Below are 57,671 nucleotides of genomic sequence, written 5' to 3'. Positions count from 1 at the left end.
CAGCGCCAGCTCCTGCGCCGCGAACAGGCCGATCTCTCCGCACCACAGGAAACCGCAGCCCGCCAGTCCCGGTTGAAAGCTGCCGAAGCCGCGCTGGTCGCCGCCAAGCGGCACCGAGAGCAATGCGAACAGGCTCGCCGCGCGCTTGATCTGGCGCTGTCGCGCCGCGACGGGCAGGCGGCGCGGATCGAAACCCAGACGGCGCGCCTCGCGGATCATGCCCGCGCCAGCAAGGCGCTTGCGCAGGCAACGGAGCGGCGGGAGGACTCCGCCCGCACCGCCGAACAGGCCGCCGCACAGTTGAAATCCGCCGAACTCGCCGCCGCCAAGGCGCGCGATGCCGTTGCCGCGATCCGCAAATCCATCGCCGCCGCCCTGCGCGCCGAGGCTGCGCAGCAGGCTCAATTGCGCCGTGCCGAGCTGACCGAGCGTCTGTCCCAGTTCGATGCGCTAGAGGCAGATCTGGTGGGCGATCGCCAGCTGGCCAAGGAGGCTGTCACAGCCGCCGCGATGGCCCGGCTGGAAGATCTGGCACAGTCGGTTGCTCTGGCCCGCCACGCCCGCGCCGCCTCCGCTGCCGCACTCAGCGTTGCCTATCTGCCCGGCGCCGAGGCGCGGCTGAGCCTTGACGGTGAACCGCTGCACGAGGGGGCAGAGGTGGCCCTGCCCGATGGCGGCAGGCTGGAGATACCGGGCCTTGCCACCGTGACCCTGCATCCCGCGCGCGGCAGCGATAGCGGCGCATTGTCCGAGGCCGAAACCGCCCTGGCGCGGGCTCTGGCCGACCAGGGTTTCGAAACGCTGGAACAGGCCCGCAGGGCGCATCATGCCCGCAGTGCCGCAACGGCCCGCCTGAAAGAGGGCGAGGCCACCCAGCGGGCGCTCGCGCCGGAGGGGCGCGAAGCGCTGGTCGCGGCGATCGCAGCCTTGCCGGTTGGGTCGGATGGGCAGGCCGATGCGGAGGGCGAGGCCGAGCCGGACCGGGCCGACCTGGACGCGGCGCAGGCCGGGGCTGAGGCTGGCGAACTGGCCGCAGATGCCACACTTGCACAGCGCCGCACCGAGGAGGCCGCCGCTCAGAAAGAGGCCCATGGCGCGCTGGCCCATGCCGAGGCTGCCGAGGCCGAGCTGGCCCGCGCCACCGTGGCGCTGGGAGATGCCGAGGCGGCCACGGCAGAGCTGGCAACCCTCCGCTCCGGGCTGCCCGCGCTGGAGCAGGCCGTGGCCGAGGCCCGCGCCGAAGAGGCCCGCCTGACCGCCGAGGCCCCGGATCTGGAACAGGCTCAGGCGGCCTGCCAGCGTGCCCGTTCGGTGGTCGAGACGGCGCAGGCGCGCCTGCAGGCGCTGGCGCGCGATCTGGCGGTTCTGGACGCGCGTATCAGCGCCCATGCCAGCCACGCGGTGGAGGAAGAACTGGCCGAGGTCACCGATCAGCTGGCGGTTGCCGAAACCACGCTGGCGGCGCTGCATTTCGAAGTGGCCACCCTGCGCCGTCTGGATCAGGCGCTGGAAGCCGCGCAAGCAGGCGCGCAGGCGCAATATCTGGGGCCGTTGATGGCCGAGCTGACGCCGCTGATGCGTAGGCTTTGGCCGGAGGCACAGGTGCAGGTTGATGCCGACAGCGTGCTGCCCAGCCAGCTGGCGCGCGGCGCCGCAGAGGAGCAGCTGACCCAGCTCTCCGGTGGCACACAGGAACAATTGGCGCTGATGGTGCGGCTGGCCTTTGCCCGGCTCCTGGCGAAATCCGGGCGCGGCATCCCGGTCATTCTGGATGATGCGCTGGCCTATACCGACGATGCCCGCATCGAGGCGCTGTTTGACGCGCTGACGCTACAGGCCAATGATCTGCAAATTCTGGTGTTTTCCTGCCGTCAGAAGAGCTTTCGCGAACTGGGCGGCACCAGCCTTGCGATCCGCCCCGCCGCCCGCCGCGACTGACGGGCTGATGGCTCAGTCGCGCAGCTCATCCGGGGCCACCCCCCAGAGCTTTTCCTTGGGCGCCCAGCCGCGATAGCCACCGGCAGAGATTGAACACCAGCTGATGTCGCATTTGCCCAGCCGCGCCACCACACCCAGCTCAAAGGCGGCGGTCACAGGGGCGTTGGGGTCCGGGCGGGCATGGACCGTCAGCATGTCCTCTTCGATCAGCACGGTGCGTGACCCTGACAGCAGCGCATAATGAACCCAGCCGCCGGCCCCGTCGCGATCACGCACGCGGCGCCAGTGCCCGTATTCGGCGGTGATCTCCAGCGGCATCCCGCGCCGCTTGAACACCCAGTCGATCTTATGCGTCAGCGACGGACCCCGGCGTACGTTGCCCTCGGCAGCCTTCATCGACACGAACCGGGGCAGGGGCAGGTTGGTCACCGGCCCGCGTTCGTCACGGGCATGGCCGGGGGCAGGGGCCACCGCACCGGTCACGCCAATCAGGATCATGCCGACCACGGCCAGCCGGGACCGCAGATATGATGCCGAAATTTTCACTGCCTGCTCGCTTCTTATTGTCGCTGCCTGTTACCTGCCTGACCAATCCAAAAGCGCTGCGTTTTTTTGCCGACCTGCCCCTGATCTGATGTCCGGGTGCCGATCATCTGGAAAAAGAAAGCCGCGTCAGAGAGGCCGGAGGGCGGGATGGGTTCTTGTGCCTGCCCGCGTCCTGCGCCACGATGCCATGAGGCCAGAGAGATTGCAAAGCCGAGGGAGAGCAGCAGTGGCAAGAGAACGTCTGAGTGTTGTCGTTACGCGACGGTTGCCGGAGCCGGTCGAAACCCGGTTGAGCGAATTGTTCGATGTGCGTCTGCGCGAGGACGACACGCCGATGACCCGCGCCGAGCTGGCCACCGCGATGAAGGACGCCGATGTGCTGGTTCCAACCGTGACCGACACCATAGATGCCGCCTTGCTGGCGCAGGCCGGTGAGCGTCTGAAACTGATCGCCAACTATGGCGCGGGGGTCGATCACATTGATGTGTCCACTGCGCGCCAGCGGGGAGTACTGGTGTCCAACACGCCCGGCGTGCTGACCGATGATACCGCCGATATGGCAATGGCGCTGATCATGGCGGTGACCCGCCGAATCCCCGAAGGGCTTGCGATCATGCAGAAAGGCGACTGGCAGGGCTGGTCGCCCACCGCCCTGCTCGGCGGGCGGCTGGCCGGGCGGCGTCTGGGCATTCTGGGCATGGGCAGCATCGGGCAGGCGGTGGCCAAACGGGCCGCGGCCTTTGGTATGCAGGTCCATTACCACAACCGCCGACGCCTGCGCCCGGAGATCGAAGAGCGCTTTGAAGCCACCTATTGGGAGAGCCTCGATCAGATGGTGGCCCGCATGGACGTGCTGTCGATCAACTGCCCCTCGACGCCCTCGACCTTTCATCTGATGAACGCACGGCGGCTGAAACTGATGAAGCCCGATGCGGTGATCGTGAACACCTCGCGCGGGGAAGTGATCGACGAACACGCGCTGACCCGTATGTTGCGCTCCGGTGAAATCGCCGGCGCCGGTCTCGACGTCTATGAACATGGCACTGACATCAACCCGCGATTGCGCGAGTTGGAAAACGTCGTGCTGCTGCCGCATATGGGCTCCGCCACGCTTGAGGGACGTCTGGAGATGGGCGAGAAAGTTCTGCTGAATATCAAGACATTCGAGGACGGCCACCGACCACCAGATCAGGTTGTCCCCTCCATGCTATAGGGATCTCAGGAAGGAAATATGTCCATCTGCAACGATCGGGGTGGATCAACGTTCTTAATGAAGTTCAATTATTGGAATAGTGTTCCGGTTTATCTTTTTGATTCGGAACATCATCCCTATGTCAATATGTCGCGGACGCACAGGCGTCTGTGCGCCGATGGCGGTATCTCAGCATTGCCGGGTTGCTCTGTGAAATGCCAGCATGCGCAGAAGATCACCACAGACGAGAGGAGAGGGACGATGAAACGAACACTGATTGCAGGGGTTTGGATCACGACGTTGGGCGCTGCCCTGCCGCTTATGGCGCAGGAAGCGGCGGATGCCGTGGCGCCAGAGGGCGCGGCAGAAACCGCCGATGCCGGCTTTGCGGCCATCAGCGCCGATGTCGCCGCGGCCCTTGAGGCCAAATCCGCAGGCACCCCGGTCGAGTCCGAGAACTGGATGATTGCCGCTGCCAACCCCCATGCGGTGGCTGCCGGTGCCGAGGTGCTGCGCGCAGGCGGCACCGCTGCCGATGCCATGGTTGCGGTGCAGACCGTGCTGGGGCTGGTTGAGCCGCAATCCTCCGGTCTGGGCGGTGGCGCGTTCCTGGTCTGGTATGATGCGGCCAGCGGCGAGGTCACGACATTGGACGGGCGCGAAACCGCGCCACTGGCAGCGACGCCGACCCTGTTTCAGGACGACGCGGGCGAGCCGCTGAAATTCTACGATGCCGTGGTCGGGGGCCGGTCCGTGGGCACACCGGGCACGCCTGCCTTGCTGGAGGCGGCGCATCGTCGCTGGGGCCGTGCCGCCTGGCCGGGCCTGTTCACCGCCGCGATTGATCTGGCCGAAGAGGGCTTTGCCGTCTCCCCCCGGTTGGCCGGCCTGATCGAAAATGACGCCGACCGGCTGTCGCGCTGGTCGGATACCGCCGATTACTTCCTGCCCGGCGGCACGCCGCTGGCGGTGGGCAGCACGCTGAAGAACCCGGCCTATGCCGATACCCTGCGCCGCCTCGCGGATGAGGGCGCGCGCGGTTTCTACACCGGCCCGGTGGCCGAGGCGATCACCAATGCGGTGCGCAACGCCGAGGGCAACCCCGGCGTGCTGTCGGCGATGGATCTGGCACTCTATCAGGTAAAGGAGCGGCCCGCCGTCTGCGTCACCTACCGCGCGTTCGAAGCCTGCGGCATGGGGCCGCCGTCATCCGGGGCGCTGACCGTCGGGCAGATCCTCGGCATGTTGGGCAACTATGACCTGGCGGAACTGGGCGCCGACAACCCGCAGTCCTGGCGCCTGATCGGCGATGCCTCGCGCCTCGCCTTTGCCGATCGCGGCCGCTACATGGCCGACAGCGATTACGTGCCGGTGCCCACGCAGGGTCTGGTGGCGCCGGATTACCTCGCGACCCGCGCAACCCTGCTTGAGGGCGATGCCGCCCTGCCCGCGGTGAACGCAGGCGCGCCGGAGTTCGATCACGCGCTGCTGCTGGCCGATGATGAGTCGATTGAGCTGCCCTCGACCTCCCATATCTCCATCGTCGACCAGTATGGCAATGTTCTGTCGATGACCACGACCATTGAAAACGGCTTTGGCTCGCGGCTGATGGCGGCTGGGTTCCTGCTGAATAACGAGCTCACCGATTTCTCCTTCCGCACCCACAGCGACGGCGTGCCGATTGCCAACCGGCTGGAACCGGGCAAGCGCCCACGCTCCTCGATGGCGCCCACCATCGTGCTGAAGGACGGCAAGCCCGCTCTGGCCATCGGCTCCCCCGGCGGCAGCCGCATCATCGGCTATGTCGCCAAGACCATCGTCGCCTGGGCGGATTGGGGCATGGATGTGCAGCAGGCCGTGGCACTGCCCCATGCGGTGAACCGCTTTGGCACCTATGATGTCGAGGCCGGCACCAGCGCCGAGGAGATGGCCCAGCCGCTGATGGATATGGGGTTTGAGGTCAACGCCCGCGATCTGACCTCCGGCCTGCATGCCATCGAGATCGGTGACGGGCTGAAAGGCGGCGCAGATCCGCGCCGCGAAGGCATCGCGCTGGGGGGCTGATCGGCTCTCCGGGCCTCAGCTCAGGGCCGCACACTGCGCGCCCGCTCCGGACACCGGGGCGGGCGTTGTCTTTTGCGGATAATCCCGCACCTACCCTGTTCTGGGTATTGTCCGGGCCCGCGCGCCGACCTTAGGTTGACAGGTGACAGGTCCGGGCGTCAGCCCCGGCCGCTGAACGGGGGGAGACTGAACCATGGTGCAAGCCACAAGACTGCCGCGCAACGACGCCGGGATTGCCGCCGTCATTGACGCGTTGAAGGCGCGCTTTGGCACACAGCTGCAGACCGGGCAGGCGATCCGCGAACAGCACGGCCACACCACCACCTGGATCAGCAATCAGGCGCCGGATGCGGTCGTCTTTCCCACCTCCACCGCCGAGGTGGCCGAGATCGTAAAGATCTGCGCGGACCACGGCGTACCGGTTATCCCCTATGGCACCGGCACCTCACTTGAGGGCCATGTGAATGCCCCCGCCGGTGGCATCTGTATCGACATGATGCGGATGGATCAGATCCTTGCTGTCCATGCCGAGGATCTGGATGTGGTGGTGCAGCCCGGCGTCACCCGCGAACAGCTCAACACCTATCTGCGCGATCAGGGCCTGTTCTTTCCCATTGATCCCGGCGCCAATGCCTCGCTCGGCGGTATGGCCGCAACGCGCGCCTCGGGCACCAACGCAGTGCGCTATGGCACCATGAAGGACAATGTGCTGGCGCTTGAGGCGGTGATGGCCGACGGCGGGGTGATCCGCACCGCTCAGCGCGCCAGGAAATCCTCGGCCGGCTATGACATGACACGGCTTCTGGTTGGCTCCGAAGGCACGCTGGGTCTGATCACCGAACTCACCCTGCGTCTGCAGGGCATCCCGGAGGCGATCCGCTCGGCCCGCTGCGCCTTTCGCAGCGTCGATGATGCCTGTCGTGCGGTGATGATGACCATCCAATACGGCATTCCCGTCGCCCGCATCGAACTGCTGGATGCGCTCAGCGTGCAGGCGGCCAATGCCTATTCCGGCCTCGACCTGCCGGAAATGCCGCTGCTGTTGCTGGAATTCCACGGCTCCGAGGCCGGTGTGGTTGAGCAGAGCGACATGTTTGCCACCATCGCCGAGGAGTACGGCGGCTTTGACATCGCGGCCACCTCAACGGCGGAGGACCGCAGCAAGCTCTGGCAGGCGCGCCACGATATGTACTGGGCCTGCCTGCAGCTGCGCCCCGGTGCCAAGGGGATCTCCACCGATGTCTGCGTGCCAATCTCGAAACTGGCGGAATGTGTCGGCGCTGCGCGCTCAAAGGCCGAGGAGATGGGGCTTCTGGCACCGATGGTGGGCCATGTCGGCGACGGCAATTTCCACGCGCTGTTGCTGATAGATATGGACAGCGCAGAAGAACGCGAAAAAGCCGATGCCTATGTGGGCTGGCTCAATGAGCTGGCGATCTCGATGGAGGGCACCTGCACCGGCGAACATGGCATCGGACAGGGCAAACGCCCCTATCTGACGCAGGAACTGGGCGAGGCCACCCGCTATATGGCAGCGATCAAGGCGGCGCTGGACCCGGAAAATATCCTCAATCCCGGCAAGATACTGGAGATCTGAGGACCGCCCGCCGCCGCCACCGCGCCGGGCTGGCGGCGGAATTTGAGTATTTGGAGAAAGGTGACGGGATGGACCTCGCTCTGTCACCTTTCCTGAAATACTCACGGCGCTGCCCTCGCAGGGGCAGAAGTTGGCCCGTTGCGAAGCCGCCGCACGGTCGGCTTACCTTTGCTCAATGACGCAATGGCAGGATCTGAGCTGATCGCGATCACCGCCGGGCCTGACACCCCCGGCACCATGGAACAGGGCCCATTGGCATGGGCACGCACAGACGACGTTTTGCGTGCGGGGCAGAGTGCTCCGTCCCGCCTCCGCTTCTGGCGGCGCCGCCACTTGTTATTGCTCTTTGTTCTGGCCGGATATCACCACCGACCAAACAGCCGCAGCAGAGAACAAGAAAAGGACACTCCGGCAGGGCAATGCCCCGACCGGACCATATCCATGCGCATCGCGGCCTGTGCAAACCCATGCGGCAAATCGCGGCCATGACCGCGAAAACCGACAGGGGGTGGGCAGAAACCTGCATTCAGGGCGATGCTAGGTCGGTTTTGTTATGTTTTGGGTCGGATGGATTTGGCGCGGAATTTGCAGGCGGGGCATAACTCCGTGCAAACGAGTCATCATTTTCCGGAGAGCGGGCCCATGAAAACCCAAGTCAAAGCATTGGTCGTCGGCGGTGGTGCCGTCGGGACATCCATTGCCTATCACCTCGCCAAGGCAGGCTGGGACGATGTCATGCTGATCGAGCGGGATGAGCTGACCTCCGGCTCGACCTGGCACGCAGCCGGCCTGCTGCCGCTGTTCAACATGTCCTATGCGACCACTCACATCCACAAGTACTCGGTCGATTTCTACAAGACCCTGGAAGAGGAAACCGGCCTGAACGCAGGTTTCGCCGTGGTGGGCAACCTGCGCATGGCGCAGACCCAGGAGCGCATGGACGAATACATGCTCTATGCCTCTACCGCAGAGACCTGTGACGTGGCCTATGAGTGGCTGACCCCGGATCAGATCAAGGAGCGCTGGCCGCTGATCGAGACCGGCGACCTGAAAGGCGCGATCTACCACACCGAAGACGGCTACATTAACCCGGCAGACGTGACCCAGGCGATGGCCAAGGGCGCCCGTCAGCGCGGCGTTGAGATCCACCGCAAGCTGCAGGCCGATGCCTTCCACTGGACCGGCACCCACTGGGAAGTCACCTGCACCAAGATGATCGAAAAAGGCGGCAACCTGGTGGAGAGCGACGAGCAGGTCGTGATCACCGCCGAGCATGTCGTGACTGCCTCCGGCAACCACGCGCAGCGCACCGCCAAGATGCTGGGCATCAAGATGCCTGCGATCCCGGTCGAACACACCTTCATCGTCATGGACAAGGACCCCGAGCTGGTCAAATGGCGCGAAGCCGGCAACCCCGAGCACCCGGTGATCCGCGACGCCGACAATGAATCCTACGCCCGCGAAGAGCGCGGCGGCTGGATCCTCGGCATCTACGAGCACGGCGCGCCCGCGCGCTTTGAGCATGGCGTGCCCGACAGCTTCCGCGCCGACCTGTTCCCGCTGGATCTGGACCGGATTGCCGACCAGTATATGGCGATGGCGGAACGCGTGCCCTCCTGCGCCGAGAGCGGCCTGAAGGACGATTTCAACGGCCCGATCTGCTACACCCCCGACGGCAACCCGCTGGTTGGTCCGGCACCGGGCCTGCGCAACATGTGGCTGGCGGAAGGCTTCTCCTTCGGCATCACCGCCGCAGGCGGCACCGGCTACTACCTGGCGCAGATGATGGTGGATGGCGAAGCCGAGATCGACATGGCGTCGCTCGACCCGAAACGCTACTCCTCCAACTGGATGACCACCGAGTTCGCCGCGCGCAAGAACGAAGAGTGCTATGAGCACGTCTACATCCTGCACCACCCGGATGAAGAGCGCCCGGCAGCCCGCCCGCTGCGCACCGCGCCCGCATATGAGCGCCAGAAAGCGCGCGGCGCACAGTTCGGCTGGGTCAACGGCTGGGAACGCCCGAACTACTTCGGTCCGCTGGACGCACCCGACAATTTCGACGAGGAAAGCCGCTCTTTCCGTCGTGGCAAATGGTGGCAGCACGCTGTGGACGAAGCCAAGGCCATCCGCGAAGGCGTTGGTCTGGTGGATGCAACCGCCTTTACCAAGCATGTCGTCAAAGGCCCCGGTGCGACCCAGTTCCTCGACTGGTTCACCTGCAACAAGCTGCCGAAGATCGGCCGCATCAACCTGACCTATGCGCTGACAGCTTTCGGCACCACCCGCACCGAATACACCATCGTGCGCAACGGCGAGAACAACTACTATCTGGTCTCCGCCGGTGCTTGGTCCGAATATGACGCCGACTTCCTGCGCAAGGCGGCTGAGGACAAGATGGAGGAGTTCGGCTACATCGAGATCCAGGACGTGACCACCCAGTGGGGCGTCTTCGCCATCGCAGGCCCCAAGTCGCGCGATGTGCTGAAAGAGGTGATCGTCGACGCCGATCCGGAAACCGCGCTCTCCAACAAGCGCTTCCCCTGGCTGTCGGCCCGTCAGATCGAACTGGGCATGTGTCCGGTGAATGCGATCCGCGTGGCCTACACCGGTGAGCTGGGCTGGGAGCTGCATCATCCGATCGAGATGCAGAACTACCTGTTCGACATCTTGGAGAAGGCGGGCGAGAAGCACGGCATGAAGCTGGTCGGTGCCCGCGCCCAGAACTGGCTGCGGCAGGAAAAATCCTACCGTGCCTTCGGCAACGAACTGGGCCGCGACGCGACCCCGCTGGAAGCCGACCTGCCGCGCTTTGTCGATCTGGAGAAGGACTTCCACGGCAAGGACAAGCTGGTCGAGACCGGCGTCCGCGTGAAATGCTGCACCCTGCTGATCGACGGGCCGGAAGATGCCGATCCCTGGGGCCGTGAGGCACTTTATGCTGAAGACGGCACCCGTGTGGGCCGCCTGACCTCCGGCGGCTACTCGGTGGCCTTCGAGAAATCCATCGGCATGGGCTACGTAAAGCCTGAGCACGCGGTGGAAGGCACCAAGCTGAAGGTGAAGATCCAGGACAAGCTTTGGGATGCGGTTGTCACCTGCGACAGCCCCTACGATCCAAAGAACGAAACCATCCGCATGAATGGATAAGGCCTGACGGAAGAGATGAGAAAGCCCCGGCCATTGTGCCGGGGCTTTTTTCCATGTGTACCGGACCCAACAGCGCGATCCTGACAGGGCTGACAAACCCCGTCAGATACGTCCCTCCATGATCGCCTTGACCACAGTTGGATCGGTGACTCCTTCGGAGCCGATGATCACAACACGTGACGCAGCATCCAGCTTCAGCTCATCACGCAGGTCGTGGTCCAGCGCACCGCACATCAACCCGATAAGACCGGCAACCGCGCTTTCGCCGGCGTCGATGCCGGGATCGCCACATGCTCCACCTGCGAGCAATCGGACGGCTGGGGCGACCAGGCTTTCGGGAATGGTCATGAAACTATCGACGGACTCGCCCAGAACCTCCCAGGCAATCTGCGAAGGCTCGCCGCAGGACAATCCTGCCATCAGCGTTTCCGAGGTGATCGCAACAGCGGTCGCCGCATTGGCCTTGCCGCTGGCAAACAGACAGGGCGCCAGTTCCGGCTCGACAATGATGCTGCGTGGAGCGGCATTGCCCCATTCCTGATGGAAAACCGCAATCACCGATGCAGCCAGCCCGCCAACGCCGCCCTGAAGGAACACATGGGTTGGCGGTTCAGGCAGGTCTCTCACGATTTCCCGCGCCATCACACCGTAGCCGGCCATGACATCCAGCGGTGGCTGCCTATAACCGGGCCAAGAGGTGTCCGACACAATTTTCCAGCCGTGTTTCTCGGCATCAATACGGGTCTGCGCAACCGTTGCATCATAGTCGCCATCGACGCGAATAACCTCGGCTCCCAGCGCCTGCATCGCTTCGGCGCGAAAGGGGCTCACTTCGGCATGGATGTAAATTCGGCACGTCGCGCCAAACCGCTGCGCGCCCCAGGCCACCGACCGGCCGTGATTGCCATCGGTTGCCGAAATCACGGTGATCTCCGAAATCTGATCTGCGAAACTGCCGCTGTGCAGGTCTTCGACGGTGATGGCCCGGCCCGTGGTCTCTGACAGCTCGCGCTGAAGCACGCGCAGAACAGCATAGGCCCCACCCAAGGCTTTGAAGCTGCCCAGACCGAACCTCGGTCCTTCGTGTTTGTAGTGGATCGCCTGAATGCCCAGCCTGTCCGCAAGGCTGGTCAAATTTGGCATCGGGGTCGGCTGGTAGCCGTCCCAGGTGCCGATTTCGCGGGCAGCCTCGTCAAATCCGCGACGAGGCAGAGCGTCCTGTACCTTCGGCCCCAACCTTGGTTGGGTGGTAAAGACATCTGGTTTGGTGGTTCTGAATATGTCTAGCATCATACGATCCTTTTTTGCGCCTGCGCAAAAATACGTCGCTTTACATGGGTTATGGCTTCGGAATCATGGACCGCCGTGCAAAAATTGCGCACAGGTATGGCATGGGAAAAGAAAATTTATCACAGGGGCTGGATTCCTATGATCTGGCGATCCTGCGGATCCTGCAACAGGACTGCACCAAGCCACAGCGTCAGATCGGCGAGATGGTCAATCTGTCGACCGCATCGGTCCAGCGGCGTATCCGGCGCATGGAGGTGGATGGCGTGATTTCGACCCAGGCCGCCCAGATCGAGCCGAAGACGGTCGGCCTGCCGCTGACCATTCTTGTGGAGGTCGAACTGAGGGCCGAGACAGCGGGCCGGATCGACGATATCAAGCGCAGCTTCCAAGACGCTCCGGAAATCCAGCAATGCTACTATGTCACCGGCGAAGTGGATTTCATCCTTGTGGTGATCGTTGGGGACATGTCGGAATATGAAGCGCTGACGCAACGGCTGTTTTTTCCGAATGACAATATTCGGAAGTTCCGCACCTTTGTCACTATGGACCGCACCAAGTCGACGATGCAGCTGAATATCTGACCGGTGCCTGACGTGGCGCAGGGCCGACGCGGTCACCTATGTGCCAGCTCTCACCTCGATTGACGTATCGCCACCAGCGCCAGATTGTTGGCGGGCATCTCGATCACCTGGCGCATCTCCAGCCCGCTGTCTTGCAGCCAGTCCATCACATCGAAATCATCCTTGTAACCGACCTCCGGGTCATGGGCGGTCAGCTTGGCGTGAAAGCTGCGGTCGCCCTCGCTGGTCAGCTCACCGCCGCGCATGAACGGGCCGTAGATCAGGAAGTGCCCGCCCGCCGCCAGATGGCGCGCGGCCTCGCGGATCAGGGTCTGGGCCTCGGGCGTGCTGATCAGATGCAGCAGATTGCACAGCACGATCAGATCAAAGCGGCCCAGCCCGTCGGGCCAGGGGGCTTCGGTGGCATCGAGCTGGATCGCCGTCGCGATATTGCGACAGCCGCTGTCACCGGTATAGGCATTGATGCTGGTCAGGCGCGCCGGGTTCACATCGCTGGGCTGCCAGTCCAGATGCGCGCAGCGGCCGGCAAAGCCGACCACATGCTGCCCGGTGCCGCTGGCAATTTCCAGCGCGCGGGGGCGAGGGCCATCCGCACCGTCGGGTTGCGGGGCAATCCGGGCCAGAAGATCCGCGATCGGCTCCAGATTGCGCGCCGCCGACGGGGCAAAGAGTTTTGCCCCTGCATCCGGCAGCGTGACGGAGGCCTCTCCGGGCACCGTGCGCACAACCATCAGCGCAGCCTTTCCGGGCTGAGCGCGGCCACGTTCGTGGCGTCGATGTCCGGTGTCTGCCCGGTGACCAGATCGGCAATCAGCCGCCCGGCGGCGGGGGAACTCTGCACGCCATAGCCGCCCTGACCTGCACACCAGACAAAACTGGCCACCGCCGGATCCGGCCCCAGCACCGGCACGCCATCGGCTACAAAACTGCGCAGGCCGGCCCAGTTGTGCTCAACTCGGGTGACCGGGGTTGTCACCATCTCCTCATAGCGGGCCAGCCCCTCGGCAAGCACCATGTCATCGGCATAGGCATCCTGCGGCGGCACCGGATCGGCGTCAGCGGGCGAGACCAGCAGCTTGCCGGCATCGGGTTTGGCATACCAGCTCTCACCGACGCCCATGATCATTGGCCAGGTGGTGACATCGTGGCCACCGGGCGCGGGCAGCCGCGCCATGGAGCGGCGTTTGGGTTGCAATCCGATGGGCGCGATCCCGGCCATCTGCGCCAGCTCATCCGCCCAGGCCCCGGCCGCATTGATAATCGTTGTGGCGGTGATCACATCGTCACCGCAGCTCACCTGCCAGCCCGCGGTGCTGCGGTCCAGACCGGTGACAGCGGCACGGGTGCGGATGTCACCCCCATGGGCGCGCAGCTCTCTGGCAAAGCCCTGCAACAACAGGTCCGCATCCAGATCCTGCGCCGCATCATGGCTGGCCGCAAATTTGACCTGCTCGGGATCAAGCACCGGCACCATCTGGCAGGCCGCCGCAACCGAAATCGGCGTCAGATCCAGCTCGGCGCAATCGGCCTCGAAACGCGCGGCCTGATCGGCGCGCCCGACCAGCAGCAGCCCGCGCGGGCTGAGACAGCCATGGGTGCGGTGGTGGGCCTCACTGGCCCGGCTCAGCGCCTGTACCGGCGCGGGGCCGTAATTGGCCTCAAACATCGCCGCAGAGCGCCCGGAGGAGTGATAGCCAAGCGCCTCTTCCCGCTCCAGCACCAGAACACGCCCCCGTGGCGCAAGGGCGGCGGCGGCGCTCAGACCGGCAAGCCCGCCGCCGATGATCAGATAGTCGACCGTTGTCATTGCTGTTCCTCCAGCCGGTCTGTTGCGGGCGCCGGACGCGGTGACAGCGCCGACATGCGGGCGTAGAGGTCCGGCGTCATCTCGATCTCCAGCGCCGCCAGCGAGGGGCGCAGCTGTGCGAGTGACCGGGCCGAGATAATGGGAGTCACATTGCGCCCATAGGCGGCGGCCCAGGCCACGGCGAGGCTGGCCGGATCAACCTCCAGTTCGGCGGCAAGATCGGCCAGGGCACGGGCGCTCTCCTGCATCCAGGGCTGACCATAGCGTTCGGCGTAACGCGGATCCTCGTCCAGCCGCCCCCGGCTGTGACCCGCCTGCTGGGCACTGCTGTATTTGCCCGTCAGCATCCCGCCGCCCAGTGGCGAATAGGGGGCCACATGCAGGCCCTGATCAGCGCACATCGGCAGGATCTCCACCTCGACCTGACGCTTCAGCAGCGAATACATCGGTTGCAGTATGGCGGGCCTCAGGTCGAATTCCTGCCCGATCATGATCGCCTTCATCACCTGCCAGGCGGCAAAGTTCGACAGCCCCAGATAGCGGATCTGCCCGGCGTCGCGCAGCTCGGCCAGGCAGGCAAGGGTCTCGCGCAGGTCCGTCTCTTCGTCGTAGCGGTGCAGGTAGAGGATATCGACCATGTCCTGCCCCAGACGCGCGCGCGACTGATCGAGCTGGCGCCGGATATTGTCAGGGCCGGCGCCGCCGGAATAGGCGACCTTGGTGGCGATCAGCAGGCTGTCACGGTCTTCCCGGATCAGCTGGCCCAGCAGCGCCTCGCTACGGCCCTCGGTATAGACCCAGGCGGTGTCGAAATGGGTCACCCCCGCAGCGCGGCAGGCCTGGTACATTTCGGCCGACTGGGCAGCATCGGCGCGGCCGCCAAATTGCATGGTGCCAAAGGCAAGGGGGCTTGCGGGGGTGCCGTCGAGGCTGATCAGTTCGGTGCTCATGCGGCGGAGGGTGGCACGCATCTGCGGCAATCAAAAGCGCAAAATATCGGCGCGGGGCATAAAGAGATCTGCGCGAGACACCGGCTCTGCCCTATCATAATCGTGAGTGGCAAAGCCCCGGTGCGCAGGGTAGGGGAGAGTATGTTCGATTCAAAAATCCGCCCGCTGATCGACCCGATGCTGAATGCCCAGGGGCAGGTCATCGCGCGCGCGGGCATCAGTGCCAATCAGGTGACGCTTCTTGGGCTGGCGCTGGGGCTGCTGGCGGCCGGGATGATCGCCTGTTCGCTCTTTGCGCTGGCGCTGCTGCCGCTGCTTCTGTCGCGGCTGGCCGATGGTCTGGACGGCGCGGTGGCACGCGCCAGCGAGCCAAGCGATTTTGGCGGCTATCTCGATATCACCTGCGATTTCCTGTTCTACGGTGCGGTCCCCCTTGCTTTTGTGCTGGCGGATCCTGCGCAGAATGGCGTGGCCGGGGCGTTCTTGCTGATGACCTTCTATGTGAATGGCACCAGTTTCCTCGGCTATGCGGTGCTGGCGGAGAAACACAAGATGACAAGCACGGCGCGCGGGGTCAAAACGCTTTATTTCACCGGCGGTCTGCTGGAGGGGGCGGAGACGATCGGTTTTTTCGTGCTCTTGTGCCTGCTGCCTGCGTGGTTTGCACCGATGGCCTGGGTGTTTGGCGCGCTCTGTCTGGTGACCGCCACCTCCCGCGTGCTCCTGGCGCTGCGGGTGTTTCGCCGCGACTGAGGGGCAGCGCCGCTGCCGGGGCGGTTTGAGTATTTATGGAAAGATGACGGGCAGGGCCGCGCGCGCTTTGAGGTTCGGCCCATGAACGGACACGGGAGCGGACCCGAGATCTGCGGCCGGCATCTGCGCGGGATTATCGGAGGGTGCGCAGCACCACGTTCGAGTTCGAACCGGCAATCCAGTCGCTGGCCCCGATCCTGTCATTGAGCGCCGTCAGCGCGGCGACATCCGGCACGGCACATCTGACGATGGCGTCGATCTCACCGGACAGAGACATCACCTCCTGCACGCCCTCGAGCGAGGCCATCCAGGTCAGCGCATCGGTGCATGGGCGGACCGCAATTCTGACGAAGAGGACCGCCCGGATCAGGTCGTCCTGAGGCTCCGATAGCTGAACCCGATATCCGCTGATCACGCCACGTGTCTCAAGCTTCGACAGCCGGTCCTGAACCGCGGTCCGGGACAGGCCGATCTGGCGCCCGATTTCGGCAGCGCTGGTGCGGGCGTTCCGTTCCAGAACCGCCAATATCCGTTTGTCCGTCCGATCCACGTTGAATTCCCCGATTGGCAGGCTGATCATGTCGGAACGCAAGTATCCGATCCGTTGCCGCAGCCGTAACATCGCAGTTGAGATGAACCACATCAACCACAGCAGCCGGGGGTAGGGCATGAAGAAGATCACCGCAACGGCGTTTACGGGCGAAAAGGCCTGGGACGCGCTGGATATCGAACGCATAAGCGATGCAACCGTGCGGCTGCATTGGACTGACGCGCCGTATAAATGGCATGTCAACGATGGCCCTGAGGTCTTTGTCGTGCTGGACGGAGAGGTCGACATGCATGTTCGCATCGACGGGGCCGAGCGTATCCTGCGCCTGCTGCCGGGTGACATCTTTCATGCCGAGAGCGGCGATGAACATGTGGCGCATCCCGATGGGCCGGTGCGGGCGCTTGTCATTGAAACGGCGGGCAGCATCTAGACGGCGGCATTTGCCCTGCGGTCGCGCGAGAGGAACAGCGACGGCCGCTATGAAAAAGGCCCGCCGGACTGGCGGGCCTTTCTGCTGCGGGTCATCTGAAGGCGGTGGCGGCTTATTGCGGAATGTCGCCTTCCAGGCCTTCGACGTAGAAGTTCATGCCGGCCAGGGTGCCGTCATCGGCGGTCTCGCCTTCGGCCAGCCAGTCGGAGCCGTCCTGCTTTTTGATCGGGCCGGTGAAGGCGTGGTAGGAGCCATCGGCCAGCGCGGCTTTCAGCTCCAGTGCGGAGGCTTTCACATCAGCGGGAACCGCATCGGAGATTTCACCGATGCCAACCATGCCGGCGCCAATGCCGTCCCAGGTGTCGCTGCTTGTCCAGGTGCCGTCGATCACGGCCTTGGTGCGGGCGATGTAATAGGGCGCCCAATTGTCGATGATCGAGGAGACGCGCGGCTTGGGCCCGTATTCGGCCATATCGGACGCCTGACCAAAGGTGATCACATTGCCTGCGGCCTGTGCGGCGGCCTGCGGTGCGGTGGAATCGGTGTGCTGCAGGATCACGTCAGCTCCCTGTTCGATCAGCACCTTGGCGGCATCAGCCTCTTTTGCGGGATCAAACCAGGTGAAGGCCCAGACGATCTTGAACTGGACGTCGGGGTTCACCTTCTTGGCGTGCAGATAGGCCGAGTTGATGCCGCGGATCACTTCGGGGATCGGGTAGGAGCCGATGTAGCCGATGATGTTCGACTCCGTCATCTGGCCGGCAATGTGGCCCTGAACCGCGCGGCCCTCGTAGAAGCGGGCGGAGTAGGTCGAGACGTTGTCGGCGCGCTTGTAGCCGGTGGCGTGCTCGAACTTCACGTTCGGGAATTTCTTGGCGACGTTGATGGTGGGATCCATGTAGCCAAAGGAGGTGGTGAAGATGAGATCCGCACCTTCCAGCGCCATCTGGGTCATCACGCGCTCGGCATCGGGGCCTTCTGCGACGTTCTCGACATAGACGGTTTCGACCTTGTCGCCGAATTCCGCAACCACGGCCTTGCGGCCCTGATCGTGTTCATAGGTCCAGCCACCGTCACCGACAGGGCCGACATAGACAAAGCCCACTTTGGTCTTGTCCTCGGCCAAGGCCGCACCGGTGGCCAGGCCAAGCGCCACGGCGGCGCTGGTCAGAAGGTTGGTCAGTTTCATCAGGTTCTCCCCAGTTGCATCTATTGACCCCGACAGCGGGGCAGTGAAAAGCCCCCCGTCAGCGGGAGGCGTGGAAGTTGCGGCCAAGGGCGGCAGGTGCGCTGCTTTTGTCCGCCGAAAGAATGACAAGCACGATAATTGTGATCACGTAGGGCGACATTGCCAGATACTCCACCGGGATGGCAACGCCTGCCGCTTGCAGATTGAGCTGCACCACGGTGACGCCGCCAAAAAGATAGGCACCAAGGAGTGCGCGCCAGGGTTTCCAGCTGGCAAAGACCACCAGCGCCAGCGCAATCCAGCCCACGCCCGCGGTCATGCCTTCGGTCCATTGCGGCACCCGGATAAGGCTGATGTAGGCCCCGCCGATACCGGCACAGGCGCCACCGAACATGATCGCCATCAGGCGGATGCGGATCACCTTATACCCCAGCGCATGGGCGGCATCGTGGTTTTCCCCCACCGCGCGCAGCACCAGTCCGGCGCGAGAGAATTTCAGCAGCGCCCAGACTGCGGCGGTCAGCGCGATGCCGAAATAGAGGATGATGTCATGGCCAAAGAGGATCGGGCCAATCACCGGCAGGTCGCTCAGGACGGGGATGTGGATGTCGCTCATCTGTGGCGGTTTCACACCGACGTAGGATTGCCCCATCAGCGCCGACAGGCCGAGGCCGAACAGCGTCAGCGCCAGACCGGAGGCCACCTGATTGGCCTGCGCCACAAGGGTCAGAAAGCCAAACAGAACCGACAGCGCTGCCCCGGCAACAGCGGCGGCAAGGAACCCGATCAGGGGCGAGCCGGTCTCCACCGCGGTGGCAAAGCCTGCGATGGCGCCGGTGATCATCATGCCTTCGACGCCAAGGTTCAGAACGCCTGATTTCTCCACCACCAATTCGCCAATGGCAGCGATCAGGATCGGTGTGGCCGCCACCATCAGCGAGGCGATGAGCAGGACCGGGTTGATTGCAGAAAGATCCATGTCACACCACCTCGGGTTTGCTGAGCGCAATGCGGAAATTGGTCAGGAGATCCAGCGCCAGAAGGAAGAACAACAGCATCCCCTGAAACACCTGGATCGCCGCCGAAGGCAGGCCCATGTTGGACTGCGCGATATCGCCGCCGATATAGGTCAGCGCCATCAGACCACCCGCCAGCAGGATGCCGACAGGGTGCAACCGGCCCAGAAAGGCGACGATAATGGCGGTAAACCCGTAGCCGACGTTGAAATCGATGGAGATCTGGCCAGAGGGGCCGGAGACCTCAAACAGACCCGCAAGACCCGCCAGCGCGCCGGAGGTGCCAAGGCAGAACAGCACCAGCCGGGTGGGGTTCACGCCCGCAAAACGCGCGGCACGTGGCGCCTCGCCAGTCAGGCGGATGTGATAACCCAGCATGTGACGGTTGAGCAGCACATAGGCAAAGATCACCGCGATCAGCGCCGCCACAACACCCCAGTGCATGCCGGTGCCCGTGATCAGCTCGGCGTTATGGGCGCTGTCCCAGGATTGCAGGTTGCGCGAGCCGGGAAAGCCAAAGCCCTCGGGGTTTTTCAGCAATCCCAGCGAGACCGAGGCGAGAAACTGCTCGGCCACATAGACCAGCATCAGCGAGACCAGGATTTCATTGGTGCCAAAGCGGGTTTTCAGCACTGCGGGGATCATCGCCCAGGCCCAGCCCCCCAGCGCGCCTGCCACCACCATCAAGGGAAAGATAAGTGCCGAGTCTGTAGGGTAATAGGCAAGGCCAGCCCCGGCGCCACAGATGGCGCCCATGATATACTGGCCCTCGGCGCCGATGTTCCAGATACCCGCGCGAAAGCCCAGCGACAGGCCGATGGCGATCAGCACCAGTGGCGCGCCCTTCACCAAGAGCTGCGGGCGGTAGTAAAAAGCAAATTCGCCAAACAGCGGATCCCAGAAAATGGTGCGGATCGCCTCAACCGGGTTCTTGCCAAGGGCCGCAAACAAAAGCCCGCCCGCGATCATGGTCGCCAGCACCGCCACCAGCGGCGTCGCCATCGACCAGACCCGCGAGGGCTGTGGTCTCTTTTCTAGCCGGATCATTGTTGTTGTCCCCCCCGGTCGCAGATCTGTGCCTGCGTGCCTGTCATCTTTCCAAAAATACTCACACTCCCGACCCGGCAGCCCGCGCTGCGGCCGGGATGGGCACGCCCGGCTGCGAGGCTAGACATGCGCGACCTCCATCCCATGTGCTCCCCCCATCATCAGGCCGATTTCATCGACGCTCAGCCCGGTTGTGGGGCGCGGCGCGCTCAGGCGGCCTTCGTTCAGGGCGGCAAAACTGTCGGCAATCTCCATCAGCTCATCCAGATCCTGGCTGATGCAGATTACCGCAGTGCCCCCGGCGGCCAGATCCAGCAGCGACTGGCGGATCGCGGCGGCGGCGGCGGCATCCACACCCCAGGTCGGCTGGTTCACCACCAGAACCTCAGGGTTTTGCAGCACCTCGCGGCCAATGACGAATTTCTGAAGATTGCCCCCCGACAGCGAACGCGCCGCGTTTTCAGGTCCGGGGGTGCGCACGTCGAAATTCTTGATGACCTTTTCGGCAAATTCCTTGGCCAGCCCCCATTTCAGAAAGCCGTTGCTGGACAGGCCTTCGCGGGTGGCGGCGGTCAGCATGGCATTTTCCGTCAGGCTCATATCCGGTGCGGCGGCATGGCCGAGACGCTCCTCCGGCGCGGCCAGAATACCCAGGCGACGACGCGCAACAGGGCCAAGGTGGCCGACCGGCGCGCCATGCATCTTGACCGCATCGGCAGCGGTGGTGGTTTCGCCGGACAGAACGCCTAGAAGCTCGTCCTGGCCATTGCCCGCCACCCCGCCAATGCCGAGGATTTCGCCCTGGCGGACGGTCATATGCACATTCTTCAGCGCCGTGCCAAAGGCCGAGGGCGCAGGCACCGACAGGCCGGTGATATCCAGCGCCACATCGCCCAGATCGCGGCCCGCGCGCTCCGGTGTCTGCAGCGCGGTGCCCACCATCAGCTCGGCCATATCGCGGGCCGAGGTTTCAGAGGGGACACATTCGCCGACATTCTTGCCCAGCCGCAGGATGGTGGCGTGATCACAGAGCGTGCGGATCTCTTCCAGCTTGTGCGAAATATACAGGATCGAGGTGCCCTCGGAGCGCAGCTTCTGCAAGGTCTGGAACAGGATATCCACCTCCTGCGGGGTGAGAACCGAGGTCGGCTCATCCATGATCAGCAGCTTGGGGTCCTGCAACAGGCAGCGGATGATCTCCACCCGCTGGCGTTCGCCGGCAGAGAGATCGCCCACCGTGCGATAGGGGTCCAGCGGCAGGCCATAGGTTTCCGAAACCTCGCGGATGCGGCTGGCCAGATCGCGCAGGGCAGGCGGCTGTTCCATGCCAAGGGCGATGTTCTCCGCCACGTTCAGCGCGTCAAACAGCGAAAAATGCTGAAACACCATCGCGATGCCATCCGCCCGTGCCTGTCGCGGCTCGGCTGGGGCATAGGGGGCGCCGCGCAGCAGCATGGTACCGCTGTCCGGTTTCACCAGCCCGTAGATCATCTTGACCAGCGTCGATTTCCCGGCGCCGTTTTCGCCGAGCAGGGCATGAACCTCTCCCGCGCCGATATCAAAGGAGACCGTATCGTTGGCAACAACACCAGGATAGGCCTTTGTCAAACCTTGCAGGCTCAGGAGAGGTTGGGTCACGCGCGTCTGTCCTTCTTCAACTCGTCTGTTGCGCCCATCCGCAAGAGCTCTGCCGCGACCCCGACCGCAATCATCTGCGGATGTTTGCCAAGGCCGGGATCCCCGATCGGGCAGGTGAGCCGGGCGATCTGCTCGGGCCGGTGGCCAAGATCCGCCAGCCGCGACCGGAACCGTGCCCATTTGGTGGCAGATCCGATCACCCCGGCAAAGGCAAAGCCGCGCAGCAATAAGGCGTGGCATAGCGCCAGATCCAGCGCATGGGAATAGGTAAGCACCAAATGCCGTGCATTTTCAGGGGCATGCGGCACCAGTGCCGCAGGTTCCGCCGCCGGAACCATAGTGACTGAGGGCGGGATCCGGGCGGGAAAACGGTCAGGGCCGGTATCTACCCAGGTGATGTCGAGATCCGGCAGCGGCGCCAGCACATCAACCAGAGCGCGGCCGACATGGCCCGCCCCCCAGATCCACAGCGGGGTTTCGGCACGATGGACCGGTTCCAGCAGCCAGCCGTCAGCCAGCTGCGCGTCGGGCCGCTGCCCCTGGCTGCGGGCCAGCGCCAGCTTGCGGCGCAGGCCTAGGGGTGGCTCGCCCGGCTCGCCCAGCTCGGTGGACAGGGCGCGCAGGATCACATCGCCATCCAGCCGGTCCAGATCGGCAGCGCGGTAGATCTCGCTCCACAGGGTGACGGAGCCGCCGCAGCATTGCCCCAGATCCGGGCCAAGCGCGCGGATGGTCTGCAAACGGGTCTTGCCATCCTGCAACTGGCGGCGGGCAGCCTCGGCGGCCTCATGCTCCAGCGCGCCCCCGCCGATGGTGCCGGACTGGCCGTCGTCCCAGACCAGCATGGCGGCGCCCACCTCACGCGGGGAAGAGCCGCGGATGGCGGCAATCACCACCCGCACCACCGTGCCATGGGCGCCGATCCTGCGGCGCAGATCCTGAAGATCAAACCCCATGGCTCAGGCCCCCGGCGCGATGCGACGCACCGCGCGCCAGATCTCCTCCGCCGTGGCGGGGGCATTGAGCGCAGGATAGGCGGGCGCGAAGTGCCCGACCGCATCACCAAGCGCCAGCCAGGCGGAAATCCCCAGCATAAAGGGCGGCTCTCCCACCGCTTTGGAGCGATAGATGCTGTCCTCGCGGTTCTCGCCGTCCCAAAGAGCCACATTGAACACATCGGGGCGATCCGAACAGGCGGGGATCTTGTAGGTGGAGGGCGCATGGGTGCGCAGATTGCCGGTCTGATCCCAGACCAGTTCCTCTGTGGTGAGCCAGCCTGCACCCTGCACATAGGCGCCTTCGACCTGGCCGATATCCAGCGCCGGGTTCAGCGAGGCGCCGGCATCATGCAGCACGTCGGCGCGCAGAATGCGGTTTTCGCCGGTCAGGCGGTCGACGACAACTTCGGTGATCGCAGCGCCATAGGCAAAGTAGAAAAACGGCCGCCCCTTGCCCTGAATGCGGTCCCATTCCAGTTTCGGCGTCTTGTAGAACCCGGTGGCCGACAGGCTGATACGCCCCTCATAGCAGATCTGTGCTGCACGGGCGAAGGGCAGGGCCTCGGCGCCGATCCGCACCTCATCATCGGCAAACACCACCTCCGCTGCGGTGACCTGATAGCGCTCGGCCAGATGATCGGCCATACGGTCGCGAATGCTGTCGCAGGCGGCCTTTACCGCCATCCCGTTCAGATCGGTGCCGGAGGAGGCGGCGGTGGCCGAGGTATTGGGCACTTTGGCCGTGTCGGTGGCGGTGATCTTCACCTTTTCCAGCCCGATGCCAAAACGGCTGGCGGCCACCTGTGCCACCTTCTGGAACAGGCCTTGCCCCATCTCGGTGCCGCCATGGTTCAGATGGACCGAGCCGTCCTGATAGACATGCACCAGCGCACCCGCCTGATTGAGATGGGTGAGGGTGAAGGAAATGCCGAATTTGACCGGAGAAAACGCAATCCCGCGCTTGAGCCGCTCATTCCCGGCGTTCCATTTGGCGATCTCGGCCTTGCGCGCGGCATAATCCGCGCTCTCCAGCAGCTGCCGGGTCATCCCGTGCAGCTCGAAATCGGTGACCTCCATCCCGTAGGGCGTGGTATTGTCCGTCTTCTGGCCGGATATCTTCTGGCCGGAAATATCCCGGGGGGAGGCCGCAGGCCGGGGGGCAGCGCCCCCGTCGCCCGCCGTTTGGGGGGCATCGTAATAGTTCTTCATGCGCAGATCGACCGGATCCAGCCCCAGCTTATGGGCCGCGTGATCCATCACCCGCTCGATCCCGACCATCCCCTGCGGACCGCCAAAGCCGCGATAGGCGGTGGCGCTCTGCCGGTTGGTCTTCAGCCGGTGGCTTTCGATGCGGATCGCGGGGATCGCATAGGCGTTGTCGCTGTGCAGCATGGCGCGGTCGGCCACCGGCAGCGACAGATCCTGTGCCCAGCCGCAATCGACCAGATGGGTGAACTCAACCCCCAGAATGCGCCCCTCGGCGTCAAAGCCCGCGCGGTAGGAAATGCGAAAGGCGTGACGCTTGCCGGTGATGGTCATGTCGTCGTCGCGGTCATAGCGCATCTTGCAGGTCCGACCGGTGGCGCGTGCGGCGATGGCGCAGGCGACGGCCAGCGCGTTGCCCTGACTTTCCTTGCCACCAAAGCCGCCACCCATGCGCCGGGTCTCAACCCGCACGCTGTGCATCGGCAGGCCGATGGCCTCGGCCACCTTATGCTGGATCTCGGTCGGGTGCTGGGTCGAGGAGTTGACCAGCATGCCGCCATCTTCCTGCGGCTGGGCGAGGGCGGCCTGACCTTCGAGGTAGAAATGCTCCTGCCCGCCAATGTCGAACGTGTCTTCGACCACATGGGCGGCGGCGGAGATGGCGCTGCCTGCGTCGCCTTTGCTGTAGATGCGTGGGCCGTCTTCAAACCGGCTGTCGGCGGCCAGCGCATCCTCCAGCGTCAGGAGGGCCGGGCGTTCGGCGTAGCTGACCTGACCTTTGCGCGCGGCCACCCGCGCAGCACGATGGGAGGTTGCCACCACCAGAAACACCGGCTGGCCGATATAGTGGACAGACCCCTTGGCCAGCAGCGGCTCGTCATGGGCAGACGGCGAGACGTCATTGTCAAACGGCAGATCTTCCGCCGTCAGCACGGCAACCACGCCATTGCTCTGGCGCACGGCGTCCAGCTCCAGTGCGGTGATATCACCATGGGCCACGGTTGAAAGGCCAAAGGCCAGATGCAGGGTGTCGCGCGGGGTCGGGATGTCATCGACATAGCGCGCCTGACCGGTCACATGCAGCCGTGCCGCATCATGGGGGAGGGGTTTTGCAACAGCCATCACTTCACCTCCAGCACATGTGTGGGTGCGCTTGTCTGGCCCAGATCGTCAAAGTAGCGTGCGAGCATATTTGCCGCAGCCTCCAGCCGGTAATCGGCCGAGGCGCGCATATCGTTCATCGGGGTGAAGTCGCGGGCAAATTCGCCCCGCGCGGTGGCGAGTGTTGCGGCCGACAGGTCTTGACCAATCAGGGCGGCCTCCACGTGGCTGGCGCGTTTGGGCACGCCCGCCATGCCGCCAAAGGCGATGCGCGCGGCGGTGATCCGGCCCGCGTCGACCGTCAGGTTAAAGGCGCCCAGAACGGCGGAGATATCCTGATCGAACCGTTTGGAGAGCTTGTAGACGCGCAAGCCATCGGTCTGCCCCTTCAGGCGTGCGGGCAGGGTGATCGCCTCGACAAATTCACCGGGCTGGCGGTCCTGCTTGCCATAGTCGATGAAGAAATCCTCAAGCGGCAGGCTGCGGCGGCTGTCGCCCTTGCGCAGCTCCAGCGTTGCACCAAGTGCGATCAGCGCGGGCGGATTGTCCCCGATGGGGGAGCCATTGGCGATATTGCCGCCGATGGTGGCGGCGGCGCGCACCTGCTGGCTGGCAAAGCGGCGCAGCATTTCGCCATAAGACGGATGCCGCGCGGCGAGGGCGCTGCGCAGCTGGTTCATATCCACCATCGCACCGATACGCAGGCTGCCGTCGGGCTGTTCGGTGATCTCTTTCAGGTCATCGCAGCCATCGAGGAAAATCACATCCGACAGATCGCGCAGCTGTTTGGTCACCCAGAGACCCACATCCGTGGCGCCTGCAATCAGCGTCGCGTCCGGGCAGGCAGCATAGGCGGCGGCCAGCTGGTCGGCGGAGGTGGGGCGCAGAGACGTGGCATCGCCGCCTGTGTCAGGCAGGCTGATGGCATCTTCGCCGTGGATCCAGTCGGGGACGGGTTCGGCGCTGGCGGCTTCGGCGGCGCGGATGATCGGCGCATAGCCGGTGCAGCGGCAGAGATTGCCTGCCAGCTGGTCGTCGTGATCCGAGGCGCCATTTTTGTGGGCGGTCACCATCGACATGATGAACCCCGGCGTGCAGAAACCGCATTGGCTGCCGTGGTGGGTGATCATCGCCTCCTGCACCGGATGCAGCTGGCCATCGGGGCCGGCCGCGCCTTCGACGGTGCGGATGGATTTGCCGTGCAGCTGCGGCAGGAACAGGATGCAGGCATTGAGCGGTTTGGCGCCTTTGGCGTCGGTCACCATCACGGTGCAGGCGCCGCAGTCGCCCTCGTTGCAGCCTTCTTTGGTGCCGGTCAGCCCGCGCTCTTCGCGCAGCCAGTCCAGCAGCGTCGCCGTCGGAGAAACCTCCGTCAGCGCGACCTCTTCACCGTTCAGCCGAAAGGTGATTGTCATGTCAGAAACCCGTCGCGTTACTCTGGTTTTCCCTTGGTGCCATCCCTTCGATGCGACGTAGAAGACATGGCGGGCCTTGGTGGTTCCGTTGCCGATAGCCTAGAAAGCAGGCTGTTGTTCTGGCAAGGAAAAGTGACTCTGCCATGGAGTCGACGCGGGGCGCAAGATCCTTGCTGAATACCGGCGTATGCTGTTATTTTTGAACGACTTTAGGTCAGATTGTCGCGGCGTTGATGGTTGGGTTCGATAAGACTTTCAAAGAAAGCAGAATAATAATCGCTGAATATTACGGCATCGGGTGAAACCTGCGCGGCGGAACGGGGGATGGGCAGGGTCGCGGCTTCTCCGGTGCGGAACCGCTTTAACCTTGGCGGCGCTGACGCTAGCTTGACGGGATGACAAGCTCTCCCCGATTCATTCACCTGCGCACCCATACCGAATATTCGCTTCTGGAAGGCGCATTGCGGCTGAAGAAGCTGCCGGACCTGTGCAAGAAGCACGAGATGCCCGCGATTGCGGTGACCGACAGCAACAACCTGTTCTCGGCGCTGGAGTTTTCGGTGTCGGCCAGTGGCGCAGGGGTGCAGCCGATCATCGGCTGCCAGGTCGATCTGCGGTCTGCCGAGCCTGCCCCGGGCGAGCGGCCCAAACCGCCAGCGCCGCTGGTGCTGCTGGCGCAGAGCGAGACCGGCTATGAGCATCTGATGAAGCTCAATTCCTGCCTCTATCTGCGGCAGGGCAGCGAGCTGCCGCATGTGACGCTGGAGGAGCTGGCGCAATATGCAGGCGATGTGATCTGTCTGAGCGGCGGGCCGGATGGGCCGGTGGGGCGGCTGTTGCAGCAGGGGCAGCGCCCGGCGGCAGAGGCCCTGATGCAGCGGCTGAAAGCGATCTTTCCAGATCGGCTTTATGTGGAGTTGCAGCGCCATCCGGGCGAACACGGCCAGCCTGAAGCTGAACAGCTGACCGAGCGGGGCCATATCGAGATGGCCTATGCGATGGACCTGCCGCTGGTTGCCACCAATGATGTCTATTTCCCCAACACGGAAATGTATGAGGCCCATGATGCGATGATCTGTATCGCGGAAGGCGCCTATGTCGATCAGGTGGAGCCGCGCCGCAGGCTGACCGCGCAGCATTACTTCAAGAGCCAGGAGGAAATGGTCGCGCTGTTTGCCGACCTGCCCGAGGCGCTGGAAAACACCGTGGAGATCGCCAAACGCTGCGCTTTCATGGCCTATCGGCGCGATCCGATCCTGCCGAAGTTTGCCGATGACGAGGTGGCCGAATTGCGCCGCATCGCCAATGAGGGGCTGCAAAAACGTCTCGCCGTGATCCCCCATGCCGTCAGCGTCGAGGAGTATCAGGAGCGGCTGGATTTTGAGCTGGGCATCATCGAGGGGATGGGGTTCCCCGGCTATTTCCTGATCGTTGCGGACTTTATCCAATGGGCCAAGGATCACGACATTCCGGTGGGGCCGGGGCGGGGTTCCGGTGCGGGCTCGCTCGTGGCCTATGCGCTGACGATTACCGACCTTGACCCGCTGCGCTACAGCTTGCTGTTCGAACGCTTTCTCAACCCCGAACGGGTGTCGATGCCCGACTTCGACATCGACTTCTGCATGGATCGCCGCGAAGAGGTGATCAAATACGTGCAGGAGAAATATGGCCGCGACAAGGTGGGGCAGATCATCACCTTTGGCGCGCTGCTGTCGAAGGCGGCGGTGCGCGATATGGGGCGGGTTCTGCAGATGCCCTATGGCCAGGTGGATCGGCTGTCGAAGCTGATCCCGGTCGAAGGCGTGAAACCGATGTCGATTGTGGACAGTCTGCGCGAAGAGCCGCGGCTGCGCGAGGAGGCGGAGAACGAAGAGGTTGTCGACCGGCTGTTGAAATACGGCATGCAGGTTGAGGGGCTGTTGCGATCAGCGGGCACCCACGCAGCCGGTGTGGTGATCGGTGACCGGCCACTGGATGCGCTGGTGCCGCTTTACCGCGATCCGCGCTCGGACATGCCCGCCACCCAGTTCAACATGAAATGGGTGGAACAGGCCGGGCTGGTGAAGTTCGACTTCCTCGGCCTGAAGACACTCACCGTCATTCAGAACGCGATGGACCTGATTTTCCAGTCGGGCCGCGATCTGCATGTCGCCGCCGATGGCACCCAGCTTTATGATCCGCCGGAGGGGGCGGAGAACCAGATCAACGCCATCCCGCTGGACGATGCCGTTACCTATGACCTTTATTCGCGGGCCAAGACGGTGGCGGTGTTCCAGGTGGAATCCACCGGCATGATGGATGCGCTAAAGCGCATGAAACCCACCTGTATCGAGGATATCGTGGCGCTGGTGGCGCTCTATCGTCCGGGTCCGATGGAGAACATCCCGGTCTATTGCGAGGTCAAGAATGGACTGCGCAAGATCCAGTCGGTGCATCCGCTGATCGACCATATCCTTGAGGAAACCCAAGGCATTATCGTCTATCAGGAACAGGTGATGCAGATCGCCCAGGTGATGGCGAATTATACCCTTGGCGGTGCGGACCTATTGCGCCGCGCCATGGGTAAGAAGATCAAGGAGGCGATGGACGCCGAACGTCCCAAATTTGAAAAGGGGGCGGCAGAAAACGGCGTGCCTGCCAAGAAGGCGTCGGAGGTGTTCGACCTTCTGGAGAAATTCGCCAACTACGGCTTTAACAAATCGCACGCGGCGGCCTATGCGGTGGTCAGCTACCAGACCGGCTGGCTGAAGGCGAACCACCCGGTGGAGTTCATGGCCGGCGTCATGAACTGTGATATCCATCTGACGGATAAGCTGGCGATCTATTTCGAAGAGGTCAAAAAAGGCCTGAGCCTGCCCTATGTGCCGCCCTGTGTGAACCGCTCCGAGGCGACATTCAATGTGGTCAAGGGCGAGCTGGTCTATGCGCTGGGCGCGCTGAAAAACGTCGGTGTCGAGGCGATGCGGCTGGTGACAACGGCGCGGCGCGAGAGTGGGCAGGACAAACCCTTTGCCACGCTGTTTGATTTTGCCCGCCGGGTAGATCTGAAAAAGGTCGGCAAGCGTCCGCTGGAAATGCTGGCGCGGGCGGGCGGCTTTGACCAGCTGGACAGCAACCGGCGCCGGGTGTTTGAGAGCCTCGGCGCGCTGGTGGATTACTCCGCTGCGGTGCATGACCAGCGGAATTCCAGCCAGGTGTCGCTGTTTGGCGAGGCGGGCGAGGACCTGCCGGAGCCGCGGCTGCCCAACGTGCCCGACTGGCTGCCCGCCGAACGGCTGTCGGAGGAGTTCAAGGCGATTGGTTTCTACCTCTCGGGCCACCCGCTGGACGACTACATGCCTGCGCTTAAACGCAAGGATGTGATGACGCTGGACGAGGTCACGGCCAAAGCAGAGCGCGGTCCCTTCATGGCGAAGATGGCCGGGGTTGTGGCCGGGCGGCAGGAACGCAAATCGGCGCGCGGCAACCGTTTTGCCTTTGCCCAGCTGTCGGACACCAGCGGCGGCTATGAGGTCACGCTGTTTTCCGAAGTGCTGGAGAAATCACGCGAATACCTGGAAACCGGTGCCAAGGTGGTGATCACCGCCGAGGCCACGATGGAAAGCGATCAGCTGAAGCTGCTGGTGCGATCTGTCGGGCCGGTGGATGCGGCGATTGCCGATGCCGGCCGCAGTTCGCTGCGGGTCTATATCTCGCAGGCAAGCGCAGTGGCGACGGTGGCGCAGGTGCTGGAAGACGCCAAGAAAGCTGCCCGCAACGCCTCGCGCGGGGAGGTCTATATGTACCTGCAGGATCCCGGCCTGCCCGGTGACGTTGAGATGGATCTGGGCCAGCCCTTCCCCATCAATCCCCAGATCAAAGGCGCCCTAAAGTCGCTGGACGGGGTGATGGATGTTGAGGAGATTTGACGGTGTAGACTGCCGTTTGCCCGGCTGACAGGCGCGGGCCGCGCCAAACCAGAACCTTGCCCATCATATTCCCACGCTGAATTTCCGATGAGAGAAAGGACCCATTGACGTGACCGACCATCCCGACTTTACCCTGCGGGTTGCAGATGTGGCGGATGCCTCCAGCTTGGCGGCGCTGTCGCTGGAGGTCTGGATCGGGACCTATCTGCGTGAAGGGGTGAGCGGGTTTTTTGCCGATTATGCACTGGCAGAGCTGACGGCGGCGCGGTTTGAGGCGCATCTGGCGAACCCGCAGGAGCATTTTATCGTCTCGCAAAATAGGGTCGGCATTGATGGCTATATCCGCATCAGTCGGGGCAGTCCGGGGCCTGTGCCAGGCTGTTCGGATGTGGAGATCACAACGCTCTATGTGCAGCCGCGCCACCACGGGCGGGGCATTGGGACTGCCTTGCTGCGGGCGGGGCTGGAATATTGCGTGGAGGAGGGCGTGCAATCCGTCTGGCTGGCCAGCAATGCCGAGAACGCGCCCGCCAAGGGGTTTTACCTGTCGCAAGGTTTTGACCGGATTGGCGAGACACGGTTTTTGATCGCGGATCAAGCCTATCCCAATGATGTCTTTGCGCGGGCCTGTTGCGGCTGATGGCGATCACAGGGCGGCGTTGAACACCGAGTTGGTGTCGAGCAGATATTGCGAGATGATCGGGCCGCTGGCAGCGCCGATGGCGCGGGCGTTGGGGCCGATGGCACCGGGGTCGATGCGCGGCAGGATCAGGCCACGGGCATCCAGAGAGGTGAGCGCGGCGCGGGTACGCTCGACCAGGGCGCTGCGCACGCTGTCGGGCAGGGCGCCGTCGATCAGCACCGCCTCGAAGTCGATGACCGCGCAGGTGGCGAGGCTGGCGCGGGCGATGGCGTCGGCGGCCTGATCGAGCCAGGGGGTCAGCTCCGCCTCGAACCCGGACCAGTGCATCGGCAGCTGCCAGAGCTGGCCGGGATCCTTGCCCGCATCGCGCAGCCGCTGTTCGAGCAGATGGATGGAGGCGAGATCCAGCAGCTTGGTTTCCTGCCCGTCCGGACCCAGCATCGACAGGGACCCAAGCGCGCCGGCATTGCCCTGATTGCCCTCAAGCACCCGGTGGTTCAGCACCACGCCACCGCCGATAAAGGCGCCGACAAAGAAATAGGCATAATCGCGATAGGCCTTGCCCCGGCCATACATATGTTCGGCGCGGCAGGCGGCGGTTGCGTCATTCACGACATGTACGGGCAGGGTGCTGAAGCGCGATATTTCAGACGCGAAATCAACCGTTTGCCAAGCCGCAAGCGCCTCTGCCGGGGCATTGATCTGGGCGTGCCAGGTCCAAAGCTGAAAGGGGGCTGCCACGCCAATGCCGCAGATGCGGGGCAGCAGGTCTGCGGGCAGCGCGGCCTCCATCTGGGCGATGCTGTCGCGCAGGAAATCAAAGACCACGGCGGGGGTGGGATAGGGGTAGCGCAGGCGCAGCTGCTGGCGTACCGCACCGCAGACATCCATCAAGAGCACTTCGACACTGCGGCGGCCGATTTTCAGCCCGTAGGAAAACAGGCCATCGGGGTTGAGGCCCATAGGGACCGAAGGTTTGCCGACCCGGCCGCGCTGCGTTTCGCCACGCTGCAACAGCCCGTCGGTTTCCAGTTTGCGCAGGATGACAGAGACAGTCTGCGGCGACAGGCCGGTGCCACGGGCCAGCGCGCTGCCGGGCATCGGGCCGTGGCGTTGCAGCAGGGACAGGATCAGCCGTTCGTTGAAGACGCGCACGCCGGTCTGATTGACGCCGCCGCTCAGGGATCTGACTTGCTCATGTTCCATGCGGCGGACCCTAATCACGCTTTGAGACCTAAGAAAAGTGCGAAGATCGACTTAATAAGTCAAGTTGATTTATATATTGACAGAGAGGCCAGAATCACGGCCCACTATGGGCGACACGACGGTTTGCCCGTCCTGTTTTGTTGCGTTGTGATGCTGAGGGAGGACATCATGAAGAATATCCTACTGGGAACAGCCGTTGGAATTGCTGCCATGACCGGCAGCGCCTTTGCCGCAGAGGGTGTGACGGCCTGCCTGATCACCAAGACCGATACCAATCCGTTTTTCGTCAAGATGAAAGAGGGCGCCGAGGCCAAGGCGGCGGAGCTGGGCATGACGCTCAAGAGCTTTGCCGGGAAGGTGGATGGCGACCATGAAACCCAGGTTGCCGCGATTGAGACCTGCATTGCCGATGGCGCCAAGGGCATCCTGCTGACCGCCTCTGACACCTCGTCGATCGTGCCTGCGGTGCAGCAGGCGCGCGATGCGGGGCTGGTGGTGATTGCGCTGGACACGCCGCTGGAGCCAATCGACTCGGCCGATGCGACATTTGCCACCGACAATTTCCTGGCTGGTGAGCTGATTGGCAAATGGGCGGCGGCGAGCCTTGGCGATGAGGCTGCCAATGCCAAGATCGCGATGCTGGACCTTGCTGTCAGCCAGCCCACCGTGGGCGTGCTGCGCGATCAGGGCTTCCTGCAGGGGTTCGGCATTGATCTTGGCGATCCCAACAAATGGGGCGATGAGACCGATCCGCGCATTGTCGGCAATGACATCACCGCAGGCAATGAAGAGGGCGGTCGCCGCGCGATGGAGAACCTGCTGGCGAAGGACCCGATGATCAATGTGGTCTATACCATCAATGAACCCGCCGCTGCCGGTGCCTATGAGGCGCTGAAGGCAATCGGGCGTGAAAACGACGTGCTGATTGTCTCGGTCGATGGCGGCTGTCCCGGCGTGCAGAACATCAAGGACGGCGTCATCGGTGCGACCTCGCAGCAGTATCCGCTGCTGATGGCGTCCAAGGGGATCGAGGCGATCAGCGCCTGGGCCACCACGGGTGAGAAGCCTGCGCCGACACCGGGCAAGGCGTTCTTTGACACCGGCGTGGCGCTGGTGACCGATCAGCCTGCCGAGGGCGTCGAGAGCATCGACACCGAAGAGGGCATGAACCTCTGCTGGGGGTGATCAGGTGACACACCCCTTAGAGGCAGGCCAGACAAGGGGCTGTTAGCCAAGGCGAGCCATGGGGGCGGTGGAAACATCGCCCCTTCTGCACCGCTGCGATCCCTGTCGCAGCCGCATCCCCGGCTGTGGGTGTCAGGCCCATCGGACGCCGGATCTTACGGAGACAGATATGACCACGCCCCACAGCTATGAAGCGGCGGCCAGCGGCAGCCCCGAGGCCGTTGCGGATTTTGACCAGGGAGAGGCCTCCTTTATCAGCCGGTTGCAGCATCTGCTGCATGTGACGCCATCGCTGGTGCCGCTGATCGTGCTGGTGCTGTCGGTGATCGTCTTTGGGCTGCTGCTGGGCTCGAAGTTCTTTTCGCCCTTTGCGCTGACGCTGATCCTGCAACAGGTGGGCATTGTCGGCATTGTGGCCTGCGCGCAGTCGCTGGTGATCCTGACGGCAGGTATCGACCTGTCGGTGGGGGCGATCATGGTGCTGAGCTCGGTGGTGATGGGTCAGTTCACCTTTCGCTACGGGGTGCCGCCGGAAATCGCGGTGGTCTGCGGGCTGATCTGCGGCACCCTCTGCGGCTTTATCAACGGCTGGCTGGTGGCGCGGATGAAGCTGCCGCCGTTTATCGTGACGCTGGGCATGTGGCAGATCGTGCTGGCGACGAATTTCCTCTATTCTGCAAATGAGACCATTCGCAGCCAGGTGATCGCCACCGACGCCCCGCTGTTGCAGCTGTTTGGCGAGAAGATCAAGATTGGTGGTGCGGTCTTCACCTATGGTGTGATTTTCCTGGTCATTCTGGTGGTTCTGCTGGCCTATGTGCTGCGGCATACGGCCTGGGGGCGGCATGTCTATGCGGTTGGCGATGACCCGGAGGCGGCGGAGCTGTCAGGGGTCAAGGTGAACCGCGTGTTGATCTCGGTCTATATGCTGTCGGGGCTGATCTGCGCCTTTGCAGGCTGGGCGATGATCGGGCGGATCGGGTCGGTCTCGCCGACCTCGGGACAGCTCGCCAATATCGAGAGCATCACGGCGGTGGTGATCGGGGGCATTTCGCTGTTTGGCGGTCGCGGCTCGATCCTGGGGGCATTCTTCGGCGCGCTGATCGTGGGCGTCTTTACCCTGGGGCTGCGCCTGCTGGGGGCGGATGCGCAGTGGACCTATCTGCTGATCGGCCTGCTTATCATTGCCGCGGTGGCGGTAGACCAGTGGATCAGAAAGGTATCGGTCTGATGGAACCCATTTTGAAAGCCCGAGGTCTGGTAAAGCGCTATGGGCGTGTCACGGCGCTGGACCATTGCGATTTCGATCTGATGCCGGGGGAGATTCTGGCGGTGATCGGTGACAATGGCGCCGGGAAATCCTCGCTGATCAAGGCGATTTCCGGCGCGGTGGTCCCCGACGCGGGCGAGGTCTGGCTGGAGGGGCGAAAGGTGGCGTTCCAGTCGCCGATTGATGCCCGCGAAGAGGGGATCGAGACGGTCTATCAGACGCTGGCGATGTCGCCTGCGCTGTCGATTGCCGACAATATGTTCATGGGGCGGGAGCTGCGCAAACCCGGCTGGCGGGGCAATCTGCTGCGGCAGCTGGATCGCGCGCGGATGGAGCAGATTGCCCGCGACAAGCTGAATGAGCTGGGGCTGATGACCATTCAGAACATCAATCAGGCGGTGGAGACGCTGTCGGGTGGTCAGCGTCAGGGCGTGGCCGTGGCGCGGGCGGCGGCCTTTGGGTCCAAGGTGATTATTCTGGACGAGCCGACGGCGGCGCTGGGCGTGAAGGAAAGCCGCCGGGTTCTGGAGCTGATCCAGGACGTGCGGTCGCGCGGCATCCCGATCATCCTGATCAGTCACAATATGCCTCATGTGTTTGAGGTCGCGGATCGCATCCATGTGCATCGGCTGGGCAAGCGGCTGTGTGTGATTGATCCCAAACAGCACAGCATGTCGGATGCGGTCGGCTATATGACCGGCGCGCAGGTGCCATCCGAGGATTTGACCGCAGCATGACACGAGAGGTGACATCACTGGCGGATCTGGTGGCGCAGGTGCAGGCGTTGCCGGTGGCCGAAGGGCGCGCGCGGCGTCTGGTGGCGCTTGCAGGCGCGCCGGGCAGTGGCAAATCCACCCTGGCAGAGCTGCTGGTGCAGGCGCTCTGTGCCAATGGCACAGGGGCTGCGGTGGTACCGATGGACGGCTTCCATCTGGACAATCGGTTGCTGTCGGAGATGGACCTGCGTGATAGGAAAGGCGCGCCGGAGAGCTTTGATCAGGCCGGGTTTCAGCGGTTGATTGCGGCCATGGCGATAGAAGAAGAGGTGATCTACCCCGAATTCGATCGCGCACGGGATATTGCCATCGCGGGCGCGGCGCGGGTCGATGCTGGTGTTGAGGTCGCCGTGGTCGAGGGCAATTATCTGATGTTTGACGCGCCGGAATGGCGCGATCTGGCGGCGCTTTGGGATCTGTCGGTACGGGTCGATGTTCCGCGCGACATATTGCGGGAGCGGCTTGTGGCGCGCTGGCAGGCCTATGGTTTGAGCGATGCCGAGGCAGAGGCACGGGCGGAGGGCAATGACATGGTCAACGCGGATCGTGTGGCCGCTGCGGCCCTTCCTGCGGATGTGATCTGGAAAGGTGAGACAGAATGATCCTGTGTTGTGGAGAGGCGCTGATCGACATGATCCCGGCGCCGGTTGCCGGGGCTGTGCCCATGGTGGATGGCGCGGATGCGCAGACCGGGTTTGTGCCCCATTGCGGCGGCGCGGTGTTCAATACGGCGATCGCGCTGGGGCGTCTGGGGCAGACGACCGGGCTGTTCACCGGCCTGTCCCGCGACCTGTTTGGCCAGCAGCTGGCGGCGGCGCTGGTGGCGTCGCATGTGGATCACGGGTTTGCAGAACGATCTGATCAGCCCTCCACACTGGCCTTTGTGCATCTGCGTGACGGTCATGCGGAGTATCATTTCTTTGACGAGAATTCCGCCGGGGCCAGCCTGCGTCCTGACCGGTTGCCAGAGTTGTCCGAGGATGTGGACACGTTGTTCTTTGGCGGGATTTCCCTGTGCAATGGCGCTGCGGCAGAGACCTATGCAGCGCTGGCGGCGCGCGAACGGGGGCGCCGGATCATCATGATCGACCCCAATGTGCGCGCCGGGTTTGCCAAGGATGAGGCGGCCTATCGCAGCCGCTTGGCGGCGATGGTGGCGGGGGCCGGTATCGTCAAAGTCTCGGATGAAGATCTGCACTGGATCTATCCCGGCGATGCACCGATTGAGGAGAAAATCCGCCAGATCCTGGCCGGGGAGGCCGGGATGGGACCTGGGCTGGTGATCCTGACGCTGGGCAGCAAGGGCGCGAAGGGGTTCCTGCGGTCCGGCCCCACGGTCGAGGTGCCCGCACAGGTGGCGGTGGTCGCGGATACTGTCGGGGCTGGCGATACGTTCAATGCAGGGTTTATGGCCGCCGCGACCGAGGCCGGCGTGCTGGCGGATGCGGCCAGCGGTGAGATGGATCCCGAGCAGCTGCGCGTCTGTCTGGGCTACGGCGCACGGGCTGCCGCCGTCACTGTTTCCCGCCCCGGTGCCAATCCGCCCTGGCGTGACGAGCTGGCGGGCTAGGGCCCGGTCCAACATTTGATCTGCTAAAAGGCGCCACCCGGTTACAACTGCCGGTGTGGCGCTTTGCGTTGGGGATTGTCGGATATTATATGTTCATGTAATGTTCTCATGAATTATCTAGTGGAGGGTTGTTGAGATGATTGAGGGGAGCTGTTGCTGTGGAACGGTCAAATTCCGACTGAAGGCGGAACCATCCATGATGGGAACCTGCCATTGTTCGCGCTGCCGAAAGGCAGGGGCGAGTACCATCGTTTTTGTCAAGCGGGAGGATCTGAGCTGGGTTGAGGGCAAAGATCAGGTGGCCCTGTACCAGCCGGCCGCGCCTCACAAATACGGCAGATGTTTCTGCAGGGTTTGCGGCAGTTCGCTTGGGGAGATCCTGTCAGAGGAGGACAGTTTCCCGATTGCCGCAAATGCGCTGGATAGCGAGATTGCAACGAGAAACCGGTTTCATGAATTCGTGTCGGAAAAGCCCGGTTGGTACGAGATTTGCGACGATGCGCCAAAATCCAGCGGCCATCCGGCCTGATCGATCTGGTTCGAGACCCATAGGGGCGTGACTGCCCCGCAGCGCCGTATTGCACGGGGCTGCGGGGGAAGGAGGGCCATCAGATCTGCGCGGTCAGCGTGCCAGCTGGCTTGCGGCGCGGGCGAGGTCGCGGATGGCGTCCCAATCGCCTGCCTCAACCAGTTTGGTCGGGGCGACCCAGCTGCCGCCGGCGCAGACCACGTTGGACAGTGACAGGTAGCTGTCTGCATTGTCCGGGCTGACGCCGCCGGTCGGGCAGAAACTGATCTGCGGCAGGGGGGCGCCGATGGCCTTGAGTGCGGGGGCGCCGCCGGAGGCCTCAGCCGGGAAGAATTTCAGCATGTCATAGCCGCGATCCAGAAGGCGCATCGCCTCGGAGGCGGTGGCGGCACCGGGCAGCATTGGCAGACCGGCGGCCTCAGCCGCGTCCAGCAGCGTATCGGTGGCGCCGGGAGAGACGCCGAACTGTGCACCGGCCGCGACGGCGCGGGTGACATCCTCCGGCGTGATCAGCGTACCAGCGCCAACAACGCCACCTTTGACCTTGGCCATTTCGGCAATCACATCCAGCGCGGCGGGGGTGCGCAGGGTGACCTCCAGTGCGGGCAGGCCACCGGCGACCAGGGCTTCGGCCAGCGGGCGGGCGTGGGCGACGTCATGGACAACCAGCACCGGCACGATGGGGGCCAGTTGGCAGATCTCGCGCGCGCGGGTGCTGGCGTCTTGTGGGGTGATGGCCATGGATCAGTCTCCGATCAGGGTCGAGAATACGGTGGCGCCGGTATCGGCAGAGGTGACGGCATTGCGGAACAGTGCGAACATCTCGCGGCCGGTGCCGTGCTGATAGGCGGAGAGGTCGGCCACCACCGGGTCGCGGTCGTCAAAGCCCTCGGCCTTGACCTCTAGCGTACCTGTGAGGGCATCCACCCGCACCATGTCACCGTCGCGCAGTTTGGAAATCGGGCCACCATCCAGCGCCTCCGGCACCACATGGATGGCGGAGGGGATCTTGCCCGAGGCGCCGGACATGCGGCCATCGGTGACCAGAGCCACCTTCTGGCCGCGTCCCTGCATGATGCCGAGGAAGGGGGTCATCGAGTGGAGTTCCGGCATTCCGTTGGCCTTTGGCCCCTGGAAGCGGACCACGATCACCACGTCGCCCTTGTCCAGCTCACCCGCCTTGAAGGCGGCCTTGGCCTCCTCCTGATCATGAAAGACGCGGGCGGGGGCCTCGACGATGCGGTGTTCTTCGGCCACGGCGGAGATCTTCATCACGCCGGTGCCAAGATTACCGGAGAGGCGCGCCAGACCGCCAGTAGGCTGGAAGGGGTCGGTGGCGGGGCGAATGATCTTGTCGTTGAGGGTCTCGGCGGCGCCGGGTTTCCACACAAGACCATCGTCGCTGAGGAAAGGTTCGGCGGTGTAGCTCTCCAGCCCGCTGCCTGCGACCGTGCGCGTGTCGGCGTGGAGGTGACCAGAGTTCAGCAACTGGCCGATCACATAGCCCAGACCGCCGGCCGCATGGAAGTGGTTCACATCGGCCAGACCGTTGGGATAGACCCGCGCCAGCAGCGGCACCACGTCAGAGAGTTCGGAAAAGTCCTGCCAATCCAGAATGATGCCACCGGCGCGCGCCATGGCGATCAGGTGGATCAACAGATTGGTGGAGCCGCCGGTGGTCATCAGCCCGACAATGCCGTTCACATAGGCGCGTTCATCCAGAATATCGCAGACCGGCGTGTAATCATTGCCAAGCGCGCTGAGCGCCAGAGCGCGGCGGGCGCCTTCCTCAGTCAGGGCGGCGCGCATGTCAGTGCCGGGATTGACGAAGGAGGAGCCGGGCAGGTGCAGGCCCATGAATTCCATCAGCATCTGGTTTGTATTTGCGGTGCCGTAGAAGGTGCAGGTGCCGGGGCCGTGATAGGCGGCCATCTCGGATTTCAGCAGCTCGTCGCGCCCGATTTCACCGGCGGCGAATTTCTGGCGGACCTTGGCCTTGTCATCGTTGGAGATGCCGGAGGTCATCGGACCTGCGGGCAGGAACACGGCGGGCAGATGGCCAAAGACCTGCGCGCCAATGACCAGACCCGGCACGATCTTGTCACAGACGCCGAGATAGACAGTGGCATCAAACACGTTGTGGCTGAGGGCGATGCCGGTGGCCATGGCGATGGTATCGCGGGAGAACAGGCTGAGCTCCATCCCCGCCTCGCCCTGGGTGACGCCATCGCACATGGCAGGGACCCCACCGGCCACCTGCGCGGTGCCGCCCACGCGGCGCACGGCGTCGCGGATCCGCTGCGGATAGGTTTCAAACGGCTGATGCGCCGAGAGCATGTCGTTATAGGCGGTGACAATGCCGAGGTGTCCGGCGGTGCCTTCGGCGAGGGACATCTGGTCCTCGCCGGTGGCGGCATAGGCATGGGCCTGACCGCTGCACGACAGATGGGCGCGGGCGGGGCCTTTGCCCTTGGCGGCGCGCATCCGGTCGAGATAGGCGGCGCGAGGTTTGGCGCTGCGGGCGATAATTCGGTCTGTGACGTCGCGGAGTGTCTGGTTCAAACGCATCGGGTGCCTCTTTCAGTCGTCAGGTGCCGGTTGGTCGTGGGTCTCAGTGGCGGGGTGGGTGGGCAGGCTCAGGAACCAATGCCGCGCCAGCGGCGATTGTCGCGGTGCATCAGCAGCAGCGCGTCCTCTGGCCCGGAGCTGCCGGGATCATAGGGCTGCGGGGTGTCATTGCTGTTGTCAGCCCAACCCGCGATGATGGGATCGGCCCAGGCCCAGGCGGCCTCGACCTCATCGCCGCGCATGAACAGCGTCTGGTTGCCGCGGATCACATCCATGATCAGCCGTTCATAGGCGTCCTGCGGCCGGCCAGCCTCTGGCAGGCTGTCGGCAAAGGTCATGTCCAGATTGGCGCCGGTCAGACGCATGCCGCCGGGACCGGGATCCTTGATCGTGGTGCGCAGGGTGATGCCTTCGTCCGGTTGCAGGCGGATCACCAGCACATTGCCCTTGATACCGCCGGTGCCGGTGTCCTCGGCAAAGATGTTATGCGGCGGATCGCGAAAGAAGACGGCGATTTCCGACTCGCGGGCGCGCAGGCATTTGCCGGTGCGCAGATAAAACGGCGTGCCGGCCCATCGCCAGTTGGCGACCTCCACCTTCATCGCGATAAAGCTTTCGGTGGTGCTGGAAGGGTTGCCTGCGTGCTCGCGGTAGGATTCTCCCTCCGGGCCGCGATATTGGCCACGGGCGATCTGATCCGGGGCGACGGGGTTCAGCGCCTCGATCACCTTCACCTTTTCGTCGCGCACGGCGTTGGGGGTGAAACGGGCGGGGGGCTCCATCGCGGTAAGGCACAGAAGCTGCATCAGGTGGTTCTGGACCATATCGCGCATGGCGCCGGATTTGTCGTAATATTCGCCGCGCCCTTTGACGCCGATGCTTTCGGCGACGGTGATCTGCACATGGTCGATGTGGGAGGAATTCCACAGGGGTTCAAACAGCGAATTGGCAAAGCGCAGGGCCATCAGGTTCTGGACGGTCTCTTTGCCCAGATAATGGTCGATCCGGTAGATCTGATGTTCTTCGAAATTGGCGCGCAAGGCGGCGTTCAGCGCCTGGGCCGAGGCCAGATCATGGCCGAAGGGTTTTTCCAACACGATGCGGCTGTCGGGGGTGGCGATCCCGGTGGAGCGCAGACGGCCGGCGATATCGGGGAACAGGCTGGGCCCGACCGAGAGGTAGAAGGCGCGGATGGCATCGTCGCGCAGCAGATCGCCAAGCGCCTGCCAGCCATTGTCGCCGCGCGCATCGACGGCGGTGTAATGCAGCAGAGTGACGAAGGCTGCGATTTCGTCGTCGCTGGTTTCGCCCGGCTGGCCAAAGGTGCGGATGGCATCGGCGACCATCTGCTGGAAGCCTTTGCGGTCCATGTCGCTGCGGGAGGTGCCGATAATGCGGCAATCGTCGGAGAACTGGCCGATCTGGAAGCGGTGGAACAGGCTGGGCAGGATCTTGCGGCGGGCAAGATCCCCGGTCGCGCCAAACAGCACGAGATCAAAGGACTGGACGGGAATGACGCGGGAAACCATGGCTCTCTCTCTGACAGCTCGAAGGGGAAATTGGCGGTCTTTTTGGTGGCTAGGGTTGCGGTTGGGTGAGTTTCGACAGCAGGCCACGGGTGGAGCCGTCTTTGGCCTCGTAAGCCTCGGCCGGAGCGCTGCCATCAACCAGCGGCAACAGGCTGACGGCCAGTTCCTTGCCCAGTTCGACGCCCCATTGATCAAAGGAGTTGAGCCCCCAGACCACACCTTCGACAAACACACGGTGTTCATATAGCGCGATCAGCTGGCCCAGCACGAAGGGCGTCAGCTTCGGATAGGCCAGGGTCACCGAGGGGCGGTTGCCTGCAAAGGCGAGATGGCCTGCCATCTGCTCAAGCGCGTCGCCGGTAAAGCCGCGTTTGGCAGCGATGGCGCGGGCCTCCTCGCGAGAGCGGCCCAGCATCAGGGCTTCGGACTGGGCGAGGCAGTTGGAGACCAGCAGCTGGTGGTGATCGGTCAGATCGCCCTCATGCGCCTCGGCGGCGATCAGGAATTCGGCAGGCACCACGCGGGTGCCCTGATGCAGCAGCTGGTAGAAGGCGTGCTGGCCATTGGTGCCGGGTTCGCCCCAGACGATGGGACCGGAGTTGCGTGGCAGCGGGCTGCCATCCAGTGCGACGCTCTTGCCGTTGCTCTCCATATCCAGCTGCTGAAGATAGGCCGGGAAGCGGGACAGGCGCTGGTCGTAGGGCAGAATGGCGCGGCTGCTGTAACCGCAGATATTGTGGTGCCAGATCCCTGTGGCGGCCAGCATCACCGGCAGGTTTTCGCGAAACGGTGCTGTGCGGAAATGGCGGTCCATCGCCGCCCCGCCCGACAGGAACTCGCGGAAATTCGTGGCCCCGATGGCGATCATGATCGGCAGACCAACCGGCCCCCAGAGCGAATAGCGCCCGCCCACCCAATCGGCAAAGCCAAAGACCCGTTCGGGGGCAATGCCAAAGGCACCGGTTTTGTCCAGCGCCGTGGAAACCGCCGCCAGATGCGCAGAGGTGTCATCCCCCAGTGCGGCCCGCAGCCAGTCCTGCGCGGTGCGGGCATTGGTCATCGTCTCGATGGTGGTGAAGGTTTTGGAGGCGATGATCACCAATGTGGTCTGCGGATCCAGAGCTTTCAGCGTGTCGGCGATATGGGCGCCATCGACGTTGGAGACGAAATGGCAGCGCGGACCGTCATGGTAGGGTGCCAGCGCCAGCGTGGCCATCGCCGGGCCAAGGTCGGAGCCGCCGATGCCGATATTGATCACATCGGTGAATTTGGCGCCGGTGCTGGAGCGCAGGCTGCCATCGCGCAGCGCCTCGGCAAAGCTTTCCATCTGTTGCAGGGTCTGACGCACCGGCGGCAGGATATCCTCGCCATCGACCAGGATCGGCGCGTCAGTCTGTGCCCGCAGGGCAGTATGCAGAACGGCGCGGTCTTCGGTGGTGTTGATCTTCTCGCCCCGAAACATCTGGCTGATGCGATCGGCAAGACCGGCCTCGGCGGTGAGGCGCTCCAGCAGCGAGAGCGCGGTGGCGTCCAGCGCGGTTTTGGAATAGTCCAGCAGCAGCCCGTCGGTTTCGGCTGAGAAGCTCTGAAACCGGTCGGGCGTCTCGAAGAGCGACAGGAGCGGGATATCGGCGGTCTCTGTCCGGTGCTGTTCCAGAAGCTGCCAGATCTGCGTCCGGGTCTGCGTCATCGTCGGTCTCCCTCGGTTGTCCTTGCCCCGTTGCGAATCACTCAAGGGCACCGCTGCCGATTAGTTAGCGCTAACATGTGCATTTGTAACGCCCTAATATAGCAGGCCGCGCGAATAGGCCCAAATCGGGCTGTCACGGGTGAAAATGGGAGCCGGAATGAGGGGCGGGCCGGGGCGTGCCGGATCAGACCCGCTGACCCGCAGCATCAAAGGCGAGGCAGTTGGCGGGATCAAAGTCAAAGGTCAGCGTTTCGCCCACATGGGTGTCATGCTGACCAAAGAGGCGGGCGGTAAAGGTCAGATCCTCGCCCATGTCGACCAGAATATTGGTGTCGCCGCCCAGTTTTTCCACGTGAATCACCTCGCCTGTGAGCGGGCCATCCGGGCTGATGCGGGCATATTCCGGGCGAATGCCGATGAACTGTCCGGGGTTGCCGCCCAGACGCGGGGCGGGGACAAAATTCATGGCTGGTGCGCCAATGAATTCCGCCACAAAACGGTTGGCAGGATTATTGTAGAGTTCCATCGGGGTGCCGACCTGTTCGATACGGCCGTCGCGCAGCACGACGATTTTATCCGCAAGGGTCATCGCTTCGATCTGGTCATGGGTGACGTAGATCATGCTGGCCGACAGCTGACGGTGCAGGCGGGCGATTTCCAGACGGGTGTTCATGCGCAGGGCGGCATCGAGGTTGGAGAGCGGTTCGTCAAACAGGAACAGCTTGGGTTCGCGCACCACGGCGCGGCCAATGGCGACGCGCTGCCGCTGACCGCCCGACAGTTCCGAGGGGCGGCGATCGAGGTAGTCCTCCAGCGACAGCATCCGGCTGGCTTCGGCGACGCGGGCGGCGATTTCCTCCTTGGGCTGGCGTTCCTGTTTCAGGGCAAGCGCCATGTTATCGCGCACGGTGAGATGCGGATAAAGCGCATAAGACTGGAACACCATGGCGATGCCGCGTTTGGCGGGGGGCGTGGTGGTGACGGTCTGGCCGCCGATGGTGATCTCACCCGCCGTGGCGTCCTCAAGCCCGGAGATCACCCGCAGAAGGGTGGATTTGCCACATCCCGACGGGCCGACAAAGACCACGAATTCGCCGTCCTCCACGGTGAGGTTGATATCTTTCAGCACCTCGACCGGGCCGAAGGATTTGCAGACATTGGTAAGCTGTAGGGCGGTCATGGCGGGGATCCTTCAGGTCTTCGGGTTCGCAGAGGGCGAGGTGGGCGCTGTCGCCGCGGCCTCGGTCCGTTCTGTCTGTACTGTGGTCAGGTCAACGGGCGCGCCGCTGCGGATGCTCTGGTCGGCGGCCAGGCAGATTGCCAGCGAGGCAACGGCGTCCTGCATGTGCCGCTCCATGTCGATGTCCTCGGCAATGACCCGCAGCATATGGGTCTGTTCGGCAGCGCAGAGCGCCTGATGGTCGGGTTCCTCGGGCAGGTCGATGCGGCGGTCCGGGGTGTCTTGCGTGCTGCGATGCACGATCAGGCTGCCGACGGCGGTATGGCCATCGACATCGTCCGAGCCAGCCTTGTCTGTTTCGGTGATCGAGACGGATCCGTTGGGGGAAATCACGTCTTTTACGAAATACGCGGTTTCGGACATCATCGGTCCCCAGCCTGCCTCGTACCAGCCGACGGACCCGTCAGAGAAGGTCACCTGAAACTGGCCGTAATTATACATATCCTCGGCAATTTCATCCGACAGGCGCAGGCCGATGCCATGGACGCGCTGGGGTACGGCATCGGTGATCTGGCACATCACATCGACATAATGCACGCCGCAGTCCACGATTGGCGAAGTGGTCTGCATCAGTGCCTTGTGGGTCTGCCATGTAGGGCCATCGGACTGCTGGTTGAGGTTCATGCGGAACACATACGGGGGCCCGAGATCGCGGGCCTCGGCAATCAGGCGCTGCCAGCTGGGATGGTGACGCAGGATATAGCCCACCATCAGCTTGCGCCCCAGACGGCGGGCGGCGTCGGTCACTGCGCGGGCATCGGCAACCGTGGTGGCCAGCGGCTTTTCGACGAAGACATCCGCGCCGGCCTCCATTGCGGCAATGGCATAGGCGGCATGGCTGTCGGAATAGGTGGCGATGACCACCAGATCGGGTTTGGTCTGCGCCAGCGCCTGATGGAAATCGCTATAAACCGGATAGTCCTGCAAGGGGGCCTGTGCAGGCGCGCCGGAGCGGTTGACGAGGCCGACGATCTGCGCGGTTTCGTCATTGTGGTGAGCCAGCGCATGGGCAAAGCCCATATTGCCAAGGCCTGCGATCAGTACGCGGGTCATTTGGGGGCTCCGCTGTGGTGAGGATGGCTGCTGTGACGATGGCGAGAGGACAGGCTGAGCGCCGGGCCAACAAGCGGCTGAAGACTGCCGCTCCGGGGGGCTGGCCCGACGCAGCCCGGCACTGCTGCCGGACGAGCGCATAGTGTGATATGTCGGATCATTTCACCGCTCCTGAGGTGATACCGCGGATCAGCTGGCGCGAGAAGATCACATAGAGCACCATGACCGGCAGGATCGCCATCGACAGCGCCGAGAGCACGGCGTTCCAGTCTGTCACGAACTGGCCGATGAAGACCTGGCTGCCCAATGTCAGCGTCTTGGTTTCCTCGGCCGGGGCAAGGATCAGCGGGAACCAGAGATCGTTCCAGATCGGGATCATGTTGAAGACGGCGACGGTGGCCATGGCCGGGCGCACCAGCGGCAGCACGAGGCGGAAGAAGATGGTGTATTCCGAAAGCCCGTCGATCCGGCCGGCGTTCTTCAGATCATCGCTCACCTGTTTCATGAATTCCGACAGGATGAACACCGCCAGCGGCAGGCCCTGCGCGGTATAGACGAGGATCAGCGCAGTCAGCGTATTGACCAGCCCGGTGTCCACCATCAGCTCCAGAATGGCGACGGTGCCGATGCGGATCGGGATCATGATGCCAAGGGCGAGGTACAGGCCGAGCAGCATATTGCCCTTGAACCGGTATTCCGCGAGGGCGAAGGCGGCCATGGCGCCAAACAGCAGCACCAGCGCCAGCGACACCACGGTGACAATCATCGAGTTCTGAAAGTAGAGGAAGAAATCCCCCTGCTTCAGGACGGTCTGATAGCCGACCAGCGAGAATGTGTCGGATGTCGGCAGGCCGAGAGGGTCGCGAAAGATCGCTTTGCGGGTTTTGAAGCTGTTTACCAGGATCACAAACACCGGAAACAGGGCGATCAGCGTGTAGGTGATCAGCGCACCGTGGGCGAGGATGCTGTTGAACGGGTTTGAGCGGGATTTATGCATCATCGGATCCTCAGAACTGGTAGCGGCGCAGACGGGTCTGGATGCCGAAGAGATAGATGCAGACACCGATCAGGATGATCGCGAACATGGCGGTGGCAATGGCGGACCCCATATGCGGATCGCCCAGTTGCAGCTGAAAGCCGAAGAAGGTGCGATACATGAAGGTGCCGAGGATATCGGTCGAGAAATCCGGCCCGGCAAGCGCGCCTTGGGTGGTGTAGATCAGGTCGAAGGCGTTGAAGTTGCCCACAAATGTCAGGATCGAGATAATCCCGATGGAGGGCAGGATCAGTGGCAGTTTGATTTTCCAGAAAGCGGACATGCCGGTGATGCCATCAACCTCGCCCGCCTCGATCACCTCTTCCGGGATCGACAGGAGCGCGGCGTAGATCAGCATCATCGGGATGCCGACAAACTGCCAGACAGAGATCAGCGCCAGCGTGGTCAGCGCGTAGTCTTCCTTGCCCAGCCAGGGGGCAAACAGCCACTTCAGGCCGATGGCGTCCAGGAGGTCCGGCGTGATGCCCCAGATCGGCGAGAGGATCAGTTTCCAGGCGAAGCCGACGATGACAAAGCTGAGGATGGTCGGCACGAAGATCGCGGTGCGATAGAGTGCGGCAAACCGGAGCCGGGGATGGCTGAGGATCGCCGCCAGCGCCACCCCGATTGGGTTCTGCACCAGCATATGCACGATGAAGAACCAGAAATTATTGCCAAGCGCATTCCAGAACTGTTCCGACCAGTTGGGGTTGCCGAACAAGGTTTGAAAATTGGCGAGGCCGACGAACTGGCGGATCTGGTCGCTTTCGCTATAGAGCGCGAGCCGCAGGGTATTGAACAGCGGGAAGATCATGATGGCCGTATAGACCAGCACAGCGGGCGCCAGAAAAACGGCGATATGCCAGCGTCTGCGCGGTTTATGAGGGGTGTTTTGCATGATGTGTCCCATCTGTCGACGGGTCCGGGCCGCGTGAGGCCGCCCGGACGCCTGAGTGTCAGGTCAGTCAGGTGGTGGCGCGCTTATTTCTGCGGCTCGTACCAGCTGGCCAGACCCTCTTGCAGTTCAGCGCCGAGATCAGCAGCGGCCTTGGTGCCCTTGATTGCGGCAACGGAGGCCCCCCAGGTTTCGTTTTCGAGGTTCGGTGTGCCGCGCGACAGGATCTGATAGGTGGAGCGGATGGTGCTCTCACACTCGCCACGCCAGGAGACGAATTCCTGCGCCAGCGGATCATCCATCGCGACCTCATGGTTTGACAGCGAGAAGAAGCCCGGCAGCGCGTTGGCGTAAATTGCGGCGAATTCAGGCGAGCCGACCCAGTTCAGGAAGGTCTTGGCAGCTTCTGCATTGGGGGAGGCGGCATTCAGGCCCACCGCGATATCGGTGTGATCCGAGATGTAGCAGGTGTCGCCCGCCGCTTTGACTGGCGGTTTGAAGGCGCCCATGGCGAAATCGGCCTGGGTGTTGAAGCCGGAGATTTCCCAGCTGCCTGCCGGATAGATCGCGGCGCGGCCCAGGGTGAAGATGTTCTGGCTGTCGGGATAGGTCTGGGCTTCATAGCCGTCGCCCATGTAGGCACCCCATTTCGACAGGGTCTCATAGGGGGCGACCCACTGCTCGTCGGTCAGTTTCTGCTCGCCTGCGATCAGGGCAAGACGGCCTTCCTCGCCTTTCCAGTAGTTCGGGCCGATGTTGTTATAGCCCATGGTGGCGGCTTCCCACTGGTCGTTGGTGCCCATCGCCAGCGGAATGTAATTGCCGTCCTGTTTGATTTTCTCCAGCGCCGCGAAGAACTCGTCTTCGGTCTCCGGTACGTCCACGCCCAGCTCGGCAAAGGCGTCCTTGTTGTAGATGAAGCCGTGGATCACCGAAGCAATCGGCACGCAGAAGGTGGCGGAGCCGTCATCTGTCTGCCAGGCGGATTTGGCCACGTCGGAGAAGCTGCTCATCGCCTCAAGATCGGACAGATCGGCCAGCTGGCCCTTGTCATAAAGACCAAGCGAGGCATCAAAGGGGCGGCAGGTGATCAAATCGCCGGCGCTGCCCGCATCCAATTTGGAGTTCAGCACGGCGTTATATTCCGCCGGGGCAGAGGGGGCGAACTTCAGCTTGATGCCGGGGTTGGCGGCCTCAAAGGCGGGGATGATCTTGTCCTGCCAGAGGGCGAGGTCATCGTTGCGCCAGCTCTCAATCGTCAGCGTGACGTCTTCGGCAGCGGCTGCGCCGCCGAGCACGGTCGAGCCTAGCAGCGCGAGGGTAAAGAGTTTGCGTGTCATTCTGTATCTCCCAGTTTGCATGTTTGGTATTTGAAATCAGGGTCTTGGTGACCTCTTGGGTGGCGCGTGGCCGACCGTTACACCTGTGCGAGCGCGGCTCGCAGGTTGTCCTTGTTATGGCGCAGCAGCGTGTCCGCCGCAGTGGGGGAGGCCGCACCCTGCAACAGCAGAATGGCGGCTTTCACCGCGCCGCCGGTCTGATCCAGCGCGCGGGCGGCGGCCTCGGCGTCCTGCTGTGTGAGGGTGCAGACTATGCGGATCGCGCGTTGGCGCAGCTTGGCGTTATCTGCGATCAGATTGACCATCATACCGTCCATCACATGCCCCAACCGGATGCCTGCCAGCGTCGACATCATGTTGAGCGCGGCCTTCTGCGCGGTTCCGGCGCCCATGCGGGTGGAGCCTGCGATGACCTCCGGCGGTGTCGGCAGGCAGATTGCCACATCGGCCAGTTGCAGCAGTGGCGTGTCGGCGTTGTTGGCGATCGCGATGACCTTGGCGCCGGCCGCCTGTGCGGTTTTTGCAAAGCCGATCGGGAATGGCGTGGTGCCGCTGGCGGAAAGGGTGATCGCCACATCACCTGCGGTCACTGCGGCGGCAGCCTTGCTGCCGGCCGCGCTGTCATCTTCAGTATGGCCGGGCATCCGCCCGTCGGATGGGATGCCGCCGGCCATGTGAATGGAGATCTGATCGGCGCTGATGCCGAATGTGCCGGGCAGTTCGGCGCCATCAGCCAGCGCCATAAGGGCCGAGGAGCCTGCCGCCGCGTAGTGCAGGTGACCAGCGTTGCGCAGGCATTCGGTCAGCAGGGCGGCGCCTGCAGCGATGGCGGGGCGGGCGCTGTCTACAGCTGCCAGTGCGCGCGATTGCCCGTCGAGAAGCGTGTCGAGGATATCGGCATCGGCGCGCAGATCGAGCCCCCTGGCGCGGGGGTGCAGCGTTTCCGTCTGCGCATCGGTGGGCGCCGATATGCGTGCTGCGGACGGTTGTTCGCTGGTCGATGCCATGTGATTCCTCCCCCTCAGGTGAATGAGAAGTATTTAATACCTATACAATACCACTTGTCTACCATTTAATTATTTTCTTGATCAGATGTAGATTTTTCAAGGTGTTATCGATTGTGGCGTCAATACTTGCGGCCGATAGGTCTTTCTTTTGGTTAAAAGGTATCTTATAGGTATTGCATGACTGACTCGTGCTTTCCATATCTGATCGCCGTGGACGGAGGGGGGACCTCCTGTCGCTTTGTCCTGCTGGGGGCGGGCGATCCTGCGGCTGATCTGCCTGATACCTCCGCGCCCAAGAGCTGCGGGGCGTCGCCGCGCCGGCTGGTGGTCACCGGGGGAAGCGCCAATGTCTATACCGCGCCCGAGCTTGCGGTTGAGACGCTGCGCGCGGGATTGAGCGATCTGCAACGTCAGGCGGGCCTTGAGGATGAGGCTTTTCACCAGATCCCGGTCTATGCAGGACTGGCGGGGGTGATTGATGCCGGGTCGGCAGCCTTTGTCGCCTCGGCCCTGCCGCATCGGCATATCCGGGTCGAAGATGACCGGATGCCTGCGGTTGTCGGGGCGCTTGGCGAGGGCACTGCCTGTCTGATCGGTGTCGGCACCGGGTCATTTCTGGGCCGTCAGGTGGCGGGGCAGGTCACGCTTATTGGTGGTCACGGGGCGGTTCTTGGCGATGAGGCCTCGGGCGGCTGGCTGGGGCGGCGTGTGTTGCAGCTGACGCTACAGGCGGCCGAAGGGATCGAGCCGATGACGCCGCTGCTGCGCAGCTGTCTCAGGGATTTTTCCAATCAGACTGCCGAGATTGTCCGGTTTGCCCAGACCGCGCGTCCGGCGGCCTTTGGCGCCTATGCGCCGCGGGTGGCGCAGGCTGCCGCTGCGGGCGATTCCGTAGGGCGGCGGCTGATGGCCGAAGGGGCGGAGTATCTGTGCCACGGGTTGCAGGCGCTGGGACGTCGGCCGGAGGAACCGGTTTATCATATCGGCGGTGTGGCGGCGCAATACGCCGCCTATCTGCCTGCGGATGTGGCGGAGTACCTGCAGGCGCCGGAGGGCTCGCCGCTGGACGGGGCGCTGGAGCTGGCGCGCCGCTTTGCCCGCGAGATCCGGCAGGAGGCGCTATGACGGTCGAGGAATTCCTGAAACCGGCCGCCTGGCTGGAGGACGCCGCCGGGCCACGCTATGTGCGGCTGCGCCAGCGTATCGAGGACGGTATCGAGACCGGGCTGCTGCCCAAGAGCGCGCCCTTGCCCGCCGAACGAGAGATTGCAACGCTGACCGGACTGTCGCGCGTCACCGTGCGCCGCGCCATGCAGGATCTGGTGGATCGGGGCATCGTGGTGCAGCGGCAGGGCTCGGGGAGTTTTGTGTCCGATGGCACGCCCAAGGTGGAGCAGTCGCTGTCGCAGCTCACCTCGTTTACCGAGGACATGGAGCGGCGCGGCTATGACACCAGCGTCGAATGGCTGGAACGCGGCATCCATACCCCTTCGCCGGAGGAGGTGATGGCGCTGGCGCTGACCTCGGGGGAGGCGGTTGCGCGTATTGCCCGTCTGCGGCGTGCCAATGGGCGTCCGATGGCGATCGAGCGGGCCTCGCTTCCGGTGGATATCCTGCCCAATCCGCAGGCAGTCCGGGGGTCGCTTTATGAGGTGCTGGAGCAGACCGGCAGCCGCCCGGTGCGGGCCTTGCAGCGGATTTCGGCGATCAACCTGCCGGAGTATGAGGCGCAGCTACTGGGGGTGGAGCCGGGAATGGCGGGCCTAAGCATCGTGCGGACGTCTTACTTGCGCAACCGTCGCGTGGTGGAGTTCACCCGCTCGATCTATCGCGGCGATGCTTATGATTTTGTCGCCGAGCTGCGGCTCGGGACGAGCTAACCTGGCGACCCTGAGGAGGGAACCATGACAGATATCACCAAGATGCGTCGCGAGATCGACGAGATCCCGACCGCCGTGGATCGGCTGCTGAGCCAGGGCGAGGCGGATATTGACGCGGTGGCCGAGGCGGTGCGCCGCCTTGATCCGAATATTATGGTGACGGTGGCACGCGGATCGTCCGACCATGTCTGCACCTATCTGAAATATGCCAGCGAGATCCTGCTGGGAGTGCCTGTTGCCTCGGTCGGGCCGTCGGTCGCGTCGATCTACAAGGCGCCGTTGCGGCTGCAGGGGGCGCTGAGCCTGGCGGTGTCGCAGTCGGGCAAAAGCCCGGACATCGTGGCGATGGCGGAAAGCGCGCGCCGTGACGGGGCGCTGGCGGTGGCGCTGACCAATGATGCCGCCTCGCCGCTGGCGGCTGCGTCGGACCATGCGCTGGATATTCACGCAGGGCCCGAGTTGAGCGTGGCCGCGACGAAGACCTTTGTCACCTCGGCGGTGGCGGGGCTGTGGCTGCTGGCCAAATGGGATCGCAACCAAGCGGTGCTTGCGGCGCTGCACGCCTTGCCGGAGCAGTTGGAGCGCGCCTGCCGCATTGACTGGCCCGAGGTGCGCGAGGCCATCGGCGCGCGGTCATCGCTGTTCACGCTGGGGCGTGGTCAGGCGCTGGCGGTGTCGAATGAGGCGGCGCTGAAGTTCAAGGAAACCTGCCAGCTTCATGCGGAGAGCTATTCCTCGGCGGAGGTTCTGCATGGGCCGGTGTCTATTGTGGAAGAGGGCTTTCCGGTGCTGGGCTTTGCGGCGGCGGATGCCGCTGAGGACGCGCTGGCGGGTATCGCCGATCAGATCGCGGGCAAGGGCGCGCAGGTCTTTGCCACCAGCGACAAGGTGACGGCGGCGCGACGGGTGGATCATATCCGCACGGACCATGCGCTGACTGATCCGATCAGCCTGATCGTGTCCTTTTATGCGATGGTTGAAGCCTTTGCCGCCTCGCGCGGGATTGACCCCGATGCGCCCCGCCACCTGAAAAAAGTGACGGAAACGGTATGACCGGCGACCGGCAACCGCTGCGTGCGCTGACCGGTGCCCGCATCCTGACGCCGGTGGGCTGGGAGGAGGACAGCGCGCTGGTCCTGCGCGGCGACCAGATCGCGGCCGTCCTGCCCGTCGGCAAACTGCCCGAGGGGGCGGAGGTGACGGAGCTGACCGGTGGGATCCTGACGGCGGGGTTTGTCGACCTGCAGGTCAACGGTGGCGGCGGGGTGATGTTCAACGACGCGCCCGAGCTGGAGCAGTTGCAGGTCATCGCAGCGGCCCATGCGCAGATTGGCGCGACCTCGATCCTGCCGACGCTGATTACCGATACGCCGGATTTCGTCGCCCGCGCCATCGACGCCGTGGACGCCGCGATTGCCGCCGGGGTTCCGGGCATCATCGGGCTGCATCTGGAGGGGCCGCACCTCGCGGTGTCGCGCAAGGGCGCGCATGATGCGTCTTTGATACGCCCGATGAGCGAGACCGATCTGGAGATGTTATGCGCAGCGGCCACCCGGTTGCCTGTGCTGAAGGTGACGCTGGCTTGCGAAGCGGCGACCCCGGCGCAGATCCGGCGGTTGAGCGAGGCTGGTGTGCTGGTGTCGCTGGGACATACCGATGCGAGCCACGCCGATTGCGTGGCGGCGGTTGCGGCAGGCGCGCGCTGCGTCACCCATCTGTTCAACGCCCAGAGCCAGCTTGGCAATCGCGAACCCGGTGTTGTCGGTGCTGCCCTTGATCTTGGCGGGTTGTCAGCGGGGCTGATTGCGGACGCGGTGCATGTGCATCCGGCATCCATGCGGGCGGCGCTGGCGGCCAAGACCGGGCCCGGGCAATTGTTTCTGGTCAGCGATTCCATGGCCACCGGCGGCTCCGATATCGACCGCTTTACCCTGAATGGTCGCGAAATCCGCCGTGACGGCAATCGGTTGACGCTGGCTGATGGCACCCTTGCGGGCGCCCATCTGGAGCTGGCAACGGCGGTGCAGATCCTGGTCGAGACCTGCGATCTGCCGTTGGAGACGGCGCTGGAGATGGCCACGAGCCGGCCGGCGGATTTGATCAGGCGGCCCGATCTGGGGCGCTTGCAACCCGGGGCGCGCGCCGATGTGCTGCATCTGAACGACGCGCTGGAGCTGCAGCAGGTCTGGCAGGGCGGCTTGGCGCTGTAGCTGCTGTTGCATCGTGTCGCTCAGCGATGCCTCATACGGTGAAACTTGGCGCCAACTGTTCTGCTGGGGCAGGAAGTCCTGCTGGTCTGCTCTGAGGTCATGCTGACCGATCCTGCACGACCCACGAACGGCAGAAAAGCGCGGATAGTGTGCGTTGCAAAGTCGGTCATTTGACGCAACCAGCCGAGGGTTTCTGCTGCGGCGCAGCCGACCGTTCGCTGCGACTGCGAGGTTTTGCAGTCGGTGAGGTGACACAATGCGGGACGGACCCGACTTTTGCTAATGCAGCCAGTGCTTACACAGCAATCTCTCGCGGTTGCAGAAAAATAATTCTGCGATGCGGCCCGTGTTGGACCTGTCACGTTTTAGTGCCGCCCCAGGTGCTCGTTTAAGCCACCTTCCGTTCCATAGCGGCTGAGATCAGAGTGTCACATTCATCGTGCAGCGCCTCTGCTCCATCTGGCGCATAGGTGCCGCCTTCAATCCCGCTGCCCCCCAGGGGTTTGCCGGTATCACAGGCCAGGCCGTTGATATCTTCGGGCTTCTGGCGCCGGTATTCATCGGCGATCCACATCATGGTCAGTTCATTGGTGTCCCTGTCGGGTGCCGGAACATTCATGCCTGAGTTCAGGAACCCATGGCGGATCAATTCCTGGGCAAAGCGCCGGGTGATTTTTTCCAGCTCATGTTCTTCCCGGTGGCGTGGGTCGATCCGCAGGGCGCCCTTGGAGCCGCCGAACGGCGGCCCCAACAAAGCACATTTATGAGTCATAAGCGCCGCCAGCGCCTCAACCTCTTCCTGATCGGTATCCGGAGAATATCGGATGCCGCCCTTTGCCGGAGGGTTTTGGGTGGAATGCACCGCGCGCCACCCTGTAAAGGAGTGCATTTTGCCACGCAGCCGCACACCGAAGCGGGTCACATAGGTCGCGTGGCAGATGCGGATTATTTCTCATCCAGCCCTTCTGGCAAATCGATTGTGGATGCTATGTCGTTAAACATGGCATTCACATCAGGCAAGAACGCACGACTCATCGGATGGCCCCCAGCAGGCGGGGCATCAAAGATGCCTTTGCGGTGCCAAAGCCGCCTCCACCTGGGGTTTTCATGATGAAGACGTCATCGACCCCCATTTGAGTTTCATCATTCCCTTTCAGCATTTCGACATCCCCGTTGCTGCGCTTAACCGAGTTTTCACCGGGTTTGCCCGGTTCACCACCTGCTGCGCCATGGGGCACGGTTTCCCGATGCGAAGACAGCACCGTGACGGTCATCGGAGTGAGGAACCGCAGCTTGCGGATAATCCCGTTGCCGCCCGTGGTTTCTCCCGCGCCGCCAGAGTCCTGCCGGATCGAGAATTCATCCACGCGCACCGGGAACCGAGTTTCCAGAACCTCCGGGTCCGTCATGCGGGTGTTTGTCATATGGCTGTGCACCGCACTGGCCCCGTCAAAACCATCCCCTGCGCCTGTGCCACCGCAGATCGTTTCATAGTTTTGATACTCATCGTTCCCGTAAACGAAGTTGTTCATAGTGCCCTGCGAGCCGGCGATAACACCCAAAGCACCATAAAGCGTATCGGCAATGGCCTGGCTGACTTCGGTATTACCGGAGATCACCGCAGCTGGGAATTCCGGGTTGATCATTGATCCCTTTGGCGTTCGAACCTCCAGCGGCTTCATGCAACCTTCGTTCATCGGAATATCGGACCCGACCAGCGTGCGGAAAACGTAAAGAACAACTGCGCGGCAAATCGAGTAAGGAGCATTGTAATTCAAAGGACTCTGATCAGAGGTGCCTTCAAAATCGATGATCGCCTTGCGCTCGACTCTGTCCACCGAAATGCTGACACAGATCTTTGCACCACCGTCCAGTGGATATTCAAACGAGCAATCCTTTAGAACATCCAGAACCCGGCGTACGCTTTCTTCGGCGTTGTCTTGCACATGGCCCATATAGGCGTGCACGACACCAAGCCCAAACTGCTCTACGATATTCTGCAACTCTTTGACGCCCGTGGCATTTGCAGCCACCTGCGCTGCCAGATCAGCCATATTCTGATCGATATTCCGGCAGGGATATGGTCCGCTGCCCAGCAAAGCGCGCGCTTCTGCTTCGCGCATAGTGCCGCGATCCACCAGCAGGAAGTTGTCGATCAGGATACCTTCCTCATCAATGGTCTTGCTGTCTGGCGGGGCTGAACCCGGGGTTTTGCCACCAATATCCGCATGGTGACCGCGGGATGCTGTGACAAAGATGATGTTTTCCCCATCCGCGTCAAACACCGGGGTGATGACGGTGACATCCGGCAGGTGTGTGCCGCCATTAAAGGGATTGTTCATCATGAACACATCGCCCGGGCGGATCTTGTCTGTGTTTTCGCTGAGGATAGATTTGACGCTGCCGCTCATGGACCCAAGGTGGACAGGCACGTGTGGTGCATTGGCCACCAGGTCGCCGTTGGCATCAAAGATCGCACAGGAAAAATCAAACCGTTCCTTGATGTTTACCGAATAAGCGGTGTTGGCTAAAGTTGCCCCCATTTGTTCGGCAATCGACATGAACAGGTTGTTAAACACCTCAAGCATTACTGGATCGACGATCGTGCCAATCGCCTCTTTGCGTTCCAATGGCACAATCCGCGTCAGCACAAGGTTGCCACCTTCGCGGCATTCTGCTTGCCAACCATCTTCGATGGCATTGGTCCCAGTGGGCTCAAAAATGATTGCTGGTCCGGTGACCTTGTCACCAATGGTCAAGCCGGTTCGATCCACCATTGGAACATCTTGCCAACGGCCATTGCTATACATGGAGGCGTTCAGGTTCTTACCACGCCCTTCTTCATTGACAGGAAGCGTTACATCTTCGCCAGTGGATCCGATGGATTCTGATGTCAGAAGGTCGATGATTAGCTGATTGTAGTCCGGCACAAAGCCGAAGCGCTGCTCGTGCGCTTCCTCAAATCCTTTACGCATCTCCTCGACGGTTCCAAAAGGAACGTCCAGGGTCTGATGTGAGCCATCGGTCCTAATATGAGCTGTGCGAACAATTTGAATCGCCTCTTTGGATACACCCTGTTCCAGAACTTCGTTATGCGTTTCAGCATCCAGGCCTTTCAGAACAGTTTCCGCTTCAGAGATATTTTTGATGGGCTGCGCAAACTGGTATTCCCGCAGGGCACGTACATCCGCCAACCCCATACCGAATGCTGAGAGAACGCCCGCAAACGGGTGAATGAAGATACTCTCCATGCCCAGGACATCCGCAACCTGACAGGCGTGCTGCCCCCCCGCACCACCAAAACAGTTCATGGTGTATTGGGTCACATCATAGCCGCGCTGAACACTGATCTGCTTGATCGCATTTGCCATGTTTTCCACGGCGATGCGCAGGAAACCTTCGGCAAGTTGTTCCGGGCTGCGCTCTGGTTCCCCGGTTTCTGCCGATATTTCTTTGGCAAGCGCTGTAAATTTCTCACGCACGACCGCCACGTCCAGCGGTTCGTCGCCATTGAGGCCAAACACATGCGGGAAGTGATCTGGTTGAAGCTTGCCAAGCAAAACGTTGCAGTCGGTTACGGCAAGCGGGCCGCCACGGCGGTATGAAGCCGGGCCTGGGTTTGCACCGGCGCTTTCGGGACCCACTTGCATGCGTCCGTTTGAGAAGCTGAGGATCGAG

At 63.3% G+C, this 57,671-nt stretch carries 45 protein-coding genes and 1 pseudogene (1 of these 46 running past the window's edge); 20 read left to right on the top strand and 26 right to left on the bottom strand.

Annotation, left to right across the window (positions count from 1 at the left end):
• Positions 1 to 1,938: the 3' portion of an AAA family ATPase gene (locus tag VWY60_RS14385; RefSeq protein ID WP_416540913.1), read on the top strand. 681 nt of this gene lie to the left of the window's left edge; the window shows 1,938 of its 2,619 coding nt (coding positions 682-2,619); the start codon falls outside the window, past its left edge; its stop codon occupies positions 1,936 to 1,938.
• Positions 1,939 to 1,950: 12 nt separating this feature from the next.
• Here the strand turns inward: VWY60_RS14385 and VWY60_RS14380 are convergent, their stop codons facing one another.
• Positions 1,951 to 2,436, bottom strand: coding sequence for an SH3 domain-containing protein (locus tag VWY60_RS14380; protein ID WP_340547537.1), 486 nt, complete (start codon positions 2,434 to 2,436; stop codon positions 1,951 to 1,953).
• A gap of 274 nt (positions 2,437 to 2,710) precedes the next feature.
• On the opposite strand from VWY60_RS14380, the gene VWY60_RS14375 reads away from it, so the two are divergent.
• From VWY60_RS14375 to VWY60_RS14360, 4 genes are all read left to right on the top strand, one after another.
• Positions 2,711 to 3,697, top strand: coding sequence for a 2-hydroxyacid dehydrogenase (locus VWY60_RS14375; protein ID WP_416540912.1), 987 nt, complete (start codon positions 2,711 to 2,713; stop codon positions 3,695 to 3,697).
• Positions 3,698 to 3,937: 240 nt separating this feature from the next.
• Positions 3,938 to 5,740: a gamma-glutamyltransferase gene (gene ggt / locus VWY60_RS14370; protein ID WP_340547474.1), complete on the top strand. Its 1,803-nt coding sequence runs from the start codon at positions 3,938 to 3,940 to the stop codon at positions 5,738 to 5,740.
• Between the two features lie 193 nt (positions 5,741 to 5,933).
• Positions 5,934 to 7,337: an FAD-binding oxidoreductase gene (locus VWY60_RS14365; RefSeq protein WP_416540911.1), complete on the top strand. Its 1,404-nt coding sequence runs from the start codon at positions 5,934 to 5,936 to the stop codon at positions 7,335 to 7,337.
• 642 nt (positions 7,338 to 7,979) lie between these two features.
• Complete coding sequence (locus VWY60_RS14360; protein WP_416540910.1) at positions 7,980 to 10,487, top strand: GcvT family protein; 2,508 nt, start codon at positions 7,980 to 7,982, stop codon at positions 10,485 to 10,487.
• Positions 10,488 to 10,589: 102 nt separating this feature from the next.
• Here VWY60_RS14360 and VWY60_RS14355 read toward each other — a convergent pair whose 3' ends face one another.
• Positions 10,590 to 11,777, bottom strand: coding sequence for a diaminopropionate ammonia-lyase (locus VWY60_RS14355; protein WP_416536573.1), 1,188 nt, complete (start codon positions 11,775 to 11,777; stop codon positions 10,590 to 10,592).
• A gap of 101 nt (positions 11,778 to 11,878) precedes the next feature.
• On the opposite strand from VWY60_RS14355, the gene VWY60_RS14350 reads away from it, so the two are divergent.
• On the top strand, positions 11,879 to 12,358 hold the full coding sequence (locus VWY60_RS14350) for an Lrp/AsnC family transcriptional regulator (protein ID WP_416537549.1): 480 nt from the start codon (positions 11,879 to 11,881) through the stop codon (positions 12,356 to 12,358).
• A 50-nt stretch (positions 12,359 to 12,408) separates the two neighbouring features.
• On the opposite strand, the gene VWY60_RS14345 is transcribed toward VWY60_RS14350, so the two are convergent.
• Genes VWY60_RS14345 through VWY60_RS14335 form a run of 3 tightly spaced genes read right to left on the bottom strand, consistent with a single transcriptional unit; the run spans position 12,409 to position 15,115 of the window.
• Positions 12,409 to 13,089: a DUF938 domain-containing protein gene (locus VWY60_RS14345; protein WP_416537548.1), complete on the bottom strand. Its 681-nt coding sequence runs from the start codon at positions 13,087 to 13,089 to the stop codon at positions 12,409 to 12,411.
• Entirely contained in the window at positions 13,089 to 14,165 is a 1,077-nt protein-coding gene (locus VWY60_RS14340) for an NAD(P)/FAD-dependent oxidoreductase (RefSeq protein ID WP_416540909.1), read from the bottom strand. Before VWY60_RS14340 ends, VWY60_RS14345 begins: the two co-directional genes overlap by 1 nt.
• On the bottom strand, positions 14,162 to 15,115 hold the full coding sequence (locus tag VWY60_RS14335) for an aldo/keto reductase (RefSeq protein WP_416540934.1): 954 nt from the start codon (positions 15,113 to 15,115) through the stop codon (positions 14,162 to 14,164). Before VWY60_RS14335 ends, VWY60_RS14340 begins: the two co-directional genes overlap by 4 nt.
• Positions 15,116 to 15,256: 141 nt before the next feature.
• On the opposite strand from VWY60_RS14335, the gene VWY60_RS14330 reads away from it, so the two are divergent.
• Complete coding sequence (locus tag VWY60_RS14330) at positions 15,257 to 15,868, top strand: CDP-alcohol phosphatidyltransferase family protein (RefSeq protein ID WP_416536577.1); 612 nt, start codon at positions 15,257 to 15,259, stop codon at positions 15,866 to 15,868.
• Positions 15,869 to 16,001: 133 nt separating this feature from the next.
• Here VWY60_RS14330 and VWY60_RS14325 read toward each other — a convergent pair whose 3' ends face one another.
• Positions 16,002 to 16,538: an Lrp/AsnC family transcriptional regulator gene (locus VWY60_RS14325; RefSeq protein WP_416540908.1), complete on the bottom strand. Its 537-nt coding sequence runs from the start codon at positions 16,536 to 16,538 to the stop codon at positions 16,002 to 16,004.
• On the opposite strand from VWY60_RS14325, the gene VWY60_RS14320 reads away from it, so the two are divergent.
• Positions 16,537 to 16,848 (top strand): cupin domain-containing protein, encoded by a 312-nt coding sequence (locus VWY60_RS14320; RefSeq protein WP_340547466.1) that lies wholly within the window; start codon positions 16,537 to 16,539, stop codon positions 16,846 to 16,848. The genes VWY60_RS14325 and VWY60_RS14320 overlap by 2 nt on opposite strands.
• Positions 16,849 to 16,960: 112 nt before the next feature.
• Here VWY60_RS14320 and VWY60_RS14315 read toward each other — a convergent pair whose 3' ends face one another.
• From VWY60_RS14315 to xdhA, 7 genes are all read right to left on the bottom strand, one after another.
• Positions 16,961 to 18,037, bottom strand: a complete 1,077-nt coding sequence (locus tag VWY60_RS14315; protein ID WP_416537545.1) for a BMP family ABC transporter substrate-binding protein — start codon at positions 18,035 to 18,037, stop codon at positions 16,961 to 16,963.
• A gap of 58 nt (positions 18,038 to 18,095) precedes the next feature.
• Positions 18,096 to 19,016: an ABC transporter permease gene (locus VWY60_RS14310; protein ID WP_340547464.1), complete on the bottom strand. Its 921-nt coding sequence runs from the start codon at positions 19,014 to 19,016 to the stop codon at positions 18,096 to 18,098.
• A gap of 1 nt (position 19,017) precedes the next feature.
• Positions 19,018 to 20,100, bottom strand: coding sequence for an ABC transporter permease (locus VWY60_RS14305; protein WP_416540907.1), 1,083 nt, complete (start codon positions 20,098 to 20,100; stop codon positions 19,018 to 19,020).
• A gap of 120 nt (positions 20,101 to 20,220) precedes the next feature.
• Positions 20,221 to 21,738 carry an ABC transporter ATP-binding protein gene (locus tag VWY60_RS14300; RefSeq protein ID WP_416540906.1) on the bottom strand — a complete coding sequence of 506 codons (1,518 nt, stop codon included), beginning with the start codon at positions 21,736 to 21,738 and terminating at the stop codon, positions 20,221 to 20,223.
• Positions 21,735 to 22,694, bottom strand: a complete 960-nt coding sequence (gene xdhC / locus VWY60_RS14295; protein WP_416540905.1) for a xanthine dehydrogenase accessory protein XdhC — start codon at positions 22,692 to 22,694, stop codon at positions 21,735 to 21,737. Before xdhC ends, VWY60_RS14300 begins: the two co-directional genes overlap by 4 nt.
• Before the next feature lie 3 nt (positions 22,695 to 22,697).
• Positions 22,698 to 25,064, bottom strand: a complete 2,367-nt coding sequence (gene xdhB / locus VWY60_RS14290) for a xanthine dehydrogenase molybdopterin binding subunit (RefSeq protein WP_416540904.1) — start codon at positions 25,062 to 25,064, stop codon at positions 22,698 to 22,700.
• Positions 25,064 to 26,458 (bottom strand): xanthine dehydrogenase small subunit, encoded by a 1,395-nt coding sequence (gene xdhA / locus VWY60_RS14285; RefSeq protein WP_416540903.1) that lies wholly within the window; start codon positions 26,456 to 26,458, stop codon positions 25,064 to 25,066. Before xdhA ends, xdhB begins: the two co-directional genes overlap by 1 nt.
• A 395-nt stretch (positions 26,459 to 26,853) precedes the next feature.
• On the opposite strand from xdhA, the gene dnaE reads away from it, so the two are divergent.
• The gene (dnaE, locus tag VWY60_RS14280) at positions 26,854 to 30,366 is read left to right on the top strand and encodes a DNA polymerase III subunit alpha (protein WP_340547458.1); all 3,513 of its coding nucleotides are present in this window, start codon (positions 26,854 to 26,856) and stop codon (positions 30,364 to 30,366) included.
• A 109-nt stretch (positions 30,367 to 30,475) separates the two neighbouring features.
• Positions 30,476 to 31,006, top strand: a complete 531-nt coding sequence (locus tag VWY60_RS14275; RefSeq protein ID WP_416540902.1) for a GNAT family N-acetyltransferase — start codon at positions 30,476 to 30,478, stop codon at positions 31,004 to 31,006.
• Between the two features lie 6 nt (positions 31,007 to 31,012).
• Here the strand turns inward: VWY60_RS14275 and VWY60_RS14270 are convergent, their stop codons facing one another.
• Positions 31,013 to 32,215 (bottom strand): ROK family transcriptional regulator, encoded by a 1,203-nt coding sequence (locus VWY60_RS14270; protein ID WP_416540901.1) that lies wholly within the window; start codon positions 32,213 to 32,215, stop codon positions 31,013 to 31,015.
• 168 nt (positions 32,216 to 32,383) lie between these two features.
• Between VWY60_RS14270 and VWY60_RS14265 the strand changes: the two genes are divergently transcribed.
• From VWY60_RS14265 to VWY60_RS14240, 6 genes are all read left to right on the top strand, one after another.
• Entirely contained in the window at positions 32,384 to 33,400 is a 1,017-nt protein-coding gene (locus VWY60_RS14265) for a sugar ABC transporter substrate-binding protein (protein ID WP_416540900.1), read from the top strand.
• A 169-nt stretch (positions 33,401 to 33,569) separates the two neighbouring features.
• Positions 33,570 to 34,631 carry an ABC transporter permease gene (locus VWY60_RS14260; protein WP_340547454.1) on the top strand — a complete coding sequence of 354 codons (1,062 nt, stop codon included), beginning with the start codon at positions 33,570 to 33,572 and terminating at the stop codon, positions 34,629 to 34,631.
• Positions 34,631 to 35,407, top strand: coding sequence for an ATP-binding cassette domain-containing protein (locus tag VWY60_RS14255; protein ID WP_416540899.1), 777 nt, complete (start codon positions 34,631 to 34,633; stop codon positions 35,405 to 35,407). Before VWY60_RS14260 ends, VWY60_RS14255 begins: the two co-directional genes overlap by 1 nt.
• Complete coding sequence (locus tag VWY60_RS14250) at positions 35,404 to 36,048, top strand: nucleoside/nucleotide kinase family protein (protein WP_102870413.1); 645 nt, start codon at positions 35,404 to 35,406, stop codon at positions 36,046 to 36,048. The genes VWY60_RS14255 and VWY60_RS14250 overlap by 4 nt, the downstream gene beginning before the upstream one ends.
• Entirely contained in the window at positions 36,045 to 37,016 is a 972-nt protein-coding gene (locus VWY60_RS14245; RefSeq protein ID WP_416540898.1) for a carbohydrate kinase family protein, read from the top strand. Before VWY60_RS14250 ends, VWY60_RS14245 begins: the two co-directional genes overlap by 4 nt.
• A gap of 136 nt (positions 37,017 to 37,152) precedes the next feature.
• Positions 37,153 to 37,545 carry a GFA family protein gene (locus VWY60_RS14240; protein WP_102877179.1) on the top strand — a complete coding sequence of 131 codons (393 nt, stop codon included), beginning with the start codon at positions 37,153 to 37,155 and terminating at the stop codon, positions 37,543 to 37,545.
• A 93-nt stretch (positions 37,546 to 37,638) separates the two neighbouring features.
• Here the strand turns inward: VWY60_RS14240 and eda are convergent, their stop codons facing one another.
• The 10 genes from eda to VWY60_RS14190 all read right to left on the bottom strand — a co-directional run bounded on the left by eda (position 37,639) and on the right by VWY60_RS14190 (position 49,903).
• Entirely contained in the window at positions 37,639 to 38,286 is a 648-nt protein-coding gene (gene eda, locus VWY60_RS14235) for a bifunctional 4-hydroxy-2-oxoglutarate aldolase/2-dehydro-3-deoxy-phosphogluconate aldolase (protein WP_260077590.1), read from the bottom strand.
• A 3-nt stretch (positions 38,287 to 38,289) separates the two neighbouring features.
• Positions 38,290 to 40,113 carry a phosphogluconate dehydratase gene (gene edd, locus VWY60_RS14230; RefSeq protein ID WP_416540897.1) on the bottom strand — a complete coding sequence of 608 codons (1,824 nt, stop codon included), beginning with the start codon at positions 40,111 to 40,113 and terminating at the stop codon, positions 38,290 to 38,292.
• A gap of 68 nt (positions 40,114 to 40,181) precedes the next feature.
• Positions 40,182 to 41,642, bottom strand: a complete 1,461-nt coding sequence (gene zwf / locus VWY60_RS14225) for a glucose-6-phosphate dehydrogenase (protein WP_340547448.1) — start codon at positions 41,640 to 41,642, stop codon at positions 40,182 to 40,184.
• 49 nt (positions 41,643 to 41,691) lie between these two features.
• Positions 41,692 to 43,332 carry a glucose-6-phosphate isomerase gene (gene pgi / locus VWY60_RS14220; RefSeq protein WP_416537532.1) on the bottom strand — a complete coding sequence of 547 codons (1,641 nt, stop codon included), beginning with the start codon at positions 43,330 to 43,332 and terminating at the stop codon, positions 41,692 to 41,694.
• Positions 43,333 to 43,516: 184 nt separating this feature from the next.
• A complete protein-coding gene (locus VWY60_RS14215) occupies positions 43,517 to 44,512 on the bottom strand; it encodes an ABC transporter ATP-binding protein (protein WP_416537531.1) in 996 nt (331 codons plus the stop codon).
• 12 nt (positions 44,513 to 44,524) lie between these two features.
• Positions 44,525 to 45,625 (bottom strand): Gfo/Idh/MocA family protein, encoded by a 1,101-nt coding sequence (locus VWY60_RS14210; protein ID WP_416537530.1) that lies wholly within the window; start codon positions 45,623 to 45,625, stop codon positions 44,525 to 44,527.
• Between the two features lie 157 nt (positions 45,626 to 45,782).
• Positions 45,783 to 46,622: a carbohydrate ABC transporter permease gene (locus VWY60_RS14205; protein WP_044040979.1), complete on the bottom strand. Its 840-nt coding sequence runs from the start codon at positions 46,620 to 46,622 to the stop codon at positions 45,783 to 45,785.
• A 10-nt stretch (positions 46,623 to 46,632) separates the two neighbouring features.
• Positions 46,633 to 47,559, bottom strand: coding sequence for a carbohydrate ABC transporter permease (locus tag VWY60_RS14200; RefSeq protein ID WP_416536595.1), 927 nt, complete (start codon positions 47,557 to 47,559; stop codon positions 46,633 to 46,635).
• A gap of 83 nt (positions 47,560 to 47,642) precedes the next feature.
• Positions 47,643 to 48,896 carry an ABC transporter substrate-binding protein gene (locus tag VWY60_RS14195; RefSeq protein WP_416540896.1) on the bottom strand — a complete coding sequence of 418 codons (1,254 nt, stop codon included), beginning with the start codon at positions 48,894 to 48,896 and terminating at the stop codon, positions 47,643 to 47,645.
• A 77-nt stretch (positions 48,897 to 48,973) separates the two neighbouring features.
• Positions 48,974 to 49,903, bottom strand: coding sequence for an N-acetylmuramic acid 6-phosphate etherase (locus VWY60_RS14190; protein ID WP_416536597.1), 930 nt, complete (start codon positions 49,901 to 49,903; stop codon positions 48,974 to 48,976).
• Between the two features lie 177 nt (positions 49,904 to 50,080).
• On the opposite strand from VWY60_RS14190, the gene VWY60_RS14185 reads away from it, so the two are divergent.
• The 4 genes from VWY60_RS14185 to nagA are packed head-to-tail and all read left to right on the top strand — an operon-like array spanning position 50,081 to position 53,993.
• The gene (locus VWY60_RS14185) at positions 50,081 to 51,028 is read left to right on the top strand and encodes a BadF/BadG/BcrA/BcrD ATPase family protein (protein ID WP_416540895.1); all 948 of its coding nucleotides are present in this window, start codon (positions 50,081 to 50,083) and stop codon (positions 51,026 to 51,028) included.
• Positions 51,025 to 51,783, top strand: coding sequence for a GntR family transcriptional regulator (locus tag VWY60_RS14180; protein WP_340547440.1), 759 nt, complete (start codon positions 51,025 to 51,027; stop codon positions 51,781 to 51,783). Before VWY60_RS14185 ends, VWY60_RS14180 begins: the two co-directional genes overlap by 4 nt.
• A gap of 24 nt (positions 51,784 to 51,807) precedes the next feature.
• Entirely contained in the window at positions 51,808 to 52,836 is a 1,029-nt protein-coding gene (locus VWY60_RS14175; protein WP_340547439.1) for an SIS domain-containing protein, read from the top strand.
• Positions 52,833 to 53,993: an N-acetylglucosamine-6-phosphate deacetylase gene (gene nagA / locus VWY60_RS14170; RefSeq protein WP_416540894.1), complete on the top strand. Its 1,161-nt coding sequence runs from the start codon at positions 52,833 to 52,835 to the stop codon at positions 53,991 to 53,993. The genes VWY60_RS14175 and nagA overlap by 4 nt, the downstream gene beginning before the upstream one ends.
• Positions 53,994 to 54,456: 463 nt before the next feature.
• Here the strand turns inward: nagA and VWY60_RS14165 are convergent.
• Positions 54,457 to 55,028: pseudogene (locus tag VWY60_RS14165) on the bottom strand (Glu/Leu/Phe/Val dehydrogenase dimerization domain-containing protein); the annotation flags it as partial.
• Positions 55,025 to 57,671, bottom strand: a 2,647-nt coding sequence (locus VWY60_RS14160; protein ID WP_416540893.1) for a hydantoinase B/oxoprolinase family protein, incomplete at its 5' end; no start/stop codon positions are given. The pseudogene VWY60_RS14165 and the gene VWY60_RS14160, both read right to left, overlap by 4 nt.

The sequence above is a fragment of the Phaeobacter sp. JH20_26 genome (genome assembly GCF_048056275.1).
GTDB classification, from domain to species: domain Bacteria; phylum Pseudomonadota; class Alphaproteobacteria; order Rhodobacterales; family Rhodobacteraceae; genus Phaeobacter; species Phaeobacter bryozoorum.
The sequence above is the reverse complement of the archived record's forward strand: the minus strand, read 5'-3'. Positions and strand labels throughout refer to the sequence as shown.

What these genes read in the sequence shown, in the direction of transcription:
- VWY60_RS14380 (WP_340547537.1), bottom strand. Translation starts at nt 2,436, where the DNA reads ATGATCCTGATTGGCGTGACCGGTGCGGTGGCCCCTGCCCCCGGCCAT.
- ggt (WP_340547474.1), top strand. Translation starts at nt 3,938, where the DNA reads ATGAAACGAACACTGATTGCAGGGGTTTGGATCACGACGTTGGGCGCT.
- VWY60_RS14365 (WP_416540911.1), top strand. Translation starts at nt 5,934, where the DNA reads ATGGTGCAAGCCACAAGACTGCCGCGCAACGACGCCGGGATTGCCGCC.
- VWY60_RS14360 (WP_416540910.1), top strand. Translation starts at nt 7,980, where the DNA reads ATGAAAACCCAAGTCAAAGCATTGGTCGTCGGCGGTGGTGCCGTCGGG.
- VWY60_RS14355 (WP_416536573.1), bottom strand. Translation starts at nt 11,777, where the DNA reads ATGCTAGACATATTCAGAACCACCAAACCAGATGTCTTTACCACCCAA.
- VWY60_RS14350 (WP_416537549.1), top strand. Translation starts at nt 11,879, where the DNA reads ATGGGAAAAGAAAATTTATCACAGGGGCTGGATTCCTATGATCTGGCG.
- VWY60_RS14345 (WP_416537548.1), bottom strand. Translation starts at nt 13,089, where the DNA reads ATGGTTGTGCGCACGGTGCCCGGAGAGGCCTCCGTCACGCTGCCGGAT.
- VWY60_RS14340 (WP_416540909.1), bottom strand. Translation starts at nt 14,165, where the DNA reads ATGACAACGGTCGACTATCTGATCATCGGCGGCGGGCTTGCCGGTCTG.
- VWY60_RS14335 (WP_416540934.1), bottom strand. Translation starts at nt 15,115, where the DNA reads ATGAGCACCGAACTGATCAGCCTCGACGGCACCCCCGCAAGCCCCCTT.
- VWY60_RS14330 (WP_416536577.1), top strand. Translation starts at nt 15,257, where the DNA reads ATGTTCGATTCAAAAATCCGCCCGCTGATCGACCCGATGCTGAATGCC.
- VWY60_RS14320 (WP_340547466.1), top strand. Translation starts at nt 16,537, where the DNA reads ATGAAGAAGATCACCGCAACGGCGTTTACGGGCGAAAAGGCCTGGGAC.
- VWY60_RS14325 (WP_416540908.1), bottom strand. Translation starts at nt 16,538, where the DNA reads ATGCCCTACCCCCGGCTGCTGTGGTTGATGTGGTTCATCTCAACTGCG.
- VWY60_RS14315 (WP_416537545.1), bottom strand. Translation starts at nt 18,037, where the DNA reads ATGAAACTGACCAACCTTCTGACCAGCGCCGCCGTGGCGCTTGGCCTG.
- VWY60_RS14310 (WP_340547464.1), bottom strand. Translation starts at nt 19,016, where the DNA reads ATGGATCTTTCTGCAATCAACCCGGTCCTGCTCATCGCCTCGCTGATG.
- VWY60_RS14305 (WP_416540907.1), bottom strand. Translation starts at nt 20,100, where the DNA reads ATGATCCGGCTAGAAAAGAGACCACAGCCCTCGCGGGTCTGGTCGATG.
- xdhC (WP_416540905.1), bottom strand. Translation starts at nt 22,694, where the DNA reads ATGGGGTTTGATCTTCAGGATCTGCGCCGCAGGATCGGCGCCCATGGC.
- xdhB (WP_416540904.1), bottom strand. Translation starts at nt 25,064, where the DNA reads ATGGCTGTTGCAAAACCCCTCCCCCATGATGCGGCACGGCTGCATGTG.
- xdhA (WP_416540903.1), bottom strand. Translation starts at nt 26,458, where the DNA reads ATGACAATCACCTTTCGGCTGAACGGTGAAGAGGTCGCGCTGACGGAG.
- dnaE (WP_340547458.1), top strand. Translation starts at nt 26,854, where the DNA reads ATGACAAGCTCTCCCCGATTCATTCACCTGCGCACCCATACCGAATAT.
- VWY60_RS14270 (WP_416540901.1), bottom strand. Translation starts at nt 32,215, where the DNA reads ATGGAACATGAGCAAGTCAGATCCCTGAGCGGCGGCGTCAATCAGACC.
- VWY60_RS14265 (WP_416540900.1), top strand. Translation starts at nt 32,384, where the DNA reads ATGAAGAATATCCTACTGGGAACAGCCGTTGGAATTGCTGCCATGACC.
- VWY60_RS14260 (WP_340547454.1), top strand. Translation starts at nt 33,570, where the DNA reads ATGACCACGCCCCACAGCTATGAAGCGGCGGCCAGCGGCAGCCCCGAG.
- VWY60_RS14255 (WP_416540899.1), top strand. Translation starts at nt 34,631, where the DNA reads ATGGAACCCATTTTGAAAGCCCGAGGTCTGGTAAAGCGCTATGGGCGT.
- VWY60_RS14250 (WP_102870413.1), top strand. Translation starts at nt 35,404, where the DNA reads ATGACACGAGAGGTGACATCACTGGCGGATCTGGTGGCGCAGGTGCAG.
- VWY60_RS14245 (WP_416540898.1), top strand. Translation starts at nt 36,045, where the DNA reads ATGATCCTGTGTTGTGGAGAGGCGCTGATCGACATGATCCCGGCGCCG.
- VWY60_RS14240 (WP_102877179.1), top strand. Translation starts at nt 37,153, where the DNA reads ATGATTGAGGGGAGCTGTTGCTGTGGAACGGTCAAATTCCGACTGAAG.
- eda (WP_260077590.1), bottom strand. Translation starts at nt 38,286, where the DNA reads ATGGCCATCACCCCACAAGACGCCAGCACCCGCGCGCGCGAGATCTGC.
- edd (WP_416540897.1), bottom strand. Translation starts at nt 40,113, where the DNA reads ATGCGTTTGAACCAGACACTCCGCGACGTCACAGACCGAATTATCGCC.
- zwf (WP_340547448.1), bottom strand. Translation starts at nt 41,642, where the DNA reads ATGGTTTCCCGCGTCATTCCCGTCCAGTCCTTTGATCTCGTGCTGTTT.
- pgi (WP_416537532.1), bottom strand. Translation starts at nt 43,332, where the DNA reads ATGACGCAGACCCGGACGCAGATCTGGCAGCTTCTGGAACAGCACCGG.
- VWY60_RS14215 (WP_416537531.1), bottom strand. Translation starts at nt 44,512, where the DNA reads ATGACCGCCCTACAGCTTACCAATGTCTGCAAATCCTTCGGCCCGGTC.
- VWY60_RS14210 (WP_416537530.1), bottom strand. Translation starts at nt 45,625, where the DNA reads ATGACCCGCGTACTGATCGCAGGCCTTGGCAATATGGGCTTTGCCCAT.
- VWY60_RS14205 (WP_044040979.1), bottom strand. Translation starts at nt 46,622, where the DNA reads ATGCATAAATCCCGCTCAAACCCGTTCAACAGCATCCTCGCCCACGGT.
- VWY60_RS14200 (WP_416536595.1), bottom strand. Translation starts at nt 47,559, where the DNA reads ATGCAAAACACCCCTCATAAACCGCGCAGACGCTGGCATATCGCCGTT.
- VWY60_RS14195 (WP_416540896.1), bottom strand. Translation starts at nt 48,896, where the DNA reads ATGACACGCAAACTCTTTACCCTCGCGCTGCTAGGCTCGACCGTGCTC.
- VWY60_RS14190 (WP_416536597.1), bottom strand. Translation starts at nt 49,903, where the DNA reads ATGGCATCGACCAGCGAACAACCGTCCGCAGCACGCATATCGGCGCCC.
- VWY60_RS14185 (WP_416540895.1), top strand. Translation starts at nt 50,081, where the DNA reads ATGACTGACTCGTGCTTTCCATATCTGATCGCCGTGGACGGAGGGGGG.
- VWY60_RS14180 (WP_340547440.1), top strand. Translation starts at nt 51,025, where the DNA reads ATGACGGTCGAGGAATTCCTGAAACCGGCCGCCTGGCTGGAGGACGCC.
- VWY60_RS14175 (WP_340547439.1), top strand. Translation starts at nt 51,808, where the DNA reads ATGACAGATATCACCAAGATGCGTCGCGAGATCGACGAGATCCCGACC.
- nagA (WP_416540894.1), top strand. Translation starts at nt 52,833, where the DNA reads ATGACCGGCGACCGGCAACCGCTGCGTGCGCTGACCGGTGCCCGCATC.